Origin of the sequence: Thalassospira lucentensis, from assembly GCF_011806425.1 — a bacterium.
In the GTDB taxonomy this organism is placed as follows: Bacteria; Pseudomonadota; Alphaproteobacteria; order Rhodospirillales; family Thalassospiraceae; genus Thalassospira; species Thalassospira lucentensis_B.
The window spans coordinates 173,015-230,685 of sequence record NZ_JAATOV010000004.1; the positions used below are offsets into that span (position 1 = coordinate 173,015).

The 57,671-nt window shown below is 52.6% G+C and carries 44 protein-coding genes and 1 other RNA gene (2 of these 45 running past the window's edge); 13 read left to right on the forward strand and 32 right to left on the reverse strand.

Going from position 1 to position 57,671, the window contains the following annotated elements; translation table 11 throughout:
• From HCZ99_RS14330 to HCZ99_RS14355, 6 genes are all read right to left on the reverse strand, one after another.
• Positions 1–253: the 5' portion of a hypothetical protein gene (locus HCZ99_RS14330; RefSeq protein WP_167447691.1), read on the reverse strand. 158 nt of this gene lie to the left of the window's left edge; the window shows 253 of its 411 coding nt (coding positions 1–253); it begins with the start codon at positions 251–253; its stop codon lies off the left edge, out of view.
• A 117-nt stretch (positions 254–370) separates the two neighbouring features.
• The gene (locus HCZ99_RS14335) at positions 371–799 is read right to left on the reverse strand and encodes a universal stress protein (RefSeq protein ID WP_167447692.1); all 429 of its coding nucleotides are present in this window, start codon (positions 797–799) and stop codon (positions 371–373) included.
• A gap of 14 nt (positions 800–813) precedes the next feature.
• Entirely contained in the window at positions 814–3,417 is a 2,604-nt protein-coding gene (locus HCZ99_RS14340) for a TRAP transporter permease (RefSeq protein WP_167447693.1), read from the reverse strand.
• A 198-nt stretch (positions 3,418–3,615) separates the two neighbouring features.
• Positions 3,616–4,593, reverse strand: coding sequence for a TAXI family TRAP transporter solute-binding subunit (locus HCZ99_RS14345; RefSeq protein ID WP_167447694.1), 978 nt, complete (start codon positions 4,591–4,593; stop codon positions 3,616–3,618).
• 207 nt (positions 4,594–4,800) lie between these two features.
• The gene (locus tag HCZ99_RS14350) at positions 4,801–5,631 is read right to left on the reverse strand and encodes a 3-keto-5-aminohexanoate cleavage protein (RefSeq protein WP_167447695.1); all 831 of its coding nucleotides are present in this window, start codon (positions 5,629–5,631) and stop codon (positions 4,801–4,803) included.
• Positions 5,628–7,004 carry an aspartate aminotransferase family protein gene (locus HCZ99_RS14355; RefSeq protein WP_167447696.1) on the reverse strand — a complete coding sequence of 459 codons (1,377 nt, stop codon included), beginning with the start codon at positions 7,002–7,004 and terminating at the stop codon, positions 5,628–5,630. Before HCZ99_RS14355 ends, HCZ99_RS14350 begins: the two co-directional genes overlap by 4 nt.
• A 571-nt stretch (positions 7,005–7,575) precedes the next feature.
• Here HCZ99_RS14355 and HCZ99_RS14360 point away from each other — a divergent pair.
• Positions 7,576–8,712: a response regulator gene (locus HCZ99_RS14360; protein ID WP_167447697.1), complete on the forward strand. Its 1,137-nt coding sequence runs from the start codon at positions 7,576–7,578 to the stop codon at positions 8,710–8,712.
• 21 nt (positions 8,713–8,733) lie between these two features.
• On the opposite strand, the gene asnB is transcribed toward HCZ99_RS14360, so the two are convergent.
• Positions 8,734–10,608, reverse strand: coding sequence for an asparagine synthase (glutamine-hydrolyzing) (asnB, locus tag HCZ99_RS14365; RefSeq protein ID WP_167447698.1), 1,875 nt, complete (start codon positions 10,606–10,608; stop codon positions 8,734–8,736).
• Between the two features lie 28 nt (positions 10,609–10,636).
• The gene (locus HCZ99_RS14370; RefSeq protein WP_167447699.1) at positions 10,637–10,918 is read right to left on the reverse strand and encodes a ribbon-helix-helix domain-containing protein; all 282 of its coding nucleotides are present in this window, start codon (positions 10,916–10,918) and stop codon (positions 10,637–10,639) included.
• Between the two features lie 77 nt (positions 10,919–10,995).
• On the opposite strand from HCZ99_RS14370, the gene HCZ99_RS14375 reads away from it, so the two are divergent.
• Positions 10,996–11,775, forward strand: coding sequence for a phosphodiesterase (locus tag HCZ99_RS14375; RefSeq protein ID WP_167447700.1), 780 nt, complete (start codon positions 10,996–10,998; stop codon positions 11,773–11,775).
• Positions 11,776–11,781: 6 nt separating this feature from the next.
• On the opposite strand, the gene queG is transcribed toward HCZ99_RS14375, so the two are convergent.
• The 10 genes from queG to HCZ99_RS14425 form a co-directional block, all read right to left on the reverse strand.
• Entirely contained in the window at positions 11,782–12,942 is a 1,161-nt protein-coding gene (gene queG / locus HCZ99_RS14380) for a tRNA epoxyqueuosine(34) reductase QueG (protein ID WP_167447701.1), read from the reverse strand.
• Positions 12,943–13,057: 115 nt separating this feature from the next.
• Positions 13,058–15,571, reverse strand: a complete 2,514-nt coding sequence (locus HCZ99_RS14385) for a TonB-dependent siderophore receptor (protein ID WP_254869626.1) — start codon at positions 15,569–15,571, stop codon at positions 13,058–13,060.
• Between the two features lie 148 nt (positions 15,572–15,719).
• Positions 15,720–16,775: a FecR family protein gene (locus HCZ99_RS14390; RefSeq protein WP_167447702.1), complete on the reverse strand. Its 1,056-nt coding sequence runs from the start codon at positions 16,773–16,775 to the stop codon at positions 15,720–15,722.
• Between the two features lie 97 nt (positions 16,776–16,872).
• Positions 16,873–17,397 carry an RNA polymerase sigma factor gene (locus HCZ99_RS14395; RefSeq protein WP_167447703.1) on the reverse strand — a complete coding sequence of 175 codons (525 nt, stop codon included), beginning with the start codon at positions 17,395–17,397 and terminating at the stop codon, positions 16,873–16,875.
• A 199-nt stretch (positions 17,398–17,596) separates the two neighbouring features.
• Complete coding sequence (gene queF / locus HCZ99_RS14400; protein WP_167447704.1) at positions 17,597–18,064, reverse strand: preQ(1) synthase; 468 nt, start codon at positions 18,062–18,064, stop codon at positions 17,597–17,599.
• A gap of 11 nt (positions 18,065–18,075) precedes the next feature.
• Positions 18,076–19,218 (reverse strand): tRNA guanosine(34) transglycosylase Tgt, encoded by a 1,143-nt coding sequence (gene tgt / locus HCZ99_RS14405; protein WP_167447705.1) that lies wholly within the window; start codon positions 19,216–19,218, stop codon positions 18,076–18,078.
• A 6-nt stretch (positions 19,219–19,224) separates the two neighbouring features.
• Positions 19,225–20,277: a tRNA preQ1(34) S-adenosylmethionine ribosyltransferase-isomerase QueA gene (queA, locus tag HCZ99_RS14410; protein ID WP_167447706.1), complete on the reverse strand. Its 1,053-nt coding sequence runs from the start codon at positions 20,275–20,277 to the stop codon at positions 19,225–19,227.
• A 101-nt stretch (positions 20,278–20,378) separates the two neighbouring features.
• Positions 20,379–20,924 carry a queuosine precursor transporter gene (locus HCZ99_RS14415; protein ID WP_167447707.1) on the reverse strand — a complete coding sequence of 182 codons (546 nt, stop codon included), beginning with the start codon at positions 20,922–20,924 and terminating at the stop codon, positions 20,379–20,381.
• 238 nt (positions 20,925–21,162) lie between these two features.
• The gene (locus HCZ99_RS14420) at positions 21,163–22,692 is read right to left on the reverse strand and encodes an inorganic phosphate transporter (RefSeq protein WP_167447708.1); all 1,530 of its coding nucleotides are present in this window, start codon (positions 22,690–22,692) and stop codon (positions 21,163–21,165) included.
• A 171-nt stretch (positions 22,693–22,863) separates the two neighbouring features.
• On the reverse strand, positions 22,864–26,409 hold the full coding sequence (locus tag HCZ99_RS14425; RefSeq protein ID WP_167447709.1) for an AsmA family protein: 3,546 nt from the start codon (positions 26,407–26,409) through the stop codon (positions 22,864–22,866).
• A 461-nt stretch (positions 26,410–26,870) separates the two neighbouring features.
• Between HCZ99_RS14425 and HCZ99_RS14430 the strand changes: the two genes are divergently transcribed.
• Together HCZ99_RS14430 and HCZ99_RS14435 are read left to right on the forward strand one after the other, a co-directional pair.
• Positions 26,871–27,707, forward strand: coding sequence for a DUF2189 domain-containing protein (locus HCZ99_RS14430; protein ID WP_167447710.1), 837 nt, complete (start codon positions 26,871–26,873; stop codon positions 27,705–27,707).
• Between the two features lie 325 nt (positions 27,708–28,032).
• Positions 28,033–29,118: a lipid A deacylase LpxR family protein gene (locus tag HCZ99_RS14435; protein WP_167447711.1), complete on the forward strand. Its 1,086-nt coding sequence runs from the start codon at positions 28,033–28,035 to the stop codon at positions 29,116–29,118.
• An 83-nt stretch (positions 29,119–29,201) separates the two neighbouring features.
• On the opposite strand, the gene HCZ99_RS14440 is transcribed toward HCZ99_RS14435, so the two are convergent.
• On the reverse strand, positions 29,202–30,605 hold the full coding sequence (locus HCZ99_RS14440) for an FAD-linked oxidase C-terminal domain-containing protein (RefSeq protein WP_167447712.1): 1,404 nt from the start codon (positions 30,603–30,605) through the stop codon (positions 29,202–29,204).
• A 320-nt stretch (positions 30,606–30,925) separates the two neighbouring features.
• Positions 30,926–31,633 (reverse strand): TIGR00266 family protein, encoded by a 708-nt coding sequence (locus HCZ99_RS14445; RefSeq protein WP_167447713.1) that lies wholly within the window; start codon positions 31,631–31,633, stop codon positions 30,926–30,928.
• A 239-nt stretch (positions 31,634–31,872) separates the two neighbouring features.
• Between HCZ99_RS14445 and HCZ99_RS14450 the strand changes: the two genes are divergently transcribed.
• The 3 genes from HCZ99_RS14450 to HCZ99_RS14460 all read left to right on the forward strand — a co-directional run bounded on the left by HCZ99_RS14450 (position 31,873) and on the right by HCZ99_RS14460 (position 34,108).
• Positions 31,873–32,889, forward strand: a complete 1,017-nt coding sequence (locus HCZ99_RS14450) for a sensor domain-containing diguanylate cyclase (protein WP_254869627.1) — start codon at positions 31,873–31,875, stop codon at positions 32,887–32,889.
• 172 nt (positions 32,890–33,061) lie between these two features.
• Positions 33,062–33,538, forward strand: a complete 477-nt coding sequence (locus tag HCZ99_RS14455) for a GNAT family N-acetyltransferase (protein WP_167447714.1) — start codon at positions 33,062–33,064, stop codon at positions 33,536–33,538.
• Between the two features lie 201 nt (positions 33,539–33,739).
• Positions 33,740–34,108 carry a DUF4870 family protein gene (locus HCZ99_RS14460; RefSeq protein ID WP_217701513.1) on the forward strand — a complete coding sequence of 123 codons (369 nt, stop codon included), beginning with the start codon at positions 33,740–33,742 and terminating at the stop codon, positions 34,106–34,108.
• 178 nt (positions 34,109–34,286) lie between these two features.
• Here HCZ99_RS14460 and HCZ99_RS14465 read toward each other — a convergent pair whose 3' ends face one another.
• From HCZ99_RS14465 to HCZ99_RS14500, 8 genes are all read right to left on the reverse strand, one after another.
• Positions 34,287–35,963, reverse strand: coding sequence for an FMN-binding glutamate synthase family protein (locus HCZ99_RS14465; RefSeq protein ID WP_167447715.1), 1,677 nt, complete (start codon positions 35,961–35,963; stop codon positions 34,287–34,289).
• Between the two features lie 295 nt (positions 35,964–36,258).
• A complete protein-coding gene (locus tag HCZ99_RS14470; protein ID WP_167447716.1) occupies positions 36,259–39,900 on the reverse strand; it encodes a hydantoinase B/oxoprolinase family protein in 3,642 nt (1,213 codons plus the stop codon).
• A 68-nt stretch (positions 39,901–39,968) separates the two neighbouring features.
• Entirely contained in the window at positions 39,969–41,270 is a 1,302-nt protein-coding gene (locus tag HCZ99_RS14475; protein WP_167447717.1) for a TRAP transporter large permease, read from the reverse strand.
• A gap of 9 nt (positions 41,271–41,279) precedes the next feature.
• Positions 41,280–41,792 carry a TRAP transporter small permease gene (locus HCZ99_RS14480; protein ID WP_167447718.1) on the reverse strand — a complete coding sequence of 171 codons (513 nt, stop codon included), beginning with the start codon at positions 41,790–41,792 and terminating at the stop codon, positions 41,280–41,282.
• A gap of 143 nt (positions 41,793–41,935) precedes the next feature.
• On the reverse strand, positions 41,936–42,910 hold the full coding sequence (locus HCZ99_RS14485; protein ID WP_167447719.1) for a TRAP transporter substrate-binding protein: 975 nt from the start codon (positions 42,908–42,910) through the stop codon (positions 41,936–41,938).
• A gap of 446 nt (positions 42,911–43,356) precedes the next feature.
• On the reverse strand, positions 43,357–43,866 hold the full coding sequence (locus tag HCZ99_RS14490) for a winged helix DNA-binding protein (RefSeq protein WP_167447720.1): 510 nt from the start codon (positions 43,864–43,866) through the stop codon (positions 43,357–43,359).
• 135 nt (positions 43,867–44,001) lie between these two features.
• Positions 44,002–45,966: a methyl-accepting chemotaxis protein gene (locus tag HCZ99_RS14495; protein WP_167447721.1), complete on the reverse strand. Its 1,965-nt coding sequence runs from the start codon at positions 45,964–45,966 to the stop codon at positions 44,002–44,004.
• Positions 45,967–46,276: 310 nt separating this feature from the next.
• Entirely contained in the window at positions 46,277–48,271 is a 1,995-nt protein-coding gene (locus HCZ99_RS14500) for a methyl-accepting chemotaxis protein (protein WP_167447722.1), read from the reverse strand.
• 274 nt (positions 48,272–48,545) lie between these two features.
• Here HCZ99_RS14500 and HCZ99_RS14505 point away from each other — a divergent pair, with 274 nt between their 5' ends.
• The 5 genes from HCZ99_RS14505 (at position 48,546) to rnpB (ending at position 53,621) form a co-directional block, all read left to right on the forward strand.
• On the forward strand, positions 48,546–49,325 hold the full coding sequence (locus HCZ99_RS14505; protein ID WP_167447723.1) for a TerB family tellurite resistance protein: 780 nt from the start codon (positions 48,546–48,548) through the stop codon (positions 49,323–49,325).
• A 126-nt stretch (positions 49,326–49,451) separates the two neighbouring features.
• Positions 49,452–51,284: an ATP-binding cassette domain-containing protein gene (locus HCZ99_RS14510; RefSeq protein ID WP_167447724.1), complete on the forward strand. Its 1,833-nt coding sequence runs from the start codon at positions 49,452–49,454 to the stop codon at positions 51,282–51,284.
• A 225-nt stretch (positions 51,285–51,509) separates the two neighbouring features.
• Positions 51,510–52,382 (forward strand): DMT family transporter, encoded by an 873-nt coding sequence (locus HCZ99_RS14515; RefSeq protein ID WP_167447725.1) that lies wholly within the window; start codon positions 51,510–51,512, stop codon positions 52,380–52,382.
• A 21-nt stretch (positions 52,383–52,403) separates the two neighbouring features.
• Positions 52,404–53,102, forward strand: a complete 699-nt coding sequence (locus HCZ99_RS14520; protein ID WP_167447726.1) for an N-acetylmuramoyl-L-alanine amidase — start codon at positions 52,404–52,406, stop codon at positions 53,100–53,102.
• A gap of 123 nt (positions 53,103–53,225) precedes the next feature.
• An RNA gene (gene rnpB, locus HCZ99_RS14525) (RNase P RNA component class A) lies at positions 53,226–53,621 on the forward strand.
• A gap of 58 nt (positions 53,622–53,679) precedes the next feature.
• Here rnpB and HCZ99_RS14530 read toward each other — a convergent pair.
• The 4 genes from HCZ99_RS14530 to HCZ99_RS14545 all read right to left on the reverse strand — a co-directional run bounded on the left by HCZ99_RS14530 (position 53,680) and on the right by HCZ99_RS14545 (position 57,011).
• On the reverse strand, positions 53,680–54,300 hold the full coding sequence (locus tag HCZ99_RS14530; RefSeq protein WP_167447727.1) for a pyridoxamine 5'-phosphate oxidase family protein: 621 nt from the start codon (positions 54,298–54,300) through the stop codon (positions 53,680–53,682).
• An 81-nt stretch (positions 54,301–54,381) separates the two neighbouring features.
• Positions 54,382–54,930: a cysteine hydrolase family protein gene (locus HCZ99_RS14535; protein WP_167447728.1), complete on the reverse strand. Its 549-nt coding sequence runs from the start codon at positions 54,928–54,930 to the stop codon at positions 54,382–54,384.
• A 97-nt stretch (positions 54,931–55,027) separates the two neighbouring features.
• Positions 55,028–56,116 (reverse strand): magnesium/cobalt transporter CorA, encoded by a 1,089-nt coding sequence (corA, locus tag HCZ99_RS14540; RefSeq protein WP_167447729.1) that lies wholly within the window; start codon positions 56,114–56,116, stop codon positions 55,028–55,030.
• A 112-nt stretch (positions 56,117–56,228) separates the two neighbouring features.
• Positions 56,229–57,011, reverse strand: coding sequence for an EF-hand domain-containing protein (locus tag HCZ99_RS14545; protein ID WP_254869628.1), 783 nt, complete (start codon positions 57,009–57,011; stop codon positions 56,229–56,231).
• A 598-nt stretch (positions 57,012–57,609) separates the two neighbouring features.
• Here HCZ99_RS14545 and HCZ99_RS14550 point away from each other — a divergent pair.
• Positions 57,610–57,671, forward strand: partial view of a division/cell wall cluster transcriptional repressor MraZ gene (locus tag HCZ99_RS14550; protein ID WP_167447730.1) — the start only. Its footprint extends 442 nt past the window's final position; the window shows 62 of its 504 coding nt (coding positions 1–62); it begins with the start codon at positions 57,610–57,612; its stop codon lies beyond the right edge, outside the window.

Consider the following 57,671-nt stretch of genomic DNA (forward strand, 5'->3'; position numbering starts at 1 on the left):
CAATGATCCCAGCACTTGCGATGGGGGCGAGCATCGCGCTTGCAAGCCCGATGGCAATGGCCGCACCGCTGCCCGCGCCGACCACCGAAGTTGCAAGCTGCACCGCAAATCCGTGTGCCGCGAACCCGTGCGCAGCCAACCCATGTGCGGCAAATCCCTGTGCTGCAAAAAAGGCTGTTAATCCCTGCAGCCCGTGTGCTGCCAATCCTTGCGCTGCATCGAACCCATGTGCTGCAAATCCTTGTGCGGCCAACCCGTGTGCCGCGAAATAGCCCCACCCCAATCAAGGATTGGGAATAACAAAGGGGCGGTGCATTTGCACCGCCCCTTCTTTGTAAATCGAGATAGCTACCGAAAGGATAGATTGCGTTTAATCGCGCACAACCATCACTGAACAATCAGCATGGCGGACAACACGCGCCGCGTTCGGACCCAAAAGATAATCTTTGAGTTCCGGACGGTGCGCACCAATCACGATTAGATCGCATTTGGTTTTCGTCGCCATTTTCAGAATGACTTCGTAAACCGTCCCCTGGCCGATAATATGCTGGACTTTGATATCGGATGGAATGTGTTCGGTGACAAACGCATGCAGTCGTTCGTTATAGGCATCAAGAACCTTGCTCTCATAGCCTTTTGGGAAAAACTGCCCGACCATCGACATTCCAACCGTTGGCACCACGGTTAAGACATGAAGACGCGCGCCGAAGCTTTGCGCCTGCTTGATCGCAACCGGAACCGCCTTTTTCCAAGACGATTCATGATCAAGATCGACGGTAACCAGAATATCCTTGTACATTTATCTGGCCCTCCTTAAGCCGCTTCTTGCGCCAATTCGACGCGACGACGACGGCGTTGCAGAATGATGATCCCGGCCAGCAACAAGAATGCCGGGATGTAGAAGACCTCTTTGGGCATGCGGCTGGCTTCAACCTTGATCGCGGTGATTTCAAAATCGAAATCAATCCCCGCCTTCTCGGCCGGACCACCAAACACCAGATCATCAACAAAGACTTTTCCGTCTTCATTGCGCACAGCAAAACCGGCGTTATACAGACGATCTTCACCGGATGCTTCGGGCCCCAAAGGCAGCATCACCGATTTGGTGACTTCTTCGCCTTCAAGGTTAATCCCTTCAACATCGATAAGGATGCTGGTGTCGGCTGGCATTTCTGCTGCTTTTTCGACGATTTCCGTCGCAGGAAGGTTTTCATAAGGCGGCTCAATCATATCAAGCCAGAAACCCGGACGGAACAAGGTGAACGCGATCAGAAGAAGGGCAGCACTTTCCCAAAGTTTTGATCTAGCAAAGAAATAGCCCTGCGTTGCGGCCGCAAAAATCAGCATGGCAATTGTCGATATGACAATGACCATCACCACATCCAGTGGATGATCCAGTCCAATCATCAAAAGTTGCGTGTTGAACAGGAACAGGAACGGCAGAACGGCTGTGCGCATCGAATAGAAGAAGGCCACAAAACCGGTCCGCATTGGATCGGCCCCCGATATTGCCGCTGCGGCAAAGGACGCCAAGCCCACTGGCGGGGTCACATCTGCCATGATCCCGAAATAGAACACGAACAGATGAACCGCGATCAGCGGCACAATCAGGCCGTTTTCGGCACCAAGTTCGACAATCACCGGCGCCATCAGGCTTGAAACCACGATATAGTTGGCCGTGGTTGGCAGACCCATGCCAAGGATCAGGCTGATCACCGCTGTAAAGACCAGGATCAGCATCAAGTTGCCGCCCGAAATCAATTCAACGAATTCAACCATCACCTGACCGATCCCGGTCAATGACACCGTGCCTACAATGATGCCCGCCGCAGCGGTTGCAACACCAATACCAATCATGTTGCGCGCACCGGTCGCAAAACCGTCCACGACATCAATGAAACCGGCACGCAGTTCGGAAATGTAGTCAGGTTGCTTGCGGAAGAACGCCTTAATCGGGCGCTGGGTCAGCATGATGAAAATCATCAGAACCGTGGCCCAAAAGGCCGACAGTCCGGGTGATTTCAGCTCGATCATCAAGAACCAGACCAGAACCACAACCGGCAGCAAATAATGCAAACCGGCCTTTGCGGTTTCCCCGAGTTCCGGCAGCTTGACCACCGGCTGATTGGGATCATCAAGTTCAAGATCAGGGAACTTCGCCGCGTAATACAAACCAGCAAAATAGACCACCGCACATTCGACAGCCACGATCCACCCGGTCGCATCACCGAACAATTGTTTCTGGAACGTGATCGCATAATAGATCACCCCAGCCAGAACAATTAGTGACAGAACGAAAAGCACTGAGCGCATCAACGTCTGACCAAGCGTCGAGCTATGAAGCTTTGGCAGGCCTTTCATATTGGCCTTAAGGGCCTCAAGATGGACGATGTAAATCAGCGCGATATAGGAAATCGTTGCTGGCAAGAATGCGTGTTTGATGACTTCGGGGTACGGAATGCCGACATATTCGACCATCAAGAAAGCCGCAGCCCCCATGACCGGCGGCATGATCTGACCATTGACCGAGGATGCAACTTCAACTGCACCGGCCTTCTCGCCCGAGAAACCAACACGTTTCATCAGAGGAATTGTAAAGGTCCCGGTGGTCACCACGTTGGCAATCGAGGAGCCAGAAATCAAACCAGTCATGGCCGATGACAAAACGGCTGCCTTTGCCGGGCCACCGCGCATGTGACCAAGGGCGGCGAACGCCACCTTGATGAAATAGTTGCCAGCCCCGGCCTTATCGAGCAACGCGCCAAACAAAACGAACAGGAAGACAAAGCTCGTCGAAACGCCGAGTGCGATACCAAAGACGCCTTCGGTGGTGATCCACTGATGCGACATCGCCTTAGAGAAACTTGCCCCTGCCCATTGCAAGACATCAGGCACCCAGGCCGCATTGCCAAAGAAGACATAGGCCAAAAACAGCAAAGCAACGCACATCAAGGGCGGGCCAAGGGCACGGCGGGTTGCTTCAAGCAGCAACACCAAACCAATGCCTGAGACGACCAAATCCTGCGTAATTGGCAGGCCCGGACGCGATGATAACTCGCGATAAAACAGATAGATATAAAGCGCACAAAATGCGGCGACGGCTGCCAAAATCCAATCGATTATCGGGATATAGGAGCGCGGCGAATTTTTGAACGCTGGATAGGCCATGAAGGCCAGAAATACAGCAAAGGCCAAATGGATCGAACGGGCTTCGGTCGAGTTGAAGACACCAAAATTCACCATGTAAGGCAGCGGCGAAGCCAGCCACAGCTGGAACAACGACCAACCCACGGCAACATACAGCAAAATATGTGCTGTTAAGCCGGTTGGCTGGCGCGCACCTGTATCGTTTTCCGCGATCAGATCCTGAAGATCCTTATCAGATGCGCGGTGGTTCGCGTTATTAACGTCGGTCATTAAGAAAACTCCCGGTCTGAGCAAAGATTTTTGTTCTGGTGTGCAGAATCAAAAAATCTCCGTCGACACACACCCGGTCACCTACGGAGTACATCAGTGCCCAATATTGGCACCGCTTTTATTCAATTTTTAAATGTACCCGCTGGGCGAAAGAAAGAAAAACGGGGGACAAAATCATGTCCCCCGTTCCTGCCTGAATTACATCAGGCCTGCTTCTTTGTAGTATTTGACTGCGCCGTCATGCAGCGGAGCTGACAGACCGTCTTTGATCATTTCTTCTTTTTTGAGAATGCCAAAAGCCGGGTGCAGTTTTTTGAAATCGTCGAAGTTGTCAAAGACAGCTTTGACAACATGGTAAACGATATCAGCATCGGTTTTGGTCGAGGACACGAAGGTCGCACCAACACCGAAGGTTTTTACGTCGTCAGGATTGCCGCGATACATGCCGCCCGGAATGGTGGCAACACGGTAATACGGGTTGTCAGCAACCAGTTTGTCGATTTCCGGACCAGCAACTTCGACCAGAACGGAATCACACGATGATACAGCTTCCTGGATCGACCCAGACGGGTGACCAACGACATACAGCATCGCGTCAATTTTGTTATCGCAAAGCGCCTGTGACTGCTCAGCAGGCTTCAGTTCAGAAGCCAGTGCGAAATCGTCAAGGGTCCAGCCTTTGGCGTTCATGACGATTTCCATGGTGTCACGGCTGCCCGAACCCGGGTTACCGATATTCACACGTTTGCCTTTGAGGTCGTCAAAGGTTTTGATGCCGGCATCTGCACGGGCAACAATCGTGAACGGCTCAGGATGGATCGAGAAAACAGCGCGCAATTCAGGGAACGGACCAACGTCCTTGAAGGCTTTTTCGCCGTGCAGGGCATAGTACTGCACGTCAGACTGGGCGACACCAAGGTCAAGTTCACCCGCGCGAATGGTGTTGATGTTGTAGGACGAACCACCCGTGGACTCGACCGAGCAACGAATGCCGTGCTCTTTGCGGTCTTTGTTAACCAGACGGCAGATCGCGCCACCAGTTGGGTAATAAACGCCCGTGACACCACCCGTACCGATCGTGATGAAACGGTTTTCCTGTGCCGACGCCGGACCGGCGAAGAGCGAGGCACCTGCAATCGCAGCAATTGCGCCCGCAACAGCAATAAGTTTTTTCATTAGGAATAGCTCCCTTGTACACCCTATTATTACGCATTCAACCATTCCGCGTGGAACAGCCAAATCACATGGAAACATCAGATAAATCAGATGTTTCACGTACGGGATTATAGGTATCGGTCACCCGATTGAAAAGCCCATAACGCCCGAAACCTCAGGATAGGCATTAACTTTTTTTGGCCGATTTTGCCAGTGGAGAAACATTCTCTACCACACTGGCTGCATAATCTTTTTGGCTTGGGCGCCGGTCGCGGCGTGTCGCCCCATCAGACGACCACCTTCACGCGCCTGAGCGATAAGTTCAGCATTATGCGCAGCAGGCGATCCGTCAACCAAAAGATGATTATTTTCAAATCCGATGCGCGCATGACCACCCAAACCAGCCCCAGTCAGGATGCAGGCATTTTCAAATCCGCCAAACGCACACAGCATCCATTCCGATATATACTGACTGGTTCCCATAAACCCCAATAGATCAGCGGGATCAGAAACTTGGCCGTCGGTATATCGGCCCAAGACGAACAAAACCGGGAATTTTTGCCCCGCAAGCACACCTGTTTCGACAAGCTGATTGAACCGGGCAACATCACTTGGCGCGTAGAAAATGAATTGCGGGCCAATGTCGGCTTCGCGCATGAAGGCAAAAAATGATTTCAACTGATCAAAGTTTGCATCATCCGGGGCGATTTCACGGATGGCAATCGAAACGGCCTCAGGCTGAAGTTCCCGGATCATGTTCATTTGATCATCGGCCGAATACATTCCGACAGCCTCGGTCGTGACCTGCAGCAGCATATCATCGCCAACAGATGCGCGGACTTCGGTCAGCATTTCACGATAGCGCCCAACATCCAGACTGTGTTTTTGCAGATCATCACGAACATGTAGATGCATCATTGCCGCACCGGCCTGTTGGCATTTACGCGCAGTTTCGGCAACTTCGGCCGGTGTGATCGGGATATTGGGCAAATCGGCCTTGGTCTTGCGCGCGCCATTGGGGGCGGCGGCAATCAAAAACGGTGCTTGGCCGTATGTCATGATGCCAATCCTTCGGCGGCAAATACGTCATCAAGGGCGATTGCGAACAGATCAACGATCTGGGCGATGTCATCTTCGGTAACAATAAAAGCCGGTGCAAACAAGACGTGATCCCCGCGCACCCCATCAATCGTGCCGCCCATCGGATAAGCCATAAGCCCGCGTTCAAAGGCCGTTTTTTTTATCTTGGCATGGATTTTTAGACTGGGGTCAAACGGCGCCTTGGTTTCGCGATCTGCCACCAATTCGACTGCACGAAACAACCCACGCCCGCGAATATCCCCCACAAACGGATGGGAGCCAAGTTTCGCGCGCAAGCCATCGGCAAGGTTTTCGCCCTGCGTGACCACATTGGTCAAAAGGTCGCGGTCACGGATGGCACGCTGGGTTGCCAATGCCGCGGCACAGGCGGTTGCGTGGCCTTGATAGGTATGGCCATGCTGGAAAAATCCCGATCCATTGGCAATCGCATCATTGATTTTCTGTGACACCAACACTGCGCCAATCGGCTGATACCCAGCCCCAAGCCCCTTGGCGATGGTTTGAAGATCGCCTGCGATGCCTTCTTGGTCAATCGCATGCAGCGTGCCGGTGCGGCCCATGCCACACATGACCTCATCCAAAATCAGCAGCACACCATATTGATCGCAAATCTCGCGCACGCGTTTGAAGTATCCCGGTACAGGTGCCAACGCCCCTGCCGTCGCCCCGACAACCGGTTCTGCGATAAACGCGGCAACGTTTTGCGGCCCCAATTCAAGGATGGCGATTTCTAGCTCGTTGGCAACCCGCAAGCCATATTCAACATCACTTTCACCATCGCGTTGATCGCGATATGGATACACAGGCGAAATATGGGTGGCTGCGATCAAAAGGGGCTCGAACTGTTTGCGCCGCCACATATTCCCCCCGACCGACAGTGCCCCCAACGTATTGCCGTGATAGGATTGCTTGCGGGCAATCACGTATTTCCGATCAGGTTGCCCGATTTCCAGAAAATACTGACGCGCCATTTTAAGGGCGGCTTCGGTCGCCTCAGACCCGCCCGACACGAAATAGACTTTATCAATTCCAGCTGGGGCATGCGCGACCAAATCATCGGCAAGTTCTTCCATCGGATCCGATGAAAAGAACCCGGAATGGGCATAGGCAATCTGATCGATCTGGGCATGCATGGCCGCACGCACATCGGGATCGGAATGGCCAAGGCACGAAACCGCTGCCCCGCCGCAGGCATCAAGGTAGCTTTTGCCCGTTTCATCAAAGATATAAATCCCCTCCCCCCGGACCGCGCGCGGCGGCGTGGCGATACTGCTGCGATGAAGGACATGGGTTTTGGCTTTTGGTGCGGAAACAGTTTGCGACGTTTTCATGATCAGGGGTTCCGTGTGGAGGTGGTCTCTTCGACATATGTGTCAAAGGCCGCAAGTTGTTTTTCTGCTGTGACTATCCGCTGCAGGGCCTTTTGCCCACCGCGCGCGACCAGCACAGCAACAAGCGCGTGAGATGGTACTTGGTGGCACATCGGCCTCACGGGCAAGGGCGCGCATGGACCGCAGGGCAACATCTTTGGGATGATCAAGAATATAGCGCGCCGCTTTCTGCATCTAAGGGCTTAAGGTCGCATAATCAGACATCAGTTTTTCGCGCAAATCCGCATGAAGTCCCATCGGTCAAGCACCTTTGTTCAAACGATCAGACAATTACGCCACAAGCCAAAACCTTCCCCAACAGTTGTTTCATTTAATACAAATTTTGAAACAATTGTTTTGAAGTTCTATTCCGTCGTGACAGGAAGCTTCGCCGCTGCATCCGTTAAAAAATATGGACTTATTAGAAAAATCTGTAACAATGAAATGAATGAAAATGAAACCTATGTGTTTCATAAAATAAGACGACTAAGCTCTTGGTATGGGGATGGGCACCGACTCGATAAGGTGACCTATGACGGATCAAATCATCGAAGCCCTTGCGAAAACGCAAGCCGGCATCGCATTGTTCGATGCCGAAGAACGCATTGTATATGCCAATCCCGCGTGGGAGCAGCTGATTACTGGTGTGGCTGAAGAAGACCTTTTGTTTAACGAGACAGAATTGCCCGATGGGGCGATGATTTCTGTTTGTATTGTCAAACCCCAGTCGTCAGCCCCGCAATCCATCCCCCTGAATACTTCCGCCAATGACAGCAAGATCGGCACCGTCATTATTGCCGATGACAGCGAAAGCAACCGTCTGGTTGCGCGCCGGATTTTGCAGGCAGAAGGATACAACATCGTCGAAGCCAGCAACGGGCAAACCGTTTTGAACATTCTGCGTCGGGGTGTCACCGCCGACTTGATCTTGATGGATGTGGAAATGCCCGACATGGATGGGCTTCATACCACCCGGCGCATTCGCCATATGCCGGGGCCGGTTGCCCATACCCCAATCATTGCCTTATCGGCCCATCAATCACGCGACTGGAATGTGATTGCGCGGCAATCTGGCGTGGACGGTTTCATCAACAAACCCATTCAGCGCGTTCCGTTGCTCGACACCATTCAAAACCTGATCGCGCGTGCCCCAAAGAGTGAGAAAAAGGACGCTGTCAATTTCGAACAAAGCCCCCCGACACCGTCCATTACTTCATCCCAGCCGCCTTCATCAAAATCCGAACGCAGCAAAAGTGCGCGCCTTGGCAAGCGACTGCAGGCCGAAACGCCAAACAGCCCGGTCCTTGATATTCGGGTACTTGAACAGCTTTATCAGGATGCCGGGGATGACGGGGCGCGGTGTGGAATTGACCTTTTCATCACCGAAACGCAATCACGGCTGGTTAAAATCGACACCGCACTTTCAGAAGAAGACTTATCAAGTGTTCGCAAAGAAGTGCATGTCCTTAAAAGCACCTCTGCGACCTTTGGCCTGCGGCAGTTGTCGGAGCTATGTGGGACCACCCAGTCTATTTTCGACGAAGATGACATGGACGAAGGACACCTTATTGCGCTGTCGCGTCAGGTCGTTCAACTGGCCCCAACAGCACTCACTGCGTTGAACCTGTATCGGCGATCGCGTAGCTTTGCAGGCGATGCTCATGCGTAATGGATGCGTTATTTCTTTGCCTTAAACACGCGGCGGCTTGCCCAATCCATCGTCTTGCCAAATCTGCCACACCATCAACGCCCAAAGCGTAAGTGCCATATCCGGTGCGCGCCCTGAAATCGCTTGCTGCCAATACGCACCTTGTTTGTCTTCTGGCACGTCAAAGCCTTCAAAAAGGGCGTGCGTAATCGCCGGCGCATCGCCCCAAACATAGGTACAAACCTTTGCCAGCCAATCATGTGTGGGCGGGTTAAAACCAATTTTTGGTCGACCGATATGATCCTTGGGCAAGTAAGGACTGATCGCCTTGCGCCAAATGTCTTTCCCACCATTGCCCACATGTTGGACGGCACTCATCCCCGCTGCCACCCGTACCACTTCATGGCCAAGCAACGGCAATCGATATTCCAGCCCAAACGCCATACCCATGCGATCTGACATCATCAACTGATTGCCCGGTAGGGTAACATCACGGTCAAATGCCATCATTGCGTCGGCTATCGGGGTATCACGTTCAATATCCCAATCGATCAAACCAGAATTTAACTCGGCAATTGCGCATCTATTATTCCATGCTTCAAAGGCTTGTCTGGCGCTCCCCTGCCCCCCAGCAACAAAACGCGCCGTGTTGCGGGCACTATTTTCACCAAATATTTGCGCAGCACACCGACGGATCGGCACTGGTAGATGGCGCCAATATTGTTCAAACAGACGTGCCGCCCGATAGCGCGGATAGCCACCAAAAAGCTCATCCCCCCCATCGCCCGACAAACACACTTTTACGTGGTTCCCAACCGTGCGCGACAGACTACTCATCAGCACTACAGATGGATTGGCGAAAGGCGCACCGATGCTTTGCAGTGCGGCTTGCAATCCGTCAAAAATCTCGTGCGGTTTTTCGGGCGCAGGGATGACGTGAAGCTCCTGCCCCAAATGTCGGGTAAGGTGTCGGGCGGCGTCGGTTTCATCAAGCGAAGGGTTTGAAAACCCCATCACAAAACCAACGGGCGGCGGTTGGCCACGTTCACGGGCAATGGCACTTGCCATAGCCGCAACACCGGCACTATCCAATCCACCCGACACCAAGGTACCAACCGAACAATCCGCATGCATTGCATCGGCGACCGATTGCCAAACAGCAGCGCGCAAAGTTTCGATTTGATGCGTTTCATCGGTTTGATTTTGGAGGCGACCTGTTGGCCTGACGGTACCTTTTGCAGGATGGGGGATTTGGCTATTCGTCACCTGCCCACCCTGCCAACACAGGACACGCCCGGGTGCCAACAAAGTCACATCGACAGATCCGCTTGCTGGCGAGGGAACAAACAAGTGCGCGAAATATTCGGATCGCACATTTTCATCAGGTCGTAACGGCCCGAATGCCGAAAGTGCGGGTATTTCCGACGCAAATGCCAGATGACCATCTGGGCGGTCCATCACATAAAGCGGTTTAATGCCAAGCGGATCACGGGCCAGATACAAACTGGCCTGATCACAATCCCATAACGCCAAGGCATATTGCCCCGACAAAGATGACAACGCGTTAGTAATGCTTGCACTGCGTGTGATCGCCTGTGTCAGGACATGCAGAACCAGTTCCGCATCGCTTTGACCGCGTGTTGAAATGCCTTGTTGCTTAAGCTCCGCAAGCATCCGGCGATGACCGGCGATATAGCCGTTAAAGGCCAAAACAAACCGCCCATCGCCTGAAACCATCGGCTGCGCGCCATCAAATGACAGGTCAGTAGTGGCAAGGCGCGCACAAGCTAGTGCGCAGGCTTTTTGGGGATCGCGCCATAGGCGTTGATCATCAGGGCCGCGATGCGAAAGACGTTTTACGGCATCGGCAAGGGATGCTTGATCGCTGTTTGATGTTGCACCTGCAATACCGCACATCGCCCTGTTCCTGCTTTATGGCGCTTGCTTACTCAATGCCGGAAAAGTCTTCGGTTTCGCTGGTATCGAATGCATCGTTTGTGTGCGTTGCCGCCGCCAAACGTGCTTGAAGATCGCGCAGGACATAAAGGCGCAATGCACTTGAAAGATTGCCATCGCGTGCACTGTCGATTTCGACCACCAGTTCCGCCAGGGTCTTATTACGGCGTTCAGCAAGTCCCAAAAGTTCCTGCCAAAACGCATCTTCAAGTGAAAAGCTGGTGCGGTGCCCGGCGATTGTCACTGATCTTTTACGAACCGTATCATCCATTGGCATTTATAACTTTGCACGCAGTTCAAAAACGGACATGATTTCAATCATCTTTGCGATCATGATAGGGCATCGCCATGAAATTCATACATCTTTCCGACACGCATATTCTGGCGCGCGGCGATTATTCACGGAAGCCCGATGGGGCCGCAACCCTGCGCAAGGTGATCGGTGAAATCAACAAATACCACCGCGATGCGGAAATTTGCGTCATCACGGGCGACATCACCCATCATGGTCGTCCTGACCAATATGAACAAGCCGCTGAAATTCTCGGTACCCTTGAAATTCCGTATATCTTGATCCCCGGAAATCATGACGAACGGTTGGCATTGTGCGAAGCATTCCCCGATACACCAGTCGATCCAAACGGGTTCATTAGCCACGCCTCACTGTTTGGCGGGATACGGTTTATCATGATGGACAGCATCGTTCCCGGTGCGCATCACGGCACATTATGTGACAAACGGCTTGGCTGGCTGCGCGAAGAACTGAGCGCCCATCAGGACACACCGACATTCCTGTTCATGCATCACCCGCCGTTCGAAATGGGCATGCCATTTATGGATACCATTCGACTTGATGCCGATCAGGAATTGGCCGAAATCGTAAAGGCCAACCCACAGATCAAGCACATGTTCTTTGGCCATTTGCACCGTCCCGCCACCGGAACGTGGCAAGGCGTGCCGTTTCTTTTGGCGGCCAGCACCCAGCGCGGTGAGCCGCTTGATTTCCGTCACGACAAAGAAGAAGAACTGGAAGACCGTAATCCGCTGGTGCCGGGATATGGCATTGCCTTTGCCGACCCGGACGGCGGGCTTCGCTATCATTTTGATTTTATTGATTTTGATATCTAAGGAAGGTCAGGCGGTGTTGGTTGCCTGATCCCATTCTTCGCGCACGGTTGGATTTTGTTCATCTGCAAAATGAACGGCCTTAAGGGCGGCAAAGGCATCGGGTGCCATAAGTTGGCTCAATGCCCAAACCGCACTTGCCCGGATCAGGGGACTTTCATCAGACAGAAGCTTTTCAACGCGCGGAATAAGATTGGCTGTCCCGCTATTGCCCGTGGCAATCAAAACGTTGCGCAGGAACTTGGCCCGGCCAATACGTTTGATCGGTGATCCGGTAAAGAAGGCGCGAAATTCCCCATCATCAAGTTCGAGAAAATCTGCCAATCGTGGGGCTGTCAGTTCCGCGCGCGGGATAAACGCCAATTCTTCGGTCCGTGAGGCAAACTTGTTCCACGGACAAGCTGCCAAACAATCATCACAGCCATAAATACGATTGCCCATCGCACGGCGAAATTGCATGGGGATCACGTCATCATGCTCGATAGTCAGATATGAAATGCATTTGCGTGCATCAAGCTTATAGGGGGCGGGAAACGCATCGGTCGGACAGGCCGACAGGCATTTTGAACAAGACCCGCAGTGATCAATTTCCGGCGTGGCATCGGCAAATTCAAGCGTCGTAAACACCTCCCCCAAGAACAGCCAACTACCAAATTCGCGCGAGACAAGATTGGTGTGCTTGCCCTGCCAACCAATCCCGGCTGATTGACCCAACGGTTTTTCAAGCACCGGGGCCGTATCAACAAATACCTTAACCTGTTCGCCGTCTGCGCCAGATTTTTGCGCCTTTTCCATCAACCAGCGGGCCAGTTGCTTCAGACGCTTTTTGATCAGGTCGTGATAATCTTTGTTCTTGGCATATACCGAAATCATTGCCCGGTCGGGATGATCAAGCAGCGCCATCGGATTTTCCGCCGGACCATAATTGCTGCCCAGAACAATTACGGATTTCACATCAGGCCACAGCATCATCGGATCGCGCCGACGCGGCAACCGTTCCGGATCATTCATCCAGTCCATCGATCCGTATTCACCACCCGCCACAAACTCATCTAGCCGTTTTTGATTGCGCGCATCAATGTTCGGACGCGCAACGCCACAGACGTCAAAGCCGATTTCACGGGCTTTGGCCTGAAGGTCTTCAAAGGTGATGGCAGCTGCAACTGTCATGGCAGAATTTCGGGTTCACTTTAGTTCTCTCTGTTCTCTGCCTTATATCGTCATCTAACAAAAACGCAAAAGGCCGCAGCAAAAAGCTACGGCCTTTGAAAACAGTCCGGACTGCCTAGAACTTATACCGCAAGGTTGCCAAAATGGTCCGTTCTTCCCCATAATAACAGTTATCAGACCACTGGGTAATCAAGCATGACGAGACATATTTTTCGTCCATCAAGTTATTGATGTTCAGTCGGACATCAGCATTATTCATCCCAAGCTGAGTAAGGTCATAATTCAGCACGACATCCACAAGAGTATAATCCGGTACCGTAATCGTATTAGCCTCGTTTGCAGCGGTTTCCCCGACATAGCGAACACCTGCACCGATCCCGAGCCCGTCCAAAGCCCCATCAAGAAAGCGGTAATGACCCCAAAGAGATGCCATATGCTCGGGCACCTGCTGCGGGCGATTACCATCTTTGACTGAACCGGGTGCATCATAGGACGCATCTGTGAAAGTATAGCCAGCAAGGATACTGAGACTTTCTGTCAGATCAGTGCGTGCTTCAAGCTCAAGTCCCTGTGACTCAATCGTTCCGATTGGCTCATAGGCAAATGTCGAATTATTATAGATTGCAGCATTTTCCTGCTCGATGTGAAAAGCCGCAGCACTCAGCATCGTGTTGCTACCTTCAGGCTGAAACTTTACCCCGACTTCATACTGCGTACCTTCGGTCGGCTCCAGCGGCTTGCCCGATGCGTCGCTCGACAGGCTGGGATTAAAGGATTCTGAATAGTTAAAATAGGGTGCGATGCCATTATCAAACAGATAAAGCACACCTCCACGTTTCGTCAGCTTGCTGCGATCTTCGCTCTGTTCTACATTTGTCAGACGATTGAGGTTGCTGGTTTCCAACCAGTCTTGACGAAGACCAAACGAGAACCGCCAGTTCCCGTATTCCAGTTGATCTGCGACATAAAGTCCCGACTGTTCTAATGACCGACTATTGCTGCTGGTCGGCGCCCCAAGGGTTACCCCCGGATTACCATAAACCGGATTGAAGGCATCAAGATTTGATGCACCCAGGAACTGCCACTCGTTTTCGGTCTTGCGGTTTTGATAGTCGAAACCCATCAGAACAGTATGATCGACATTGCCGGTAACAAAATTGGCTTCGGCCTGGTTATCCACCGTAAAGGCCCGAAGGCTCTCATCCCCACCACCATAGGTACGGCTCAGTTCGTTGGAGGCACCGCTCCAGCCTTCCTGGTAAACTTGGTCAAGATGGACATCCGCATCAAGAAAACGGAAATTCTGGCGCACCGTCCAAGTGTCACCGAAATCATGTTCGAACTCATAGCCAACCATATTTTGGGTGCGTTCGAAACTTTCTAATGCCGGATCACCGTCAAAGAAATTGTTTGAAATATATTGCCCATTGCGCGGAAACAGCGTGCCCTCGGATGGCAGACCGTTATGCGTGCCTCCCTCCGGGTCTTTTTGGAAATAACCCATCAGCGTAATGCGTGTATCGTCACTCACATTCGCTGTCAGGGATGGCGCGATAGTATAGCGTTCTTCTTCGGCACCTTCGAACTGGGTATCGGATGCATCTGCCTTGCCAACAATGCGATAAGCAAATTTCCCCGCATCATCCAACGGTCCGGTTAAATCAAAGCCGAGCCCACGCTGATTGCGGCTGCCATAGGAAACCTCTACCTCGCCTTGCTGCTCGAATTGAGGCTTTTTGCTTGAAAGGGCGACCAGACCACCGGGGGAACTGCGGCCATAAAGAACGGACGCAGGGCCTTTGACGACATCAGCACGTTCGACAAAATAGGGATCAATCTGCATCGAGCTATAGGTCGAATCATCGCTCATGGTTTTTAAGCCATCGAGATAGATATTGTCGATGCTGCGATCAACCAGGCCACGCAAAATCACATAATCATAACGGTTAGATGCCCCGACTTGCCCGGTAAAGGCACCCGGCGTATAGCGCAATGCCTGCATCACCGTCTGCGAACCTTGATCTTCCATCTGATCTTTGGTCACCACCGATATGCTTTGAGCCGTTTCAAGGATCGGCGTGCCGGTCTTGGTCGCTGCCTGTGATTGGCGTGCAATATATCCTGCAACAGGGCCATCGGGTTGCTCATCGATGGCATTTGCATCGACACGCACCGGATCCAGCACATTCACACCGCTGGCCGCGACCTTTCGAATTGTGATCGTGCCACCGTCGGTATAGCGCCACGTGAAACCGGTTCCGCTTAAAAGCGCACCAAGGGCTGCATCAACCGACATTTCCCCATGAAGGGCCTGTGCTTCAAGCCCATTCAGAGCTTCGGACGGAAAGAACAGTTTTACACCAGCCTGATCGGCAAAACTGGTGAGCGCGCGGTCAAGCTCCTGTGCTGGAATATCAAGCGTCACCAGCGTTGACTGCGCAACCTCGATACTCTGAACATCCGTGTCAAGTGCAGTCGCCATTGCCTGCCATGGGCTGGTTACGACAACCCCGGAAATAAGGGTGGTCGCCACAAGATGGCGTATCCACTGATTGCGCATGCCGCTTGCAGGGTGAACTGACGCCTGATCGGCCGTTGTCAGCGTCATCGCATTACCTGAATTCATCATAAGGCCTTCCGGTTGATTTCCCCTTTTGCGAATGATGTTAATAACCACAATCATTCGCTTTTGACCTTATGACGATCCCGGGTAACGAGATTTGCACCCGCTTTTCCAATTTTTCTGAAAATACTTTGAAATATCGGCGCTTCGCGCCTTAATAGATCACCGTCACGAGTGGCAAATTCAAAACGCTTGCACCGGTTGTTTGCGTAAGCGACGCCAACAGATCATCAAGTTCGGCAATGTCAAAAACACCCGTGACTTTCAAGTCCCGCAGCCGATCACGCGCAATAATGATGCTGCTCGTCTGGTAACGCTGAACTTCATCAATCACATCACCAAGCGACAGTCTGTTGAAAATCAGTTTGCCGCGTTGCCAACTGCCATAGGTCGCAAGATTGATGTCATTCCCAAGTACCGGTGGCATTCCAACCTGATAAGATGCCCGTTCCCCTGCCAGAAGACGCACTGCCTTACCCGTTCCGTTACTAACTTCGACAATGCCTTCCTGAACAGTAACCCTGGTATGATCACCATCAATCCGCACCCCATACACCGTGCCGACCGCCATGGCTTCACCGCCGAGGACCGAGACGATGAAAGGATGTTCTGCATCCTTGGCAACCTCAAAGATCACCTCACCCGCCGTAAGATCAATGCGCCGCACGTCATCGGAATAATCAACAGAAAATGCAGAGGCGGTATTCATGTGTGCAACCGTGCCATCTGGCAGTGTTACCGTTTCAAATTGTCCGATCCCGGTACTGTAATCGGCATTCCAGCGATCCAAAATCCCGGTTCCCTGAATACCGCCGACGATCATCAAAGCAAGCACCGCGCACAGCGATGCCATTGCGATGACGGTACGACGTGTGGCAATTGCGGCGCGTGGCCGAGAATTTACTGGCCGGCGCCCGCGAGAAGGCATTGCGAGGTGATTGGGCGACGCAAATTTAGCCCGTGCCCCTGCCCAGTTTTTAGCAACATTGGTTTCATCAACAGCACCAAGAAGGGTTTCCGCATCAACAGCGGCGCGTTGATGGTCATCACTTTGACTGCGCCATGCATCAAAAGCCGCATACTCCGCCGGTGTTGCGTCCCCTGAATGCAAACGCACAAGCCATTCAATGGCCTGATCGCTTAGCGCGATCATGTCATCGTCATAGGCGTTTAGCATCGCCTGCTGTTGCCCTAGTCCACCCGCCGTCAAAACCTGTATCCCCAAAACTGTTGGCTGACCGCCCCAGAAATTTGGTCTCTAGTCATAAGACGAACGAGCCTGCCTGGATCGATAAAACTTTTTGACATTATTTTTCGCCCCCGGTCACAAGAGCGTCGCGACAATGCTTGAGCGCACGGGCAATATATTTGGCCACCATACTGTTGGACACCCCCAACCGTTCAGCGATCTCATTGTGCGACAACCCTTCGACCCGAAACATCAAAAGTGCGGCACGTGCATTTTCAGGCAGTTTTTCCAGTGCCTGATCCAGCAACATGATCTGTTCACGTGACAGAAAAATGGTTTCTGGTCCAGGCTTTGGGTCGTGGATGTCGGTATCTTGCGCATCGCCGTCAAACCGTGCCGACATCCGGCGATCATGGCGAATGCGATCAATCGCAAGGTTTCCCGCCATACGATAAATATAGGCACGCGGATTATCTATCTGTTCGTCAGTGTTGGATGTTTTGGCAAGCCTGACATAGGTATCCTGGACCACATCGGCCGCGCACTGGGAATCACCATTCAGCTTCCGTGTCAAAAACCGCAAAAGCTGTTCATAGTTTTCCTGAAAACTTGCCATCAAGACCGATGCGCCGTGACGCGCCATCATCATTCCCAACCATGCTTATCGAAAAAACAGCCGATGTTTGCTGTTGCCCTTTGCAGTAGCAGGAACAGAAAAAAATGACAATGCGAATAATTCTCAATTAATTTGATTAAAGTCGCGCTTAGGGTCGCCGAAAAGAAAAGGCCGCCTCGTTTCCAAGGCGGCCTTAAATTTTACGATGTGCTGGCAAAGGTCAGTATCAGCCACGACCGCGATACGGGGCAACACCCTGATCGGGGATCCAAACACCTTCGGGGGCTGGGCCGGTTTGATAGAACACGTCAATCGGGATGCCGCCGCGCGGATACCAATATCCGCCAATGCGCAGCCATTTCGGATCAAGGATTTCAATAATGCGCTTGCCAACCTTGATCGTGCAATCTTCGTGGAAGGATCCGTGATTACGGAACGATGTCAAAAACAGCTTCAATGACTTGCTTTCCACCAGCCAGTCGCCCGGGATGTAATCAATCACCAAATGGGCGAAGTCCGGCTGACCGGTCATCGGGCAAAGGGACGTAAATTCCGGCGCGACAAAGCGCACGCAGTAATCGGTTCCTGCCTGCGGATTGGCAACGCGTTCCAAAACGGCTTCGTCCGGGGATGCTGGCTGTGCAGTGTCACTACCCAGCATCGTCAGATTGTCATAGATGGTTTGATCGGCCATGACGGTTTTCCTTAGTCCTTGGTAATCGGCACTGGATCAATATCCCCGCCTTCCTGTGCGGCCTGAAAATCACGTGCAAACGCGTCCATGCGGCCTTCGGAAATCGCGGTGCGCATATCGCGCATCAGATCCTGATAATAGGCAAGGTTGTGCCACGTCAGCAGCATGGCCCCCAACATCTCGCCCGATTTGATCAGGTGATGCAAATAGGCGCGCGAATATTTCGTGCAGGCCGGGCATCCGCACTGATCATCCAACGGACGATCATCATCACGGTGACGGCCGTTTTTCAGGTTCAACGTCCCACGATGGGTAAATGCCTGCGCATTACGCCCCGAACGGGTCGGCAATACGCAGTCAAACTGATCAATCCCGCGCAAGACAGCCCCGACCAGGTCAGATGGCTTGCCGACCCCCATCAGGTAACGCGGCTTATTGGCTGGCAGCATATCGACACAGAAATCAAGCGTATCGAACATGACCTGCTGACCTTCGCCAACTGCAAGACCACCAACCGAATGCCCAGGCAGGTCAAGTTCCGCCAGCTTTTCGGAACTTTCACGGCGCAGGTTTTCAAAAACGCTGCCCTGTTGAATGCCATAAAGCGCATATCCTTCGCGCTCGACAAAGGCATCCTTGGACCGTTTTGCCCAGCGCATCGACATGCGCATGCTGTCAGTTGCTTGCTTTTCGGTCGCCGGGAACGGCGTGCATTCGTCAAATGCCATGGTGATGGTCGATCCCAGCAAATGCTGAATTTCCATCGAACGTTCCGGGGTCAGGTTAAACTTGCGCCCGTCGATATGGCTTTTGAAGGCCACACCTTCTTCGGTGATTTTGCGCAATTTCGCCAATGACATGACCTGATACCCGCCACTGTCGGTCAGGATCGGCTTATCCCAGTTCATGAACTTATGCAGGCCACCAAGGCGCGCAATGCGCTCAGCGCCCGGGCGCAACATCAAATGATACGTATTACCCAGCAATATCTGCGCACCGGTATCGGCGACACTTTCCGGCATCATGCCCTTAACCGTGGCAGCCGTCCCAACCGGCATAAAGGTCGGCGTATCAATCACGCCGTGCGCGGTATGGATGCGTCCTAAACGGGCCTTGCCATCCTGGGCAAGCAGTTCATAGCGAAATTCGGTCATGTCTTATTATGTCCGTGCATCAATTTTGTTGGCGCATTCAAGCAAGCTGCAATCGCCATAAGAATAAAAACGGTATTCGTTTTCGATCGCGTGAGCATAGGCCGCCTTCATCCGGTCAAACCCGGCAAAGGCCGACACCAGCATAAACAGCGTCGAGCGCGGCAAATGGAAGTTGGTCAACAACATATCCACGGCCCGGAATTTATAGCCCGGCGTGATGAAGATGTCGGTTTCCGCCTCGAACGGTTCAACCACCCCATCTTCGCGCGCGGCACTTTCAAGCAACCGAAGCGACGTCGTGCCAACCGCAATCACCCGGCCGCCATTGGCGCGGGTTTCGTTGATGAGGCCCGCGATTTCGGGCGAAATTGATCCCCACTCAGCATGCATTTTATGGTCTTGGGTATCATCGACCTTCACCGGTAAAAACGTCCCCGCCCCGACATGCAGCGTAATCGTGCGGCGCTTAATCCCGCGCGCATCAAGATTGGCCAACAACTCCGGGGTAAAGTGCAATCCCGCGGTCGGGGCTGCAACTGCACCGTCTTTTTGGGCGAAAATGGTTTGATAATCAGATTTATCCTGATCATCGCCGCCGGTTTCGCGCCGGATATAGGGCGGCAACGGCATAACACCATATTTTTCAAGCGCAGCAATCAAATCCGCACCGGATTTATTGAACCGCAGCACTACTTCGCCGCCATCCTTTTTATCAAGGACTTCGGCCTCAAATTCGTCATTTACCCAGAATGTTTCGCCGATGCGCAGCTTTTTGGCCGGTTTGGCAAAGGCAACCCAGGTTCCAAGGCCTTCTTGCTTATGCAAGGTGACTTCAACCTTTGCCTCCCCGCGTTTGCCAAACAGGCGCGCGGGGATAACGCGGGTATCATTTGAAATCAGCAAATCACCATCGCGCAGAATCTCGGGCAGTTCGCGCACAATACGGTCGAGGGTTTGATGACCCGACAGATCAAGCATACGCGCGGAATCACGCGGCGATGCGGGATGTTCGGCAATGCAGTCACGCGGCAATTCGAAATCGAACAGATCGACTTTCATGGGTCGGGGCTATTCCGGGTTTTAAGGGTTATGACGAAAACAAATGAAGGGGCGTTATATGCGCCCCTTCGCCAGAAATCACAAGCAGCACGCAGGACATATCAGCCCCGTGCAGGTTCCGTATTCAGGCGCGGGGTAATCACAGCCATCAAAAGACGGAACGGTGCAAGGCAGGTAACGGCCATGATCACCTTGGCGGTGAAATCACCCATGGCCCACGTCTGCCACGGAAGCCCGGTGCCAACAAAGGCGATTGAAAAGAACAACGCGGTGTCGACAGCCGACCCAATCCCGCTTGAAACAAGCGGTGCTTTCCACCAGGTGGACTGACGCAATTTGTCAAAGATGGTGACATCAAGCATCTGAGCAATCAAAAACGCCGAGCCCGATGCAATCGCGATCCGCGTGTCTGCAAAAATCAGCGACAAAACCACGGCCAGCGAAAAACCAGCCAGCACGACAAGACGGGCTGCCTTCGCACCACGTGCACGGTTGGTCAAATCAGTAACCAAAAACGCCACCGGATAGGTAAACGCGCCATAGGTCAGCCAATCGGCCAGAACGCCGGGCAGCGGATATTCGACCAGAATGTTTGATGCGACAACCGTCGCGGCCATGGCCAGAATGCCGAAAATGATGGCTTTCATCTATCTGTCCTTCAATCAATAAGGTCGACACCACGCATAACAAATCTCGCGGCCCACATTATTGGGCGACGATAAAGACCGGGTTCTGTTCGACGTTGTTGGCCGGGTATTTACGCCCAAGCCCAAAGCGGGTCAAGGAAAAACGGCGGTCAGGAAAGCCTGACCGCCGAGACATATCGTCAAATATCATCCACTCGAAAGACGGCTAATCACGCCGCCAAACCAGATTATACTGTAATTACAGCATGATCCCGCGAATGGTGAAGAACAGCAAAGCACCAAGGAACGCACCGGCAGGAACCGTTACCACCCACGCAGTCGCAATCGTCACTGCATACCGGCGACGAACCAAAAGACGCTTGCGCAACTTTTTCTCCGCCTTGTCGGCTTCGCTTGGATCAATCTGACGCAAGGCTTCAAGATGTAAGTCGACATTGTTGTTATCGCCCCCATCAACCAGCATGGGCGGATTAACGACCTTGCGCCGACGATGATTAAGGCTTTCGCGCAGGAAGCCGACCCCGAACACCGCCCCGACCGCAATGTGCGTCGAACTTACCGGCAAACCAAGGGCCGATGCGACAATCACGGTCAATGCCGCGGACAAGGCCACGGTATAGGCACGGATCGGATCAAGCTTGGTGATTTTTGATCCGACTGTTTTGATCAGTTTGGGACCAAACAGGATCAGCCCCGCAGAAATGCCAATCGCGCCGATTACCATCACCCAGATCGGGATTGGTGCCGATGTTACGATTTCGCCGCTGCTCACCCCTGATACGATTGCCGCCAACGGACCAATTGCGTTTGCAACATCGTTCGAGCCATGCGCAAACGACAGAAGGGCAGCTGAAACAACCAGCGGGAAACGGAACAACGACGCGATTTCCTTGCGGCGACCAGTCATATTGGCGGACGCCCGGAAAACAGCTTTGCGCACCGGCAGGACCGTAATGACGAATGCCGCAATGCCAATGGCAATCACAACCGGCATTTCGACTTTCCAGATTTTCTTAATGCCCTTCATCATCAGGTACATGGTGAAGGCCGAAACCATCACACCGACCAGGATTGGCACCCATTTGCGCGCCGCGGCGACGCGGTCTTCGGTATATAGAATTCTAAATTTGATAAAGGCCAGGAACGCCGCGGCAATCAAACCACCCAGAACAGGCGAAATCACCCAACTTGCGGCAATCGTCCCCATGGTCGGCCAATTAACAGCCCCGATGCCAACGGCGGCCATCCCGGCCCCCATGACACCGCCGACAATCGAATGGGTGGTCGAAACCGGCGCACCAAGCCACGTCGCCAGATTAAGCCACAAGGCCGCTGCCAAAAGGGCTGCCATCATCGCCCAGACAAATGTCTGTGCATCGGGCATCTGAGTCGGGTCAATGATGCCGTTCTTGATGGTGCCAACAACATCCCCACCGGCAATGATCGCACCACCGGCTTCGAAAATTGCCGCGATCAAAAGCGCGCCAACCATCGTAATGGCCTTGGACCCAACCGCCGGACCAACATTGTTGGCCACGTCATTGGCCCCGATATTCAGCGCCATGTAACCGCCAATCACGGCGGCCGCGATCAGGAATCCACTTTGCGGCAAGCCACCCATGTGAAAAGCAACAAACGCGCTACAGGCAACCAGAAACAAAAGTGACAGACCAAGCTTCGCACTGATCGAGGCGGTTTCACCCATCCCCGCATTCATGCGGCGCTGCCACTTAAGGTCCTTATCCAGAGCAGTTTTTTTAACCGACATAATCAACCGTTACCACCAAAGGGAATCGTTCGGCGGATCATGTAGAAGCCGGACCGCTTTGTTAAGGTTTTTTTGCGTTTATATGACGCTCATTTCATAAGGCCGATTTTGAAAAACAAAACGGCCCCGCAATGCGGAGCCGTTTTAAAGATAAAAGTCAAATGACGCGGATTAGCGACCGAACTGATTCAAAAGACCTTTTAGCAGTCCTTTGGCCGCATCCTTCTTCGGATCTTCCCCTGGTTCATCCCCGCCAAGGGCCTTGTCCAAAAGATTATCCAAAACCTTCACCGCGACCTTATCCATCCGACCAGAAATCGCCGGATCGTCGATTTTGCCTTTGGCAAAGACGCTGAACGGCGGCACTTCATTGATTTTTTCCGAGAAATCAAAGTCCGCACGCGTGTCCATTACCCATTTGGGCAGATCAAGGGTCGCATCGGCATCCGCCGTTCCCACACGTGACGTCGCGACAACGCGGGTGGTTTTGGCAATACCGTTGGTAATCTTGATGTCGGCCTCAAGGGTTTCAAGAAGATCATTATTGCCAATCCCCTCAACCACCATGGATTCCGGTCCCTGACGCAAAAGCGCCTGCAGGTTAAGCTTTGGCTCAACCGACCGTTTGTCGGCATTGCTAAACCGTACATTGTTCAGAACAAAGTTGGCCGTCCCACCAAGGGCGGACACCAAACGGCGCGACGTATTACCCTGTGCGGAAACATCAAAGTTGGTTTTGACACCACCAATCACCATATCGTTGGCGACTTGGATCGGTGTCAATTTTTCAATACGTGCCCCGTCCAAGGTCCCCTTAAGGGCCAATTTTGGAACATCGGCAGTACGGGCATCAAAATTGCCGTTGATCGCCAGATTACCATCGCCCAAAACGCCATTCAGCTTGGAAATGGTCATCAACCCGCCAACCAGATCAACCTTCAAATCCGGCTGAATCAGGTGATAGGTATCGAAATCAAGGCGATCAAGTTTAACCGTGATATCAGCATCAATGGACCGCAACGCCGAAACATCAATCACCGTATCATCCCACGGCGTGCCGTCGCGGGCATCAACGCGGGTGATGTGGGTATTTTGCGGCAAGTTAAACGCTGCTTTGCGTGGACCACTGCCAGCACCGGGCATCAAACCAGCACGTTTTTGACCCGGCAAGAACGGATCAACCGCCAACGTGCCCCCCGAAAGGCTGACCGTGACTTTGGGCTGGCTCTGAGTGGCATCGAACTTAACGTTACCAGCCGTTTCAAACGCGCCAATAACCAACCGCAGATCATTTAAATCGATGTTTTGTGCGGTTCCCTTAACCTTACTCGACAGGGCCAGACGACCAAGGTTGCCCGATGGGTTATAGTCTGGTGCCACCAGATCAAGGGCACGGTTCATGCTTGATGCCTGCACCCCGACGGTGCCATCAAGCCCGGGATTATCGCCAAAGATATTGGCCAAAACGCCCTTAACGCTGACCTGTGCCAACGGATTGGACACATCAAGGTCAATTTTCGGCCCGGTCATCGGACCGTTCAAGGCCAGATTTGCCTGAACGCTTTTATAGCTGCTTGCCGGCGCCGGAAGAGAAATACCGGTCAGCTTAACCAACGGTTCGAGTGTTTTGGCGGTGATCCGCATTGTCAGACCGTCGAAGGTCGGAACATCAGCGGCACCATTAAACGTACCCTTGGCACTGGCCGAAAGGCCCGCCGCGTTCGCAACCGCAAGATTGGTAAGCTCGATTTTCGGGCCGTTAATGCTGCCATTCACGGTGATGCCGCGAACAGATACACCTGATGAAATAATTTCATCGGCCGACAAACGATAATTTGCCGCCACCCCGTTCAGTGGTGCCAAGGCATCTTTGATCAGCTTGACCATATCGGTCTTGGCTGTTTGATCCGTACCGCCATCAGACGACGAGGATCCCGAACCAGCTGTTCCCGACGAACCATCAGAAGATTTACCGTCGGTCGCAGCTGGGCTGCTTGGAAGGTATTGATCAAGGTTAATACGATCGAGCTTAAGCCCAAGACCAAGGGCCGGCAAACCAGAACCGCTCATATTTGCGACCACGGCACCGCGAATGGCGGTATCGTCAATGCGCATATCCAGATTGGAAATGTTCAGCTGTTCTGGCGTCCCCTTAATCCCACCGGTTAAGGAGAAACGACGCAGACGATCAGCACGAACCGCGTCAACATCAACACCCAACCAACGGAAGACAGCACGAATGTTTTCCGATGCAATCTCGTAGCTAAGCGCAGCGGACGGTGTCGATTTTTCGCCCGAAATGCTGCCAAACACGGCCAAATCAGTACCACCGGGCAAGCCGGCTGATACTTCGTTGAGCGTCACTTTGCTGTCGGCAATTGCCGCATTAATGCGCGCATTGTGAACCGGGGTTTGATTGTAAATCAGGGTTTCGACTTCAAAATCAATCGAAGCCGTCAGGTCAGCTGGAATAATCGGACCTTTACCCGAGCCGGATTTGCCCGAGCTTTGCGATGGAATGGACTGGGCATCATCAGGATTTGGCGCATCAACCGACGTCGCCGATCCATCCGATCCCCCATTGCCAGCAGATGCGTTTTCGCCATCGCCAACATTGGCCAACACCAGAATAGAATCGAGATCAAGCTGGTTAAAGCGCAGCGCGACATCCGCACGCATACGCGGTTCCTGATCAATGGCAATTGCGCCAGAACCACGGGTTTCACCAAACCGGATCGAAAGATCATTCAGCGTCACTGATTTGGCATTTGCCGTTACATGCCCGCCAAGATCAAACGGCTTGGCCGCGATATCGGGGATATTGGCATCCTCACCGGCAACGCGCTGGGCGGCCTTACGCAGGTCGTCAAATTTGCCTTCGATCTGGCCGTCAAATCCAGGATTATTCGACGACAAATCAACTTTGCCACCAACCGAAATGCCACCATCGACTTTATCAATGCCAATCTTGGCACTCACCGGGAACGGGCTTGTCTGGCTGATTTGGCCAACATCAAAACTAAAGGTCAGCGGGATGCCACGATAAAAGACATAGCCTTCCCCGTCTAACGGACCATTCAGGCTATCGGCAGAAATACCAACGGTCAGCCCTTCGATACGTTCTTCGCTGCCCGGGGCGCGGTAAATGATCGTCGCGTTTTCGATCTCAAGCCGGTCAACCTGGATGGAGCTTGAGAAATCATCGCTGCTGGCGATGTCATCCGTTGCCGGTTCCGCCGCGGTGTCGTTTTGCGTTTCTGGGGCGGTTGACTGTTCTGATTCTGGCGTCGTGATCATCCCCGCATCAGGACCAGATCGTGGCGCCTGCGATGGATCAAACACAAGATTGTTGGTGCCATCATCGAATGTTTCGATGGAAATGACCGGATCAATCAGGCTGATTTCGGTAACTTTTACGGTGCCGGTCAAAAGCGGCATCATCGCAACCGAGACGCGCACCTCTGAAATCGACACCATGTTGGCATCTTGGGCACCGGCGACATTGCTTAGCGCGACCTCGTCTGCCGATAAAGCCGGCGACGGGAGCAGCGACATAGACAGATCGCCATTGATCACCAGTTCGCGTCCCGTGGCATCACGGACGGCCTGACTGACTTGGGCCTTATAGCCATTCCAGTCGATCAGGGATGGAATGATTAGCAATGCTGCAATCAGAACAACCAGCACAGCACCGATAACGGCAAGGATTTTTTTCAAAAGTCAGGCTCCGCTTGCTCGCAAGATCATCTACCCAATTGGCAGTGACCTTAGAAAGTTGGCTTATTAATCTTAAAGCATAGGGTTTGGTGTACGTCTCGCAACAGAAAATGGCGATATATTGTTCACCTGTGCCCTGTTTCTTTTTCCGATGGCCAAATAGGTTTGATCACCGTGTTTGTCCAGATCCACGGTCATCTGGTGTGATTTCGATCTACGACCCGGTGCGAATACCATTAAATATTTGATTTTTAACCGATCAAAACAACACCGCAGCCCACCAGAAGATAACCCAATTTCCCTAAAATGGCACATCACGTGTTCTTTACACACGGTTTAAAATCAACTGGATGGTGGAAATCCTCGGTTAAAATGATACATTTTATAAAACAATAATATCAATCCTGACTTTCATGCGTGATCGAAAGATCGTTTTGCGAAAAGCGACAGGGAGGACACCAATGACCGAAACAACAATTCATCTGAAAAACAACACGGTCGAACCAAAGATAAGCGGCATCGGTATTCGGGAAATCACCACCGACCAATCCGGTGCTTGGCTGGAAGCAGGTTGGCGGGATTTCAAACGCGCCCCCGCAATCGGACTGGCCTATGGCGCGTTCTGCGTCTTGGCGGGATATCTTGTCGTTCTAAGCATTTTTCAAACGGGACAACAGCACCTGACCCTGCCCCTGGCGGCGGGCTTTATGCTGCTTGCGCCGGTGTTGGCTGTTGGGCTTTATGAAACGAGCCGCCGCCTTGAAATGGGCGAGAATGTTACCCTGTGGCACAGCTTAAACGGCTTTCGGCGCAATCCCGGGCAAATCGGTGCAATTAGCATCATGTTGATGCTGTTCTTTTTGGCCTGGACGCGCATTGCAATGCTGTTGTTCGCGTTGTTTTATCACGGCACGGTTCCATCACTTGACGTTCTGCTCTGGACAACATTCTTTGCGCGTGACGCCATCATCTTCCTGATTACCGGAAGCATCCTTGGCGGCGTACTTGCGATTATGGTGTTCGCCGTTTCGGTCGTATCCATTCCGTTGCTGGTTGATCGGGATGTCGATGTCATCACAGCCGTCATCATCAGTTGCACGGCGTTTCGCAAGAACTGGAAAGTGTTGACCGGCTGGGCAGCCGTCATCGCCATCTTATCGGCCTGTGGCATGGTTGTGTTTTTGTTGGGCTTAGCGATCATTATGCCCCTTTTGGGCTTCTCAAGCTGGCATGCCTATCGCGGGTTAATTGACACAAGCCAGACGGAAACTGCCCGTCTGCGCCGCCAAGTCCCGTAAGGCAAACGCTACTGCGTTGAAACTACTTAGCAAAGATTAAGCGCACCAAGGTTAAGCCGTAGGCGCACTTGGTGCGCTACTGCGCATGAACTGAACTCAACAATCACATTTCTTAAATGCGCCTTAGAACACCAAAGCGATTGCCTGTTTTCGCCCTCGCCCTCTAATCGGAATGAGGACGGGAACATTCAAGCATGCGCCGAGTTTATAATTGGTCTGGACTGGCGCGCAAACTGTGCGACACTGCGCCATAAATTGGGCTCAATCAGAAACGAATTTGCCGTAAAGGCCACCACCACATCGGATTTAGCGAGTAACGCGCATCATGTCCTTGTCCAAAATAGCCCGGTATTCTGCGGTATTATCGGTTTCGTTGATCACCGCAATTGGTGCGGCAAACGACGCATACGCGCAGGCCGACACCGCAAGCGGGCCGCAGTCGACACGCACCCCCGATGAAAAATGGGGTGTGTCGCTGTCGGTTGAAAATGATCTTTTCACCCCGCAAAGTAGTGATCAGCATTACACCAACGGTGTGCGCCTTGCTTTTGTATCGCCCGAAGATTCTGCACCAGCCGCCTTTTTGAACGTCGCGAAAAAAATACCGTTCTTCGCATCCGAGGGGCGCATTCGCACCAGCTATTCGCTGGGTCAGACGATGTACACGCCAGAAGACATTACGATTGCGGAAAATCAGCCCAATGAACGGCCCTGGGCCGGGATGCTGTATGGCACCGCCGGGCTTTTGTCTGATACCGGGCTTCGCAACGAAGACGACAGCAATTATTCGCGTATCGATACCCTTGAACTGACGCTGGGCGTGGTTGGTCCGGCATCATATGCCGACAAAACGCAGAAATTTGTCCATAAAGTTATCGACAGTCCGGAGCCCAAAGGGTGGGATAACCAAATCAAGAACGAACCGATCATTGGCCTGACTTATGAACGGAAATATCGCAGTTGGTTTGAAGCCAATGTTGGCGGCATCGAATTTGATGCAACACCGCACGGCTCGCTGACACTGGGTAACGCCTTTACCAACGCGGAAGTTGGTACGATGTTTCGTATGGGGTTTGACTTGCCGGCCGATTACGGCCCCCCGCGCATTCGCCCCAGCCTGCCAGGATCGGACTTCTTTGTCCCTGACACCGAGGGCTTCCCGGTCAGCGGTTATTTGTTTGCCGGGGTTGCCGGGCGGTATGTTCTGCGCGACATCACGCTGGATGGCAATACATTCACCGACAGTAATTCAATCGATAAAGAACCGCTGGTCGGTGATTTACAGGTCGGTGTGGCCTTTATCGTTGGTCAGGCGCGTTTGACCTATACCCACGTGTATCGCACAGCAGAATTCAAAGCCCAAGATGGCGGCGATCAATTTGGATCGATCTCGCTGTCATTCAGGTTCTAATAAACTCCAAATTCTTCTGAGCATAAAAAACGGGGCCGAAATTCGGCCCCGTTTGCGTATCTGAAATAAATAGTCTGATGATATTAAAGGCCGGGGATCAGCTTGCCCGGATTCATCAGACCTTTTGGATCTATCGCGTTTTTAAGCGCGCGCATGATCGCAACAGTATCCGCACCATGCTCGGCTTCCATGAAGTCGAGCTTGCCATAGCCAATGCCATGCTCGCCGGTGCAGGTTCCGCCAAGCTTAAGCGCACGTTCCACCATCCGGTGATGCAAACGGTTCGCTTCGGCCATCTGGTCCGCATCGGTCGGATCAAGCAGGATCAGAGTGTGGAAGTTGCCATCACCAACGTGACCAACAATCGTGCAGGTCAGCGGGCTGGCATCACAATCGGCACGGGTTTCGCTGATGGCTTCGGCCAATTTTGAAATCGGCACGCAAACGTCGGTTGGCATGCCCGCCTTACCCGGTTCAAGCTGAAGCGACGCGTAATAGGCCTTGTGACGGGCGGCCCACAATTTATTGCGGTCTTCCTGACGGGTGGCCCATTGGAATTGCTCCGCACCGAATTCTTCGGCAACAGATTGAACAAACTCGGCCTGTTCCTTCACCCCGGCCTCAGTGCCGTGGAATTCAAAGAACAAGGTCGGGGCTTCTTTGTGGTCTGTTTTCGAATAGTTGTTGATCGCACGGATCTGCATTTCATCAAGAAACTCGATACGTGCCACCGGAATACCCGCCTGAATGGTCAGGATAACCGTATCAACAGCCGCCTCAACCGATGGGAAGGTGCAAACAGCAGCGGACATGGCTTCTGGGATGCCATAAAGCTTCAAGCCGATTTCCGTAATCACACCCAGGGTGCCTTCGGACCCAACAAATAAGCGGGTCAAATCATAGCCAGCAGATGATTTGCGTGCACGGTTGGCAGTTTTAATGATTTTGCCGTCCGGGGTTACCACCGTCAGGTTCAAGACGTTTTCACGCATGGTGCCATAACGCACCGCGTTGGTCCCCGATGCACGGGTTGCTGTCATGCCACCGATGGACGCATTCGCACCCGGATCAATCGGGAAGAACAGACCGGTATCGCGCAAATGATCGTTCAGCTGTTCACGGGTCACCCCCGCCTGAACGCGGCAATCAAGGTCCTCGTTATTGACTTCCAGAATCGCATCCATGCGTGAAAGGTCAATACAGATCCCACCGCGAAGTGCCGCAACATGCCCCTCAAGCGATGAACCCGTGCCAAACGGAACAATTGGAACATCGTTGGCTGCGCACAGCTTGACAACTTCTGCCACTTCTTCGGTGCTGGTTGCGAACACAACCGCATCGGGGGGCGATGCTTCGTGCCAGCTTTCATCCTTACCGTGCTGTTCCAATACAGCAGCGGCAGTTGAAAGACGATCTCCGAGCATTTCACGAAGGGTCGCAATCAGACTTTCCGGGGTCTCGACGCGTTCATACTGACGATCCGACATAACGTTCCTCATCTTTGCGGGGCGGTTTCTTTCCCCGTTTGGTCCTAGTGGCGTTCGGTTCGGTAAGGGGCCGGAAACAGGACCGTTAAATTGGGGCAGGCCCAAATGGCACCCAAACCACCTGAAATAATTTGCCCCACCCTACGCCGAGATGCACGAAATTGGTATTACCTTTTACCCGAAAAATGCAAAAAATCCGCCCACCATATGGTGAGCGGCCACATCAAACGTACCGCCAAAGGCGATTGGGGCATCTATTTTATGCCCCATGCCGCAATAGATCCTTTGCAACGCCCTCATCATTTCGCGCCGCCCCTGACCTACTTACTATTGCGGTCTTGTGGCAAAGCAGCAGCAATACGATCGGCCAAACGGGCGAATGGCAGGCTTTGCAGCCAAACGGTTCCCGGGCCTTCGAGGGTGGTCACAAAAAGCCCCTCCCCGCCAAATAGCGCGTTGGTAAAGCCACCGATAAACTTGATGGAATAATCAACCGACGGCGTTAAGGCGACCAAGGAGCCCGTATCCACGCGCAGGGTTTGGCCCGCCAGAAGTTCCTTTTTAATGATCGTGCCCCCGGCATGGACAAAGGCCAAACCATCGCCTGTCAGGCGTTGCAGAATAAATCCTTCGCCACCAAACAGCCCGGCACCGAGTTTCTTGGAAAAGGCGACATCAATATCGATGCCCGCCGCCGCGCACAGAAAAGCATCTTTCTGACAGATGATTTCGCCGCCATAGGTCGTAAGATCAAGCGGCACGACCTTGCCCGGATACGGTGCGGCAAAGGCGACATGCCCTTTTTCTGACCCGTCATGGACAAAGCTTGTGATAAAGAACCCTTCGCCGGTCAGCATGCGCTTAAACCCGGAAAACAGACCGCCGCCCGTGCCGGTCTGCATCGAAATACCGTCAGACATATACATCATGGCCCCGGCTTCGGCGCGAACCCCTTCGCCCGGATCAAGTTCGATCTCGACCAACTGCATTTCTTCACCGTGGATGGTGTAATCGATCACGTCTGCCATTCGGCTTCTCCATTTCTGGGCGTGGTTCTCGTTGGTTTGGTTTAACCAACTTCATCATGGAGCATCCTTAATCGCAACCGAAAGCGGCAAAAATCCGTGCATTCTTGGTTTGGAAAATGTTTCTTCCACTAAATCATGGAAAAGACAGCTTGTTCTTACGCGGTTGCGACCAAATATACACAGCAAATAGGCAACAAAAGTCACCTCTGGTCTTTGCGGGCATGTGACGGAGGACATTAATGAAGGCAGACCACATGGTGACCCTAAAGACGCAAGACTGGCTGGCAACGGATGAAACAATGCAGGCCTCGTTGGAGAAATGGCAGCGTGTTGTTGACCTGATCACCCGTCTTCTTGGGGCATCCGCAGGATATGTGCTTGAATATCATGAAAAGCACGGCTTTCGCACGGCATTGACCAGCCAAAATCCCGAAAACGAACACCGCGAAATATCGACCAAAACGCAACCGAATGATCGAAATGTTTATTGCCGCCGCGTTGTCCAAAACAAGGCACCTTTTTATGAACCAGATGCCACCAATAAACCAGAATGGGCCGATAACCCGGACCTGATTGAACGCGGATATGTTTCGTATTACGGCGTGCCACTTTTATGGCCCAACGGTGTGGTTTTTGGTGTCCTATGTGCGTTTGATCGGAAATCGACCGAGTACGGCAAAGATATGCTAGAGCTACTCGAATGTTTTCGCGATTTGATCGAGGCCGATCTGAAACTCTACGAGCAGTATCAGATCATGCGGACCCTCTCGATGACCGATCCGTTGACGGGGCTTAACAACCGGCATGGGTTCGAAATGCTGGCCGAGCAGAAAATCCGGATTGCCAAACGCTATAAGCACAATATCGGGATCATTTTCATGGATCTTGATAAAATGAAGCACTGGAACGACGATTACGGCCATGCCGCTGGGGATGCGGCACTTCGCGCCGTTGGCAATGCGATTAAAGATAGCATCCGCGAAGTCGATATTTGCGGACGCTTTGGCGGGGATGAGTTTGCGGTGCTGGGCTATGTGCGGAACCGGGGTGATCTGACAACAATTGTCGCGCGCGTGCGCAACGCCCTTACCCATGTGAAACTATCCGTCCCGCAGTCGAAATCACCGATCCGCGAAACACCCGAAATCAGTTCAGGCGTTTCGGTGTTTTTTGAACCGATCAGCCAAAGTCTTGATGACATGATGGCGGTGGCCGATCTTGAAATGTATCGCGATAAAAAACGCCGAAGACGATAGCCTTTTGAGGCAGCGAAGCCTCGGCCTTTACGATGTGACGCACTTCATAACCATTTGGAAAACTTATGTTTCAAATTCTCGACATTCGCCACATGGTATGAAATTCACGTCACGATGATCATCGGGATACGCGATATCCCGTCCAAATAACGAACACGAGCTTTTATAAAAAATGCAGATCCGCGAAGGCACTGCCGACGATCTATCTTTCATCCGCGACCTGACCAAACGCGCGACAGATTCAACCTATTTCATCGAAGGCATGGGCGATGCCGCCGCCAAAACGGTTGCGGCCTATGTCGCGAAATCGACGGATGTTTTCGAAAATGCGCTCGGCTGCGAAAACCATTCGGTCTTTGTCGCCACCATCGACGAGCAGCTTTTGGGATATGTTATCACCATTCATGATGTGCCCGAAATTGACTGGATCATGGTCGATCCGGCGGCCCATGGCACTGGGGCAGGCAAAGCACTCATGATCGCAGCGCTAGATGCGCTCGAGGAAAAAGGTGCACGTAGCAATGTGCGTCTGACCGTCGTCGCGCATAACGAACGCGCCAAGGCGTTTTACCGCAAATTCGGTTTTTTGGTCACCGGCCCGGTTCCGGACCGCGACATTCCAACTGTCGAAATGCAGCGCGCGGCTTAAATCCGTTGCGGATGCGCTCCTGCCCACCAGTCAATAACAGCGGCATAAGAACCTTTATGCTGGGCAAAAGGTGCAATTAAAAATTGCCCCTAGTCCTTGATCTTTTTCTTGCAAAACGCGCAGATTGCAATCCAAATGTCATTCGACCGAGGAGACGATAACTCCTTGGTGGAAAAGTAAAATATATTAATGGGACACCAAATGAGCGACCAAAATTCAGTAAGCATTGAAACGAATTCCGATGAAACGTTCGCCGGAAATATCAGGCTGATTTATATCTTGTATCTCGTCGGGATTGTTATGCCGTTGGCCGGACTGGTCGGTGTGGTTTTTGCCTATGTCAAACAAGGTGAAGCACCGGTTTGGGCCAAGACGCACTATCGTTTTCTGATCCGAACCTTTTGGGTCTATATGCTGTTTCTCGTCGTGGGAACGATCACGTCTTTGATCTTGATCGGCTGGTTCGTTCTGTTGGCCGGATTGGTCTGGTTCATTGTTCGCGTTGTCAAAGGTCTGTCAAATCTTAAGACCGGCGAAGAACATCCTGACCCCGCTGGCTGGTTGATCTAATCGCGCCGCGACAAAACAAGAAAACATCTTCTGCGTCGCGATGAACGCGTTACCGTTGGATTGATGTTTGACTGCCAATAATAAAGCCCGACTGGTTTTCCAGCCGGGCTTTTTCTTTGGTTCTCATCTTCCGTCAACAAACCTGCCATCAGACAGATTACGCCTTCGCGCAAAATTGCTACTGCGCTGCCTTTTCGCCGGCGATTGCTTTTGCCCGCTTATACGGTCCAAACGGGATTTCCTTTGGCGCGAAGGTTTCAGGGGATGCACGGCCCCAGCGCGAATGCCAATCATGGAGTTCTTCGATCTCGGTGTCGGCGACAAGGAAGCCTTCGGGCAGGTACGGATAGGCTTCGTTACCGTCGACGAATTCATTGTCCTTTTGCCGGACCATGAAGTGATAAGGCATGAAGTTGCGCGGATCATGCAGACCCGCCGCCGCGGTGATTTCAGCCAGTGCATGCATGGTATTGCGATGGAAGCGTGCGACGCGTTCGCTTTTATTCCCCGGTTCAAGGGCGCGTTGACGGATCGGGTCCTGGGTCGCGATCCCGACCGGGCAACAGTTCGTATGACACGACTGAGCCTGAATGCAGCCAAGCGCAAACATAAAGCCACGTGCGGCATTACACCAATCCGCACCAAGCGCCAAAGTCCGAGCAATATCAAAGGCCGAGACAATTTTACCCGCCGCCCCGACTTTGACCTGTTCACGAAGCCCGGCCCCGCGCAGCGCATTATGGACAAAGGTCAGGCCTTCATGCATTGGCATGCCAACATGGTTTGTAAATTCGACCGGTGCGGCACCTGTACCGCCTTCTTTACCATCAACAACGATGAAATCAGGCGTGATACCCGTTTTTAACATCGCTTTGAGGATACTCATAAACTCGCGCCGGTGGCCGATACACAGTTTGAAACCGACCGGCTTCCCCCCTGAAAGGTCGCGCAATTTAGCGATGAATTCCATCAGCCCAATCGGGGTCGAAAACGTGCTATGCCCCGCGGGTGAAACGCAATCGATCCCCATGGGGATACCACGTGCATCGGCAATTTCTTGTGTGATCTTGGCCGCGGGCAACATGCCACCGTGACCGGGTTTTGCCCCTTGGCTGAGCTTGAGCTCGATCATTTTGACCTGTGGCTCGGACGCGGTTTTAGCGAATTTTTCCTCGGAAAAGCTGCCATCATCATTGCGACAACCGAAATAGCCAGATGCCACCTGATAGATCAGGTCCCCGCCGCCTTCGCGGTGATAGCGCGAAATACTGCCTTCGCCGGTATCATGGGCAAAGCCGCCTTTGCGTGCACCGGTATTTAGCGCCAAAATCGCGTTGCCTGACAAAGAGCCAAAGCTCATGGCGGAAATATTATACAGGCTTGCCTGATAGGGCTGTTTGCAATGGGGGCCACCAATGCGTACACGAAAATCGCTGTCGGTGATTTGTGACGGTACGACGGAGTGGGTTAACCACGCATAGCCTGACTTATAAACGTCTTCGATCGTGCCAAATGGGCGTTTGTCTTCTGCGCCCTTAGCACGTTGATAGACAAGGCCACGGGACTGGCGACTAAACGGAATTTGATCCTGATCACTTTCAATCAGGTACTGGCGAATTTCCGGGCGGAATTTTTCCAGAATAAACCGAATATGCGCACTGATCGGATAGTTGCGCAGGATGGAATGCTTGTGCTGGTGCAAGTCATACAGCCCCACAAGTGCCAAGGCCCCGAAGATAACGGCAGGAAGCCAGAACCAGCCACTTACGCCGACAGCGCAGATCACGGATGCCAGCGCCAAAACGAAAACGCCAACAAAAACAAGATATCGCTGGTTTACTCTTAAGAACGTCACTGTGAACTCATCCTACTTCATCAGGCCAATTAAACCGTGCATCTCACCTAGCCCCTGAATTGGGCAGGTCGATGGCGCAAAACGCATCTGTCGGCGGCAAGCTTGATCATCCTTGATTTGATCAACCGCCTCAATGGCAATGTCGTTGATATTTGAAGAATTCCCCACCTTATGTCCATTTGGGAACAAAAGGACGAACATCAAGAAAAAGCCGCCCCACCAAATAGAGGTGGGACGGCTTAAACGTCTTAGATCATAATTTAGGTTTCAGCGCGCAGGGCACTGACACGGCAAGTTATGCCTTGCCGTAGCCACCGCCACCCGGGGTTTCGATGATAAAGACATCACCCGGATGCATTTGCGCGCCATCGGTGCCTTTAAGCTCCTCGACCGTGCCATCGACACGTTCGATTGCGTTGCGCCCCAACTTGCCCGGTTCGCCACCTGCGACGGCCTGATTAGGCACGCGACGGTGGTTTGACAGGATTGATGCGGTCATGTCCTCAAGGAACCGGACACGGCGCGTTGTGCCGTTACCGCCTTTGAACTCGCCATTACCGCCGGAACCCTGACGAACTTCGAAGCTTTCGAGCATGACCGGGAAGCGCCATTCAAGAACTTCCGGATCGGTCAGGCGTGAGTTGGTCATATGGGTGTGAACCCCACTGGTACCGTCAAAGCCGGGGCCTGCGCCCGAACCACCGCAGATGGTTTCATAATACTGGTGCGTATCATTCCCCCACGTGAAGTTGTTCATCGTGCCTTGCGCACCCGACATCACACCAAGGGCCGCGTAAAGCGTATCGGTAACATGCTGGGAGGTTTCAACGTTCCCGGCAACAACCGCCGCCGGATAAACCGGATTAAGCATTGATCCTTCTGGCACGATCAAATCGACCGGTTTCAGACAGCCAGCATTCAACGGAATGTCATCGTCGACAAGTGTGCGGAAGACGTAAAGAACCGCCGCACGGGTCACCGCCGAAGGTGCGTTGAAGTTATTATCAAGCTGATCAGAGGTACCGGTGAAATCAACCGTTGCTGAACGGGTTTCCTTATGGATGGTGACCTTGGCCTTTACGACCGCGCCATTATCCATTTCATAGGAGAACTCGCCACCCTCAAGATTATCGATCACACGACGAACACTTTCTTCGGCGTTGTCCTGCACGTGGCCCATATAGGCATGAACCACATCAAGGCCAAAGTGATCGACCACTTTGCGCAGTTCCTGCACACCCTTTTCATTGGCGGCGATCTGTGCACGCAGATCGGCAATGTTTTGATACGGGTTACGTGCCGGGTATTTCGCCCCTTCGAGCAAGTCCGTCAAACCAGCTTCGTCAAACTTGCCCTGATCAACCAGTTTGAAGTTGTCGATCAAAACGCCTTCTTCTTCGAGGATGCGTGAGTTTGGCGCCATGGAGCCCGGGGTAATCCCCCCAACATCGGCATGGTGACCACGCGATGCGACATAGAACAGAATGTCTTTTCCATCATCGCCAAACACCGGTGTGATCAGGGTGATGTCAGGCAAATGGGTGCCGCCGTTATACGGATCATTGAGCATATAAACATCGCCCGGTTTCATTTTGCCGGTGTTCTTTTCAATGACAGCCTGAACTGATTCCCCCATTGATCCCAGATGGACCGGCATGTGCGGTGCATTGGCAATCAAAAGACCTTCCTGATCAAACAGTGCACAGGAGAAGTCCAAACGTTCCTTGATATTCACCGAGTAAGAGGTGTTGGCAAGGGTCACGCCCATCTGTTCGGCAATGTTCATGAACAGATTGTTGAACACTTCGAGCATCACCGGATCGGCCTGTGTGCCGATGGCTTCTGAGCGTTTCATTGCAACAACGCGGGTCAAAACCAAATGGTCACGTTCATTGACCATCGCCTCCCAGCCCGGATCAATCACGGTGGTGCCGACCGGCTCAATAATCACGGCAGGACCACGGACTTTTGCACCCGGTTTCAGGTCTTCGCGTTTGTAAAACGGGGTATCTTCGGATGCACCGTCGAAAACAACCGCACGGGTTGCCAAGGCATCAGGCTTAACCGCATCCGTCGTCGTTTTAGCTTCGGTATCGGGCAGGCTTTGGGTTTCGCCAATCGCCTCAACCGCGACGGCTTCAACCACCAGCGGTTTTTCTTCCATCACAAAGCCATAACGCTGTTTGTGCTGGTCTTCGAACTGGGCCTTGATGGCATCGACATCGCCGAAATCAACGATCAACGGCGTATCGGTGCCATCATAGCGCAGATGCAGCTTTTTGAGCATTTTGATCTTGTCATCGGTAATGCCCTGTTCGTGCAATTCACCACGGGCCTCAACCGCCAAACCGTCAAGCTGCTCGTCCAGACCAGCCAAGGCATCGGTTTCAAGCTTGGCCTCGACCGCTTGTTCGCGCATGGCACGAATATCGGCAAGCCCCATGCCATAAGCAGACAAAACGCCCGCGAACGGATGGACAAACACCTTGGTCATGCCCAGCGTGTCAGCAACCTGACAGGCATGCTGACCACCAGCACCGCCAAAGCATTGCAGGATATAATCCGACACGTCATAGCCACGCTGAACCGAGATTTGCTTGATCGCGTTGGCCATGTTTTCCACAGCAATCCGCAAGAAGCCCTCAGCAACGTCTTCAGGCGTGCGGACCTGACCGGTGCTTTCTTTGATCTTGGCGGCCATGGCTTCGAACCCGGCGCGCACAGCATCCCCGTCCAGCGGTTCATTGCCTTCGGGGCCAAATACATGCGGGAAGAAGTCCGGCTGGACCTTGCCCAGCATCACGTTGATGTCGGTCACCGCAAGTGGACCACCGCGGCGATAGGCCGCTGGCCCAGGATTTGCGCCCGCACTATCGGGACCAACACGGAAACGAGCACCATCAAAGTGCAAGATCGATCCACCACCGGCAGCAACGGTGTGGATTTTCATCATCGGGGCGCGCATACGCACACCGGCAACCTGCGTTTCGAAATCGCGCTCATATTCGCCGTCATAGTGCGAAACGTCGGTCGATGTGCCGCCCATATCAAAACCAATGACCTGTTTAAAGCCATCCATTTCGGCCGTACGCACCATGCCAACAACACCGCCAGCCGGCCCAGACAAAATAGCGTCTTTGCCCTGGAACTTGGTGGCATCGGTCAAGCCGCCATTAGACTGCATGAACATCAATTTCACGCCGCCCAGTTCGCCTGCAACCTGATCGACGTAACGACGCAGGATCGGTGACAAATAAGCATCAACCACGGTGGTATCACCACGCGACACCAGCTTCATCAGCGGGCTGACCTGATGACTGACGGAAACCTGGGTAAAGCCAATTTCACGGGCAACTTCGGCAGCGGCATTTTCATGTTTGGTATAGCGGTAACCATGCATGAACACGATCGCGCAGGCACGAATACCATCATCAAAAACAGCCTGAAGATCTTTGCGCAGGTTTTCGAGATCAAGCGGGGTCAGTTCTTCGCCATGTGCGTCAAAACGACCGTCTGCCTCGATCACGGTTTCATAAAGCATTTCTGGCAGTTTGATGTTGCGATCAAACAAACGCGGGCGGTTTTGATAGGCCAATCGCAGCGCATCGCGGAAGCCCTTGGTGGTGACCAGTGCGGTGCGATCACCTTTGCGTTCAAGCAACGCATTGGTGGCAACGGTGGTGCCCATTTTAACCGCGTCAATTTTATCGGCTGGAATGGCTTCACCGGCGGGCACATCAAGCAATTCACGAATGCCTTGAATGGCGGCATCGGCGTAGCGTTCCGGATTTTCCGACAGCAATTTATGCGTCACAAGCGACCCATCGGGTTTGCGCGCAACGATATCGGTAAAGGTACCGCCGCGGTCAATCCAGAACTGCCATTTTGGCTGTCCTGTTGTTTGTGAAGCGGGGCTATTTGGGGCGTGAGAAGCCATGATGCTTACTCCTTGGGCATCTGTAGTCAAAAAATTCGAAACGAAAGATCAGAGATTTACAAAACCGGTCAGCCATTCATTTTTTGCGGTAGCCAAGTTGCGATTTCCGGGAAAATGGTAATCAGCAATACGGCCAGCAACAGAAGGAAAAAGAACGGCAAAGCAGCCACTGCAATGGCAAACAGGTTCTTGCCTGTCAGCCCTTGCAAAACGAAAAGATTGAAACCGACCGGCGGAGTGATTTGCGACATTTCGACCACCAGCACCACATAGATGCCAAACCACAAAAGGTCGATCCCAGCGGCCTGCACCATCGGCAGGATCACCGATGTGGTCAAAACCACCACCGAAATCCCGTCAAGGAAACAGCCAAGCACGATGAAGAATACGGTCAGCGCCGCCAGCAGCGCATAGGGCGACAGATCCATCTGCGCGATCCATGCTGCCAGTTCACGCGGAATACCGGTAAAGCCCATTGCCACGGTCAAAACAGCCGCACCGGCAAGGATAAAGCAGATCATGCACGATGTGCGCGTGGCCCCCATAATCCCGTCCATCAGGCTTTCGCGGGTCAAGGATCCGCTGATTGCTGAAAGGACCAGGGCGCCAACCACACCAAATGCCGCCGCCTCGGTCGGGGTTGCAACCCCGCCATAGATCGAACCGATCACAGCGGAAATCAATGCGATCACCGGGATCAAACGCCCCGATGCCCGAAGCTTTGCGCCAAACGGCATATCAGGGGCGGCAGGCGGCATTTTATCCTTGTTGATCGTGGCCCAAATGCCAACGAAGCTCATGAACAAAATGATCAGCATCGCGCCGGGTAAAACACCGGCAATGAACAGACGGGCAATCGAAAGCTCAGCCGAAACCCCGTACACAATCAAAATGATCGATGGCGGGATCAAAAGACCCAACGTGCCAGACCCCGCAAGGGTGCCAAGGATCAGCTTGTCCGCATATCCTTGTTTACGCAGTTCCGGGATCGACATCCGGCCAATGGTTGCCGCCGTTGCAGCAGACGACCCGGAAACAGCAGCAAAGATGCCACAGCCAAGCACATTCACATGCAGCAGCCGGCCCGGCAGTTTATTGAGCCACGGCGCAAGTCCGGTAAACATGTCCTCGGAAAGCCGCGACCGAAATAGGATTTCACCCATCCAGATAAACAACGGCAACGGTGCAAGTGACCAGGTTGCCAAGCTTGACCACGCCGTGGTCGCGATGATCGGACCAGTTTGCGCGCCGGTAAAGAATTCAAGTGCAAAGACACCAATCGCAAACAGCGAAAGCGCCACCCATAGGCCTGCCCCCAAAAACAGGAACAAAAGCCCCATCAGGATCAGGCCAATTTGAAGTACATCCATGACCGCTTCCTACTCGTTCAGTTCGTTGGCTTCACCGCCAGCGAACGCCGGTTCACGACCACACACGGTATCAACCAGTGCTTCGATCATTGCGATGGTGAAGACGACAAGACCAAAGGCCATTGCGGCCTGTGGGATCCAAAGTGGGAAAGCCAACACTCCGGGCGACGTATCACCGTAAGAAAAGCTTTCTTCGGCCAGAACCGCCACCCACCATGCAAAGTAACCACCCAGGAATGTTGCCAAACAGAGGGTCACGGTTTCCAAGATGCGCCGTGCGGTACCATAGAAATGCGATAAGACAATCTGCACCCGAATATGGGTCCCGGCGCGAAAGGCCGGGCCGAGTGCCAAAAACGTTCCCGCTGCAAGCGAGAAACCGGCCAGTTCGTTGGCGTCATGCACGGCGACACCCACCACGCGCCCCAACGACTGGGCCAAAATCAAAAGTGCGATGGCAATCAAGAAAAAGGCTGCCAAGCCGCCACTGAACTTGAAAAGGTAATCTAATAATCTACGCACAGCAGTCCCCTTTCCGCCCGCGGTTATCGCGATGGTGGCTTAAACTTCCAAACGGACAGTAACTTTCAGATATGGGGCGTATTGGGACCGGACAGAAAACCGCATCTGCATCCATTCTATCCGGCCCCATCAAGATCAGAACCTTAGTTCTTAAAGGCGTCGATGATGGCTTTGCCTTCATCGCCGGTTTGATCAAGCCAATCAGCAACCATTGTGTCACCAGCTTTGGACAAACCAGATTTCAGCTCGGCACTGGGGTCTGCAACGTTCATGCCGTTTTCTGCCAGGATTTTCTTCTTGGCTTCGGCTTCTGCCATGCTCATTTCCCAACCGCGCGTCTCAGCTTTGGCGGCGGCGTCCATGACAGCTTTCTGTGCTTCTTCAGGCAGGCGATCAAACGACTTGGCGTTTACAATCACCATGTTTTTCGGAAGCCATGCCTGAACGTCATAGAAGTTCGACACAAAGTCCCATGCCTTGGAGTTCGCACCGGTCGAAGGCGAGGTGATCATGGCCTCGACAATGCCGGTGGCGAACGCGGTCGGGATTTCTGGAACTTCAACCTGTGTCGCAACCATGCCGGTCAGATCGGCAAGTTGGGACGTGGTCGCGTTATAGGCACGGAATTTAAGACCTTTAAGGTCTTCCACCGTCGAAACCGGATTTGCGGTATAAAGACCCTGTGCTGGCCACGGTACAGCGTACAGAACTTTAAGGCCGTCTTTGGCAAGGGCGGCTTCGATGCCCGAACGTGAAACTTCCCAAAGTTTTTTGGCATCGTCATAAGAGGTCGCCAAGAACGGGATCGCATCAACGGTATAGATCGGGTTTTCGTTGGCCAAAAGCGAGATAAGCGTTTCGCCAATCGGCACCAAGCCGCGCTGAACCGAGCGTTTGATGTCCGCATGTTTAAACAGTGAACCACCCGAATGAACGGTGATGGTCAGTTCACCACCGGACGCATCATTTACGTCCTTGGCAAATTCAATAATGTTTTGGGTATGGAAAGTCGCATCCGGATACGGTGTCGCCATATCCCATGTTTCCGCAGCATACGCCACCCCAGCCGACATGGTGATTGCCGCCATTGCGACAGTCGAAAGTGCCTTTTTAAGCATTATTCAAGTCTCCCTGTATGAGATGGGAGCCGATACGGCGTCGCGCGTACCGAGACTCCGAAGCATCCTCCCAACAGATTAATTACATTTTACTGACAAATTGTCAATGTTGATTCATAACAGCTATGCATAAAGCGGGAAGGTGTGCGACAAATTGGCGGAACTGCGCCTTTTTAAGCAGGGAACGACAACACGATTTTCTCTGCGCGAAGCTGCCCAGTTATTACGTTTGCTTTAGAGAATTAGGGATCGCAAGTCAGGGATGAGGTCGACAGCCTCTCATCCGCCGACTTCAGGACAAGGCACCCAATCAAATACAGGCGACCACAAAAAAGACGGCGGGCATGTACCCGCCGCCTGAAAAACTAGTCTTTATATCTGCGTATGACGCTGGCGCATCCGCAACGCGCGAATGGACACGTTGCAAAACCAACGGCGCAAACGAATTACATTGCGCTTGCGGCGCGCGATGCTTGGTCATAAACGCCGGAAATCGCGCGCAATGTTTTGGCAACATCGCCGACTTCCTGACTGTTCACACCAAGGCGCTGGAAAGTTTCGACCAAGCATGCTTCGCGCACTTCACGATATTTCTCGCACATGTCGCGGCCTTCCTGCGTGGTACCGTAATGCACTTCCTTGCCACGTTTGTTGCCGTCGACAAGGCCCAGCTTCCGCAGTTTCTTTAATGCGTAATTGACCAAATGGCTGTCTTCGACATTTAAGACGAAACAAACTTCCGACAGGCTTTTTTCGCGTTCGCGCGAATTGACATTATGCAGCACCAGAATATCCAGAACCGACAAATCTGGCATACCGGCCGCGCGCATGCAGCGAACCATCCAACGATCAAAAGCATTGCCTGACAATATCAAGGCGAACTCAAGCTCGGACAATTCTGCTGCGCGCTCTGACACCAGATGCGACGACGAAACAATACGTGGTTTATCAGTCATGCGACGTTCCCTGTTTCACTCTCGCGGTTATACGCGGGTGATTTGACACTTATACCTCGTGAGATTGTCGCCATTTTATCGTGAAAATGGCGGCAAGGTAAAGCCCAGCCGCCATTTGTTATCGACAATTCATCGTCAAAGTGATCGCATGCGCTCCAGGAAACCGGAAATCTGTCCTTGTAGGCTTTCGCTTTGCGTGCCCAGATTGGTCGCCGATCCATGCACATCGTTTGCAGCGACATTGGTATCCGCAACGGCGCCAGAAACCCCCTGCATCGCAGCGGAAATTTCCTCTGTCCCGGCGGCAGCCTGTTCAACGTTTTGCGAAATTTCGGACGTCGCAACAGTTTGCTCTTCGACGGCCGCAGCAACCGCCGCAGCACGTTCACTGATATCCGAAATCATCCGGACAATTTCATCAATTGCCTCAACAGCCAATCCTGTTGCCTGCTGAATACCATTGATCTGATTGGTGATGTCTTCGGTGGCCTTGCCGGTTTGATTGGCAAGATTTTTAACTTCGCTTGCCACAACGGCAAAGCCCTTGCCCGCGTCACCGGCCCTTGCGGCTTCAATCGTGGCATTAAGGGCCAGAAGGTTGGTCTGGCCAGCGATGTCACTAATCAGGCCGATGACCTCGCCGATTTTAAGCGCCGCATCGTTAAGACCCTGAATGTTTTCGTTTGTATTCCGCGCCCGCTCAGTCGCCGATTGCGCCATACTGGAGGTTTCTGTCACCTGACTGGAAATCTCGTTAATGGACGCAGACAGTTCTGTGGCCGCTGTTGCGACCAACTGTACGTTTGACGATGCTTCTTCGGTACCAGCCGATACGACCATCGATTGGTTTGAGGCGGTTTCGGCACTTGAACGCAGAACATTCGACGCGGAATGCAGCTGTTGAACTGCGGTACCGACCTCGGCCATAACCGACACCACAGCGGTATCAAATTCGCGGATATAGCGTTCTTGGGTTTCAAGACGGACGCGACGTTTTTCGTCCTCGGCCTTTTGAATGGCTTCAAGTTTTTGGCGTTCAATCCCGTTTTCACGGAAAATCAAAACCGCGCGCCCCATGGTACCAATCTCGTCGGATCGCTCAACCTCGTTGATATCAACATCGAAGTCGTTTTCCGCAAGCCGACCCATCTTGTTGGTAAGGCCCGCAATCGCCCCTGAAATGGTTCGTGCCAAAATCCATGACATCGCAATAAGCGCAATGGCCCCAACAACAAACATAATGACCGTAATCATCAAACTGCGCTTGGCAATTTCTGCTGCCTGGGCCTTAGACGTCTGTTCAATCGCGGTGATCTCATCCCCCAACTGATCAAGAACCGGCTCAGCAGCAGCGTAATAGTCGCTCAGCAAAACGAGCTCCTGCTGCTTAAGCAGAATTCTCTCGGCCAATGCCTTAAAATCACGGACATATGCGTTCATGAGTTCTGTGATTTTTTGCTTTTCAGCGGACGGAATTTGCGGAGTTACTGCCAATTGCGGCCCAAATTCCGCCAACCTCGCATCGATACGGTCAACGTATTTTGGATCAATGCGCGCAAGAAAGTCTTTCTCGTGGCGACGCATCATCAACATGATGATGGTCAGTTTATCTGCATTGAATTTTGAAAGTTCTTCTTCGACATTGTGCACCGATGCGCGAAGGCTGCCGAGAAGACCGTCTTTTTCGCTCAGCCCGATTTCACGTTGAAGGTTGGCGATCGCGACAAACTTGTCAGCGTAAGCGCCAAACGAATTCATAATGGCGTCAATTTCAGCATCGAACTGCGCCATTGTCGGCGCATCTGCAAGCTTTTGCAGGCCGCTTCGGACATCTTCAACCGTTTCGGCGTGATCTTCTGCGAATTGTTCCTCAAGACGCAGAAGGAAATCCTTCTCGCGTCGTCGGGCATTCAGAAATTCTTTGGCAATACTATCGACCAACAGTCGATCCTGAAGCGCACTTTCAGCTGCTTCTTCCGCAGATTGTCGCTGGGCATCCGCAACAAAAAGAACCCCAGCCACCACGACGAAGATCGTCAATGCCGCCAAGCCAATCAGCGAGATCTGATAGATCAATCGCATACGAGATAGAAATTTCATGCCTGCCCCCAGGAGTATTAAATGAGTACATATCGCGCCGCACAAACATTTCGCCTGCGCTGCACAAAGACGCTCAAAGGGGCATATGAGGACGATCACAGCAAATTACGCGAAAAATCTTATATTTTTTGAAATTTATCGCCTTAAAATCAACCAATGCGGTTATTAAATTACATTTTAGCATGTGGTGGTTGTTGAAATACCGTTATTGCGGTCAGAGTGGTTGCAAACCTATCGGCAAAGAAAAAGCCCGCACCAAAGCGGGCTTTTTCAAACTTATCTGCCGTAACACGTTTCGTCTGAGCTGAGCTTAACTTGCGCGCATCCGTTCGAGAAACGCATCAATACGGGTCGTCAGCCCATCGCTTTGCTTACCAAGATTATCCGCAGAGCCGCGCACATCTTGTGCCGCCCCTTTGGTGTCCGCAACGGAAGATGAGACGCCCTGCATGGCTGAGGAAATTTCGCGGGTGGCAGATGCCGCTTGTTCGACATTTTGCGATATCTCGCTGGTGGCGACGGTTTGCTGCTCAACCGCGGCGGCAACAGAGGCGGTGCGTTCGCTGATATCGGAAATCATTCGAACGATTTCATCAATCGCCCCAACGGCAGACTCTGTCGCACGCTGGATATCGCCGATTTGGCTTGTGATATCCTCGGTCGCCTTTGCCGTCTGATTGGCAAGATTTTTGACCTCACTTGCGACAACTGCAAATCCCTTGCCCGCCTCGCCGGCACGTGCCGCTTCGATCGTGGCATTCAGCGCCAACAGATTGGTCTGCCCGGCAATGTCGTTGATCATGCCGATAACTTCGCCAATCCTTACCGCCGCCGCATTCAATCCCTGAATATCTTCGTTAGTTGTTTGTGCCCGCGCACTGGCCGAAATGGCCATTTGGGATGTGTCACTGACCCGTCCGGCAATTTCATGAATAGACGCGGAAAGTTCGGTTGCCGCCGTCGCAACAAGTTCGACATTCGAAGATGCTTCTTCGGTGCCGGCCGACACGGTGGTTGATTGCTCGTCGGCTGTTGTCGCACTGCGCCGCAGGGCTTCGGACACGGAATGAAGCTGTTTAACGGCCGCCCCCACCTCGCTCATCATGGCGACGACATCGCGATCAAATTCGCGAATGTTTTCTTCCTGTGTTTCCATACGCTGGCGTTGCTGTTCGTCGACTTCTTGTTGCCGTGCCTCAAGCTTTTGCCGCTCCAGGCCGTTTTCGCGAAACACAACAACCGCCCGTCCCATTTCACCGATTTCGTCTTTGCGGTCGGCTTCATTAAGGGTCACATCAAATTGGCCATTTGCAAGACGGGTCATTTTTGATGTTAGTCCGGCAATCGCACTGACAATTGCACGTGCCAAAATAACTGACATAACAATCAAAATCAGCGTTCCGGCAATGAAGATGCCCAAGGTAACGACAACACCAGTTTGGGCAATTTCCTCGGACTGCAATTGCATGTTCGCTGCGACCGCACCGATTTCAGTACGAAGGTTTTCTAGAACCGGCTCCACCGCGGCATAGTAACTTCCAAGACGACCAAGGGCCTCTTCGCGGGCCAACGTCGCAGCGGCAAGCGCCTTGAAATTGGCGACATAGGACGTCATCAGCTTTGCAAGCTGGGCTTTTTTGTCGTCCTGAATGCTGCCTGCTTTTTTAAGGGACGCTTCAAACTGTTTGGCAAGGGCTTCGACATTTTGGATATGCACCGGGTCCATATTTGCCAAAAAGTCTTTTTCATTGGCGCGCATCTGCAACAGTTCGATCGCCAAGTCTTTACTGTCACTCAGCCCCAGCATTGCTTCGAACTTTGCAACTTCGGCTAAGGCCCCTTCAACCTCGGACGCGGCATTGCGCATTTCACCCAGTAAGCCGCTCGTGCCATCCAAGCCAATCTGTCGCTGCAGCATGACAACATTGGCAAACTCGTCGACATATTGCTCAAACGCTGCGCGGGCGGTGTCTATTTCGGGTAAAAGGTTGGCGATTTCTTCTTTCTTAGCCAAGGCATCCATGCCGGCGCGCACATTGGCGACTGTTTGCGCATGTGCTTCGACATATTGCAAGTCGTGACGCAGGACAAAATCCTTTTCATGACGCCGGGTATTAAGGAATGCACGGGATATTTCCCCCACAATCAACTGATCGGCAAAGGCAAACTTTGCAATTTCCTGCGCGGCTTGGCGTTGCTGATCGGCAAAGAATTGCGTGGCTCCGACGATGGCAAATATCACCAGCGCCACAACGCTAAGCAATGATATTTGGTAAACCAGCTTCATACGTGACAGTAAAGACATGTTCCACCCCGACTTTGATCGCTGTTTTATGATTATTCATTGTAATTTCTTGATCATGCCTTCATTAGAAACACCCTACCCTTGGTAGATCAATCAACACCAAAGTATATGTTAATCGAATTCCCCATCACCCAATGGTCGAAAAACCGATTGCCGGCTATTTCTTTCTGCGCGTAGCAAACTATGTTGTGGTGATTGCAACGGGTGGTTTTTAGCTACCCTCCAAATCGCCTGTTCATTCAGGCCGCAGAAACAACAGGACGTAAAAACACCCATGAGCATCTGGGGTAAAATTATTGGCGGAACGGCTGGTTTCGCTTTGGGCGGTCCGCTTGGCGCGATCCTTGGTGCCGCTGCCGGGCATGTCGTCGACAAGATTAAGGTCATCGCATCCGATCCGCGCCTTGGTGGATCTGGCACGTATTATAGCGACCAGACAAACTTCACTGGTGCCCAAGATCCCCGACAAATCGCGTTTGCAACCGGTGTTGTGATCCTTGCGGCCAAAATGGCGAAAGTCGACGGACACGTTAGCCGCGACGAAATTGACGCCTTTAAGCGTGTATTTCACATCCCGCCAAGCGAAGTTAAAAATGTCGGACGCGTCTTTGACATGGCAAAAGCATCGCCAGACGGGTTTGAACCCTATGCGGAGCAAATCGCCATGATGTTTCGGGGCGAACGCGCCCTGCTGGAAGGCATCCTAGAAGCGCTTTATCAGATTGCCATGGCCGATGGGGAACTCCACCCCGCCGAAAAGGATTACCTTAAAAAGGTCGCCCATATTTTCGGTTTCGCCGATATGGATTTTGATCGCGTTCATCAGGCACATACATCATCAAACGGGCCAGATCCCTATCAACAACTGGGCCTGACCCGGGATGCAAGTGACGAAGAATTAAAAGCAGCACATCGCAAATTGTCGCGCGAAAATCATCCCGATGCGTTGATGGCAAAGGGCATGCCGCCCGAATTTATCGCGCAAGCAAACGATAAAATGGCCCGCATCAATGCCGCGTGGGACCAAATTTCCAAAGAACGCGGCATTCGTTAGGACGTACAACCGCCCGGCATATTCCCAGGCCACAGATGATTTCCCTTGCAACAGCGCGATATATGCTGTTTGCAGGGGGCCAATGTTGCTGAACTTATTTTTGACCCCAAGCTTATCGGTTTTTCCATGGCGCCACCGCTGATTAATATTAATGACATTCACCTGACCTTTGGCGGGAATGATCTGTTTTCTGATGTCTCATTTGCCATCGGCGAACGAGACCGTCTTTGCCTTGTCGGGCGCAATGGGGGTGGTAAATCCACCCTGCTTAAAATCATCGCGGGCGAAATCGAAGCCGATGGCGGCGAACGGTTTGTTCAGCCTGGTTGCAAGGTGGCCTATCTTAATCAGGAACCGAAATTTGACGGCTATGACACGGTCGAGGATTTTGTCCTGTCCGCCCTTGATGCGCATGAAGAAGAATATTCTTATCGCTCGGACATGCTGCTGGCGTCCGTCAATATCGATCCCAAAGCCGATCCCAAGCAACTTTCGGGTGGCGAAGGCCGCCGTGCGGCAATTGCCCGGGCGTTGATTGCCGACCCACAAGTTTTGCTGCTTGATGAGCCGACCAACCACCTTGATCTTCCAACCATTCAGTGGCTTGAAGGGGAAATCAAAAACTTCCGCGGCGCTGTCGTGGTGATTTCGCACGACCGTGCATTCCTGAATGCTGTGTCCAATGGTGTCCTGTGGCTTGACCGTGGTGTGATGCATCAAGGCGCGATTAACTTTTCCAAGTTCGAAGAGTGGTCTGAGGAAATCTATCGCAAGGAATCCGAAGAACGCGCCAAGCTTGATAAGCTGATCGCCAAGGAAACCGTTTGGTCGGTTCAGGGTATTTCCGCCCGCCGTAAACGTAATCAGGGCCGCTTACGCCGTCTGTATGACATGCGCGAACAGCGTTCCAAACAAGTTGATCGTATTGGCAATGTGTCACTTGCGGCTGATACCGGCGGCACGTCGGGCAAAGTCGTGATCGAGGCGACCGATATCGCCAAATCATTTGGCGACCGTGACATCATTTCTGATTTCTCGACCCGTATTTTGCGCGGCGATAAAGTTGGCATTATTGGCCCGAATGGTGCGGGTAAAACCACCTTGCTGAAAATGCTGACCGGGCAGATTGAACCTGATAGCGGCACGATCAAAATCGGCACGAACTTAAACGCATCCTACTTTGACCAGAAACGCATCGCGCTTGATGACAACAAAACCCTTTGGGATACGTTGTGCGACGTTGGCGGTGATCAGGTAATGGTGCGCGGCAACCCGCGCCATGTTGTCAGCTACCTGCGCGACTTCCTGTTTGATGAAAAACAGGCACGCAGCCCGGTTGGTGCGCTTTCAGGCGGGGAACGCAACCGTTTGCTTTTGGCCAAACAATTGGCAAAGCCAACCAACCTTCTGATCATGGATGAGCCGACCAACGATCTGGATATGGATACGCTCGACCTGCTTCAGGAAATGCTGGATGAATACGAAGGCACCTTGCTGCTGGTCAGCCACGATCGTGACTTCCTCGATCGGGTTGTGACATCGTCCATCGTGATGGAAGGTGACGGCACCGCAGTTGAGTATGCGGGCGGCTATTCCGATTACATTGCCCAGCGTAAACTTTCAAAATCTGAACAAGCCCCGACAGAAGACCGCCCCGCTGGCAAAACCAGCAAAAAGGCGTTCACATCTGCCACCGCCCCGGCAAAGACCAAAGGCACTGCCAAGCTTAGCTATAAGGATCAGCGCGAATATGACGGGCTTCCGGAAAAGATGGCAAAGCTTGAAGCTGAAATAGCGGACCTTGAGGATGCCCTTTCGGATGGCACCTTGTTTACCAAGGACCCAGACAGCTTCCAGAAGAAGGTAGACCGGCTTACCGCCGCACGTGGTGAACTTGAATCCTGCGAAGAACGCTGGCTTGAGCTTGAAGAAATGCGCGAGGAACTTGGTCTTTCGTGACCTACCCGCGCGTTAGCTAACGGCCAGACCGGCGCTTTACCCGTGCTGCGCGATGAGTCACACTTTAGCTTAATGTTGAAAACATCTCATTTGTCATTTGGTCCCAAACAATGGATCAAATGACAAACACCCGCACCAAGATGGGCCGCGGGATAGGATCAATCTGTTGGCAATCGCGTATTGCACTGTGATGCATCGTGCCAGCTGCTTCTGAAAGCCTGCATCATGCCCTTAAAAGCGACACTTATGGCCCTTGCCGTGGCGGTGATCTGGGGGATTAACATGCTGACCGTCAAAGGGGCGGTTGGGGAAATCCCGCCATTCATGTTAACCGCTATTCGTTTTGCGGCGGTTGCTGTCCTGTTGGTGCCGTTTGCCCGGATGCCGCGCGGGCGGATGGGCAAACTTGCCGTAATTTCGGTCGTGTTTGGCACGTTCCATTTTGGGGTGCTGTTCTTTGCGCTGTCGATGATTGATGCGGGCCCGGTTGCGATTATCGTTTTGCTGGGTGTGCCGTTTTCATCGATGCTGGCAACCTATTTCTTTAATGATAGGCTTGGCTGGAAGCGGCTTTCGGGCATGGCATTGGCCTTTATCGGCGTCACCATCATGTTCTGGGACCCGACGATGACGGACATCCAATTGCCGCTGTTGTTGGTGGTATTGGCAGCATTTATGTGGGCCGTTGCCAACGTGATGATCAAGAAACTGGGCGATATTGACACCTTCCAACTCAATGGTTGGATGGCCTTGATGGCAGCCCCGCAATTGTTCATTTTCTCGATGATCGCCGAACCACATGCGTTTCAGGCCGTGATGAATGCCAGTTGGATGGCGTGGGCGAACCTTAGTTTTACCGTCGTGATGTCATCCATTGTGGCCTACGGTTTCTGGTATCACTTGCTGAAAACGCAGGATGTGAATGCCGTTGTGCCATGGTCGTTGCTAGCCCCGGTGATTAGCGTTATCGGATCGTTTATCGTCTTTAACGAATCGTTCTCGCTGCTTAAAATCATTGGTGGGGCGGTTGTTTTGTGTGGGGTGGGCGTCATTATGCTGCGTAAACCGGTACAGCGTAAAACGCAGGGTATGGATTGATCCACAAGGAACGATTTGACGATGGCAGCCAACACGCACCTAAACATCATCGACCATCCATCGCCCAATTTTGGTGACCGCCCAACAGATAGCCAAATCAATATTCTTGTTTTGCATTACACTGGCATGCAAAGCGGCCAAGAAGCAATCGATCGCCTGTGCGACCCGGCATCATCGGTTTCAAGTCACTATTTGATCGAAGAAGACGGACGGATTTTCCGGCTGGTGGATGAAGAAAAGCGCGCATGGCATGCCGGACGCGGCGCATGGCAAAAATGCGTGGATGTGAATTCAAATTCCATCGGGATTGAAATCGTCAATCCTGGTCATGAATTTGGTTACCGCCCCTTCCCAGATATTCAGATCCAATCGGTCATAGAACTCTGTCAGGATATCCTTGGCCGTCATACCATTCCCGCCAGCCGCGTCATTGCCCATTCTGATATGGCGCCAGATCGCAAGGAAGACCCGGGCGAGCTTTTCCCTTGGCAAGAACTTGCTAAGCACGGCATCGGCCTCTGGCCCGATATTGATCCAAAAGCCCTCCGACCAGGCGAAAAATTTGACCATTTGCTCGACAATATCGGCTATGGCGAAAACGATGCGATCAAACGGTGCATCGCGTTTCAGCGTCATTGGCGACCGCGCGATATTTCAGGCGTTATTGACGATGAATGTCTTTTGATTGCCAAGGCCCTTGCCGATGCCAGCAAGCCCTAGAACGCGTATTTCGGAACACATGCATAATGCAAGGTCCACAGTGTGCATCGCGTCCATCATACAGCACCGCACCCGCAGTGCTTTTCCTTGACGAACGCGTCCACGTAACCTAAATCACCGCAACCAGATGGCTGGATGGTCGCCCTGACTGCTTGCAGTTGGGGAGGAAAGTCCGGGCTCCACGGAAACACGGTGCCAGATAACGTCTGGCGGGGGCGACCCTAGGGAAAGTGCCACAGAAAGGAAACCACCGAATCGCGCAAGCCATTCGGCAAGGGTGAAAGGGTGCGGTAAGAGCGCACCGGTCCTTCAGTAATGCGGGACGCATGGTAAACCCCACCGGGAGCAAAACCTAATAGGAATGGTCGGCCGGATGCTTCGGCATTGTCGGCAGGTGGGTTTTCGCACCACCATTCGGGTTGGTTGCAGGAGGCGTTCGGCGACGGACGTCCCAGATGAATGGCCATACAGTGCGGCTTGCCGCATGGACAGAACCCGGCTTACAGGCCATCTGGTTTTATTTCTTTGCCCAAAGATATGACAAAGGCGATGACGTGATGTCATCGCCTTGAAAAGGTTATCCGCGCTCGGCAATGGAGGCGGCGAAATATTGATCGGTTTGTTCTTGTGTGCCGACCTCAAAATCGCCCGCAACCTGATCCTTGATCATTTTACCAAGGGTCGGCAGCGTCTTGCGGTCAATCTGGGTATTAACGTCCCATAATTTGGACCGCATCAGTGATTTTGCACAATGCAGGAACGCCTCATCAATCGTCACCTTGACCACGGTGATTGGCGGCTTTGGTGTATCGGCGAATAAATCCAGCAATTCAGGATCGGTGTGAATTTCAGCCCGGCCATTAATGCGCAAAGTCTCGTTCACGCCCGGCACGAAAAACAACATGCCAACCTTTGGATTGTCGATAATGTTGGTCAGCGTATCCACGCGGTTATTCCCCGGACGATCCGGCATCAAGATGGTTCTATCATCCAGAACTTTGATAAAGCCCGGTCCATCGCCCCGCGGGCTGACATCTGCGTCACCATTTGCGTCAGCCGATGAAATTACCGCAAAAGGTGCCAGTTCGATGAAATGCTTGCAGTGTTGATCAAGGGCCGGCAAGCACTTGGAAACGGCAATTTCCATCGGTGCGCCATAGATATCACGGAGCTTTTCTTGGCTGTCAATCTTGGTCATGGGGCACACCTGTTGCTGAAATCGCGTTAATTAAATCCGGTGGCGAAATTGCGTCAGTTGCAAACGCATGTCAATTGCGGATCAACCATGAACGATCTGCGCAACCGATTTAACGCTCGCAAACTCGTCATTCAGACTGGCCAGCGCGACATCATGCACCAGATCGGCAGCAAACGCCCGACCATCGGGCAAAGCGCGATCAAAGGTAAAACAGGCATCGGCGGCGATGGTGACGTCAAAGCCAAGGTTCGCCCCCATACGCGTCGTGGTATTCACGCAATGATCGGTCGAAATCCCACACACCACGATCTTATTGATGCCACGCGCACGTAGCTCGGCCTCAAGTGTCGTTCCGATAAAGGCGGAATTCACCGATTTTCCGCAAACCGGCTCATCCCCTTGGGGCATGGCGAATTCCATAAAGGCATGCCCTGGCTGATCCGGATGCAGGCGCGATTGCGGCGCTGTGCTGTTATGGCACACATGGATCACCGGCCAGCCATTCGCCCGCCAATGGGCCAATAGTGCTGCGCCATTTTCCTCAGCCGCGGGGTTATTGCGGTTCCCCCAATAAGCAAGGTCATCAAACCCTTTTTGCCAATCGATCAAGATCAGGGCGGTTTTGGACATCAAAGTAACTCCGGCACTTCAGAGAAAGAGATCAGCCACTTTAACAATGTTCCGACGGCAATACCGGACAATCACCCCACCGATTATGCCAAATTGATTAAAGCCAACCTTTGCGCTTGAAATACAAAAGCGGAAGAACTGCTGACAGGATCATCAAGCCAATCGCAAGCGGATAGCCAAATGCCCAATCAAGTTCCGGCATCAGTTTGAAATTCATGCCATAGATGCTGGCAATCAAGGTAGGTGGCAAAAATGCCGCCGCCGCGACCGAAAAAATCTTGATGATATTGTTTTGTTCAAGACTGATCATGCCAAGGGTCGCGTCCAACAGGAATGTGACCTTATTTGCAATGAAGTTGGCATGTTCGGTAATTGACACGATATCGCGTGAAATGATTTTAAGCCGTGCCTTAGCGTCCTTTTTAAACCGCGACTGCGTTGACAGGAACAATCCCAAACGGTGCAGGTTCAACAAACTGTCTTTCGCCTTACCCGACAGGTTTCCGGCCCGCCCAATTTGACGCAGAATTTCGCGGTGATCACGGTCAATGCCACGATCCTCGGCATTGGCAAAAACCTTTTCCGATAGCCCCTCAAGATCAAGGGCGGTTTGCTCCATAATATCGGCCAATCGATCGACAATCTGTTCAAGCAAACCAAAAAGGACTGCTTCGCAACCGCTGGCAAGCGACGGGGTACGCTTGACCCGGCGGATAAAGGTTTTAAACGGCACCGGATCGGCATAACGCAACGTGATCAGGGTTTTCTTGACCAGAATGAACGTTACGGCCTCTGTCTGCGGCGCATCAGATGCGGCCTGACTTAAAACGGAAACCGTTAAAAACAGCGCGCCATCTTCGTCATACAACCGCGACGACAGCTCAATTTCCTGCATTTCTTCGCGGGTTGGCACTTCGATCCCAAAGCGCTTTTCGACCTCCAGAACCTCTTCCTCGGTCGGCGATAATAGGTCAATCCAGACAGGAACACGTGCTGCTTTTGCTTGCGATGCACTATCAGACACCTCAGACGGAGCACTCACATCCTGCCGCTTGGCTTCATCAGAACTCCTCATATCAACGTCATCCGACGCACTATCAGCGGAATCCGCAACAGCTGGGGCATCGGCGACATGATTGTCATCGGATGTGTTTCGTGCCGGCGCGAAAAATTCGTTGGTATCCATGGCCTGTCTCCGTCGGCGCTGGCGTGCCGTTTGAACGGGGACCAGGATATTATGGGTTTAACCCAATTGCTTTGTCGTCTTGTGCGGCGCGAACGTGCCGCGAAGCAGACGACTAAAATGGTAACACGGTTTGGAATGTAAACGGATCAACATCAGGTTCTGTTCCGCGCTTTTCGTCAAATGTGCTTTTGGCTTGGGCAAGGAATTCATCCTTGCTGATCATATTGTCCGTGTTCGCATCATACTGGGTAAACAACAATTCCAACCGGCGGCTTTCGGTTCGCAGGCGTTGTCGGTTGGCCTCGGCTGAGCCGGGCAACTGTTCCACCGCGGAAAATTCACGCAGAACCAGCACGCCATCCCCGTTGGTATCCCGGCGCCGAAACATCCAGGCGGCATACGATGCGGCCTCTTCGGCATCGATGCGGCCATCCTGATTGATATCAACCGGATGGAATTGCGCACGGTACAGTTTGACTTGTTCGGGAATGCCTTGTGACACGACACCAACGCCACCATTTTTCTGTGCCAACGCATTTGCAATGGCTTCGTTTAAGCCGGGAATATTGGGCGCTCCCCCCGGAAGGCCCGTTCCCACACCACCAGTGCCGGTGCCGGTCCCCATACCCGCACCAGGCAAACCGTTAAGACCCGGAATCCCGCCAAGCGCACCAGCACCATCCAGTCCAAATTGCGACATTAATTCGGGATTATTTTGCAGTTGCTTCATAATCAGCGGCAACAGTTCGCGCATTTGCGGTGACGAAACTTCGGGCGAATTTGATACATCCCCCGCACGATCAAGCGTTAATCCTTGCGCATAAAGATCGCGTTGGATCGTCAATGATCCCAAAAAGGTGCAACCCATTAAGACAATGGCAGCTTTTATCCGCAACAATTCCATCCTTCGTTTTTGCTGACGCTGCCCCGCGCCAGTTACCGCAAACTTACGTCACGACAAACTATCGTCTTTATCATCAGATTGGCACCAACTTATGCCCATCCCCTATCAGGATGTCGTTAACATATGCTGCCCGTCAATCTTGTTCGCCAAACATTCTGCAGGAGCTTACGCGCGCATCAAACCCGATCAGACGTCAAATCGCAAACTGTCATCGCGGGCCACATCATCACCACCCAAACAATGCCCATCCATCAAAACCCATAAAACTGATTTTTCGGTCATCCCATGGGGCCTTATGGAACAACATTGGGATTTCATGGGCAAGTTACGGATAAGACCGTGATTCAATGTGTTTTTAGCAGAAATCAGGCTTTTTGCATGTGCCCCGGAATCGTTGGAAAAGCGGCAAAAAGTGATCCATACACCCATCAAATCCCATTGACCCCCATCATTTCCCATGGTACCCCATAAACAGGCATAATTTCGGTGCCATGCGGGGCATATCCTTTTTCGAACAACAACCGGTCATCTGACCTGCCGTTTGGCGCTTGTTTGGGAACTGGATTTTTTTGATCAGGGGAATGGCAAAGTGCTGTTCACAGGGACGCACATTCACAAACTGGACCGAAAAGGGCGGGTATCCGTGCCCAA

What these genes read in the sequence shown, in the direction of transcription:
- tgt (WP_167447705.1), bottom strand. Translation starts at nt 19,218, where the DNA reads ATGACCGAATTTCGCTATGAACTGCTTGCCCAGGATGGCAAGGCCCGT.
- HCZ99_RS14460 (WP_217701513.1), top strand. Translation starts at nt 33,740, where the DNA reads ATGAGCGACCAAAATTCAGTAAGCATTGAAACGAATTCCGATGAAACG.
- HCZ99_RS14355 (WP_167447696.1), bottom strand. Translation starts at nt 7,004, where the DNA reads ATGAAAACGTCGCAAACTGTTTCCGCACCAAAAGCCAAAACCCATGTC.
- queG (WP_167447701.1), bottom strand. Translation starts at nt 12,942, where the DNA reads ATGACAGTTGCAGCTGCCATCACCTTTGAAGACCTTCAGGCCAAAGCC.
- HCZ99_RS14420 (WP_167447708.1), bottom strand. Translation starts at nt 22,692, where the DNA reads ATGTCGGTTAAAAAAACTGCTCTGGATAAGGACCTTAAGTGGCAGCGC.
- HCZ99_RS14360 (WP_167447697.1), top strand. Translation starts at nt 7,576, where the DNA reads ATGACGGATCAAATCATCGAAGCCCTTGCGAAAACGCAAGCCGGCATC.
- HCZ99_RS14350 (WP_167447695.1), bottom strand. Translation starts at nt 5,631, where the DNA reads ATGACATACGGCCAAGCACCGTTTTTGATTGCCGCCGCCCCCAATGGC.
- HCZ99_RS14515 (WP_167447725.1), top strand. Translation starts at nt 51,510, where the DNA reads ATGCCCTTAAAAGCGACACTTATGGCCCTTGCCGTGGCGGTGATCTGG.
- HCZ99_RS14475 (WP_167447717.1), bottom strand. Translation starts at nt 41,270, where the DNA reads ATGGATGTACTTCAAATTGGCCTGATCCTGATGGGGCTTTTGTTCCTG.
- HCZ99_RS14435 (WP_167447711.1), top strand. Translation starts at nt 28,033, where the DNA reads ATGTCCTTGTCCAAAATAGCCCGGTATTCTGCGGTATTATCGGTTTCG.
- HCZ99_RS14415 (WP_167447707.1), bottom strand. Translation starts at nt 20,924, where the DNA reads ATGAAAGCCATCATTTTCGGCATTCTGGCCATGGCCGCGACGGTTGTC.
- HCZ99_RS14505 (WP_167447723.1), top strand. Translation starts at nt 48,546, where the DNA reads ATGAGCATCTGGGGTAAAATTATTGGCGGAACGGCTGGTTTCGCTTTG.
- HCZ99_RS14470 (WP_167447716.1), bottom strand. Translation starts at nt 39,900, where the DNA reads ATGGCTTCTCACGCCCCAAATAGCCCCGCTTCACAAACAACAGGACAG.
- HCZ99_RS14335 (WP_167447692.1), bottom strand. Translation starts at nt 799, where the DNA reads ATGTACAAGGATATTCTGGTTACCGTCGATCTTGATCATGAATCGTCT.
- HCZ99_RS14340 (WP_167447693.1), bottom strand. Translation starts at nt 3,417, where the DNA reads ATGACCGACGTTAATAACGCGAACCACCGCGCATCTGATAAGGATCTT.
- HCZ99_RS14385 (WP_254869626.1), bottom strand. Translation starts at nt 15,571, where the DNA reads ATGATGAATTCAGGTAATGCGATGACGCTGACAACGGCCGATCAGGCG.
- HCZ99_RS14530 (WP_167447727.1), bottom strand. Translation starts at nt 54,300, where the DNA reads ATGACCAAGATTGACAGCCAAGAAAAGCTCCGTGATATCTATGGCGCA.
- HCZ99_RS14370 (WP_167447699.1), bottom strand. Translation starts at nt 10,918, where the DNA reads ATGGATGATACGGTTCGTAAAAGATCAGTGACAATCGCCGGGCACCGC.
- HCZ99_RS14440 (WP_167447712.1), bottom strand. Translation starts at nt 30,605, where the DNA reads ATGTCGGATCGTCAGTATGAACGCGTCGAGACCCCGGAAAGTCTGATT.
- HCZ99_RS14395 (WP_167447703.1), bottom strand. Translation starts at nt 17,397, where the DNA reads ATGGCGCGTCACGGCGCATCGGTCTTGATGGCAAGTTTTCAGGAAAAC.
- HCZ99_RS14495 (WP_167447721.1), bottom strand. Translation starts at nt 45,966, where the DNA reads ATGAAATTTCTATCTCGTATGCGATTGATCTATCAGATCTCGCTGATT.
- HCZ99_RS14375 (WP_167447700.1), top strand. Translation starts at nt 10,996, where the DNA reads ATGAAATTCATACATCTTTCCGACACGCATATTCTGGCGCGCGGCGAT.
- HCZ99_RS14455 (WP_167447714.1), top strand. Translation starts at nt 33,062, where the DNA reads ATGCAGATCCGCGAAGGCACTGCCGACGATCTATCTTTCATCCGCGAC.
- HCZ99_RS14345 (WP_167447694.1), bottom strand. Translation starts at nt 4,593, where the DNA reads ATGAAAAAACTTATTGCTGTTGCGGGCGCAATTGCTGCGATTGCAGGT.
- queF (WP_167447704.1), bottom strand. Translation starts at nt 18,064, where the DNA reads ATGGCCGATCAAACCATCTATGACAATCTGACGATGCTGGGTAGTGAC.
- queA (WP_167447706.1), bottom strand. Translation starts at nt 20,277, where the DNA reads ATGAAAGTCGATCTGTTCGATTTCGAATTGCCGCGTGACTGCATTGCC.
- HCZ99_RS14430 (WP_167447710.1), top strand. Translation starts at nt 26,871, where the DNA reads ATGACCGAAACAACAATTCATCTGAAAAACAACACGGTCGAACCAAAG.
- HCZ99_RS14520 (WP_167447726.1), top strand. Translation starts at nt 52,404, where the DNA reads ATGGCAGCCAACACGCACCTAAACATCATCGACCATCCATCGCCCAAT.
- HCZ99_RS14510 (WP_167447724.1), top strand. Translation starts at nt 49,452, where the DNA reads ATGGCGCCACCGCTGATTAATATTAATGACATTCACCTGACCTTTGGC.
- HCZ99_RS14490 (WP_167447720.1), bottom strand. Translation starts at nt 43,866, where the DNA reads ATGACTGATAAACCACGTATTGTTTCGTCGTCGCATCTGGTGTCAGAG.
- HCZ99_RS14445 (WP_167447713.1), bottom strand. Translation starts at nt 31,633, where the DNA reads ATGGCAGACGTGATCGATTACACCATCCACGGTGAAGAAATGCAGTTG.
- corA (WP_167447729.1), bottom strand. Translation starts at nt 56,116, where the DNA reads ATGGATACCAACGAATTTTTCGCGCCGGCACGAAACACATCCGATGAC.
- asnB (WP_167447698.1), bottom strand. Translation starts at nt 10,608, where the DNA reads ATGTGCGGTATTGCAGGTGCAACATCAAACAGCGATCAAGCATCCCTT.
- HCZ99_RS14500 (WP_167447722.1), bottom strand. Translation starts at nt 48,271, where the DNA reads ATGTCTTTACTGTCACGTATGAAGCTGGTTTACCAAATATCATTGCTT.
- HCZ99_RS14485 (WP_167447719.1), bottom strand. Translation starts at nt 42,910, where the DNA reads ATGCTTAAAAAGGCACTTTCGACTGTCGCAATGGCGGCAATCACCATG.
- HCZ99_RS14450 (WP_254869627.1), top strand. Translation starts at nt 31,873, where the DNA reads ATGAAGGCAGACCACATGGTGACCCTAAAGACGCAAGACTGGCTGGCA.
- HCZ99_RS14535 (WP_167447728.1), bottom strand. Translation starts at nt 54,930, where the DNA reads ATGTCCAAAACCGCCCTGATCTTGATCGATTGGCAAAAAGGGTTTGAT.